Origin of the sequence: Brucella sp. NBRC 113783 (assembly GCF_040372265.1) — a bacterium.
In the GTDB taxonomy this organism is placed as follows: domain Bacteria; phylum Pseudomonadota; class Alphaproteobacteria; order Rhizobiales; family Rhizobiaceae; genus Brucella; species Brucella teleogrylli.
Window position 1 is genome coordinate 56,436 of the sequence record NZ_BAABRX010000010.1, and the last position, 53,415, is coordinate 109,850.

Sequence of the window (53,415 nt, forward strand, 5' to 3'; positions counted from 1 at the left end):
AATTTTCCAATACTCTCACTCTTCGCCATGATCGGATCGATAGTGTCTTGTTTGATGAATCCCAATCTCTCAGCAATCAGTATATGGGTTTCCACTTCTTTCAACGAACCTTGCGCGATACGCAAAAAGTTCTGGTAGGCGCCACGTGTATCCCGCCCGTAACCTTCCGCTATATTCGCCGGAATTGATACTGCTGCGCGACGCACCTGACTTGTCAGCCCATAGACCTCTTCTTTTGGCCACATCTCCGTCGATTTATAGATTGCCGTTACCAGCTCCATTGCCTGCTGCCACGCAAGAATATCGCGATAAGAATTGATTGCCATATCTATGCCCCCGCATATTTTCTACTCCCCTACTCCCCTACTCCCCTACTCCCCTACTCCCCTACTCCCCTACTCCCCTACTCCCCTAACCTACACATTAAGCAACAGGAACTCGCGTTCCCACGGGCTGATGACTTCCATGAAGGTTTCGAACTCGGCGCGCTTGATGGCGGCATAGGTCGTGACGAAGGAACTGCCGATCAGATTGCGCAATTCGTCGTCCTTTTCGAATAGTTCCACGGCGTCGATCAGGCCGCGCGGCAGTTCCACTTCCTTGGTGTTGACGCTGGTGGTGGCGGGCTGTTCCGCCTCGATCTTGTTGACGAGACCGATCAGGCCGCAGGCAAGCGAAGCTGCCAGCGCAAGATAGGGATTGGCGTCGGAGGAGGGGATGCGGTTTTCCACGCGGCGCGCATTGGGGTCTGAGCGCGGCACGCGGAAGGCCGTGGTGCGGTTGTCATAGCCCCATTTAACGTTGACCGGCGCGGAAGCGTCCGGCGTCAGGCGGCGATAGGAATTTACATAGGGCGCGAACATCACCAGAGCATTCGGCACATGGCGCTGCATGCCGCCGATGAAGTGGCGGAAGGCTTCGCTTTCGCTACCGTCTTCGTTGGTGAAAATGTTGCGGCCTGTTTTCTTGTCGACGATCGACTGGTGGATATGCATCGCCGAGCCCGGCTGGCCCTGAATGGGCTTGGCCATGAAGGTGGCATACATGTCGTGCTTGAGCGCCGCCTCGCGGATCGTGCGCTTGAACATGAAAACCTGATCGGCCAGTTCGACAGGATCGCCATGGCGCAGGTTGATTTCCAGCTGACCGGCGCCTTCTTCGTGGATCAGCGTGTCGATCTCCAGACCCTGACCCTCGGAGAAATGGTAGATATCGTCGATCAGTTCGTCGAACTCGTTGACGCCCGCAATCGAATAGCCCTGTCCGCCGCCAATGGCGCGGCCCGAGCGACCGACCGGCGGGGTCAGCGGATAATCCGGGTCGGGGTTTTTGCGCACCAGATAGAATTCGATTTCCGGCGCAACAACCGGCTTCAACCCGCGCTTGTTGTATGCGGCGACGACATTGCGCAGCACGTTGCGCGGGGTGAATTCGACCAAGCGTCCGTCCTGATAGACCAGATCGCAGATTACCTGCGCCGTCGGGTCAGATTCCCACGGAACCGCCGACAGGGTGGAGAGGTCGGGCAACAGTCTGAGATCGCCATCGTCTTCGGGATAGTGGAAGCCGTAGCCGTCTTCCGGGTAATCGCCGGAAATCGTCGTCATGAAAACGGCGGACGGCAGGGCCAGCGATGTGTTGGACGTGAACTTCTTGGACGGCATCATCTTGCCGCGCGCAACCCCCGCCTGATCGGGGGTGATGCATTCGATGTCTTCGATATCCCGCCAGGCCAGCCATTCGGTTGCCTGCTTCCAGTTCTTCACCCCACGCAGGGATTTGACATAGGCAGGCGTACGGCGACGCGGCGCACGCGTAACCTTCTTTTCCGTCGTATCAGCAGACATCCATCACCAGAAAATGATTTCGATGGGTGCATGATAGCTGCGTCGGCTGTGGTTGACAAATGGGGCCAGCAGGCTTTTTTGGGAGCCGGAAAACGGGTCTGGCTGGCAGGGTTGTGGTGGTCTTAAAGGCCGAACCGCGCCTTCAATTTCCGAAAATGCTCTTTGATCTCGTCCGCGAGGAGGTCGTCCAGTTCCCGAATGTGACTGAGGGCATGCAAGCCGACCTGCCTGATCTGCTCCATGGTCAGACCGATTGCTTTCAGCGCGGCGAGCCCCTTCAGCAATGCGCCGATTCTCTCGCCCGCAACACTGCCGGCTGCGTTGGCGACCCAGCTGAGCAATCCGCCTTCGGTGCTTCGTGCCATGACATCATTGGCGTTTGCCAATTCCGCCGCGCCCGGGATTTTGTCGAACAGGCGCGCCGCAAGGTCTGGCCTCTCATGTTGCACGACGGAGAACATGATCCCCGCAACGCGTTCGGCGACCGCAGAGTCGATGCCGGTCTTCAATGCGACGCTATCGATGATGGACTGGACGGACATTTTATCCTGCGTGATCCGGGCGGTGTTGAATGCCCAGAATGATCAGGATCGTTGCGGCTTTCTACGGTCAGAAAAGACAGGAGCATGCAGGAGCACCGGACCGCAACTGTTCTGTCCTTGACGCCCGGGTGATGAGGGGCTGATGCGATTGCCGTTACCATTGAGACCAAGCTGCGTGGAGCCTTGGGAACAGGTAATCCGCCGGACCTTCCGCATCCTGGCAATTACCTGCTGACGCGAGAAGCTTGGGCTGATGCCCAAGCTCCATCTGTGAGTTCTTACTTAAATGGGCACCACTTGCCGAAAGGTGTTACGATGCAAATAATGCTCTTGGCCTGGCCGTCCGCGGAAAGCTGGCTCTGAGAATCCTGAAGAGGGCTTGCATAAGATTGCCCAGCAGTAGCAGCCATGGTTGCAAGTGCAAGTGTCGTGTATACAAAATATTTCTTCATAATATAGATCCTAATGTTAATTTTAAAATTAAATGTTAATTAATGCATCTAGAGTTAAGCACAATGTTTTTCGATTTATACATTCCAATAATGAATTATTTTTTTGCAAGATATTTCATATTCGTTTGAAATTGATCTTATTGGCATGCTTTGTCAAAAAAGCACGGCGTCAATAACGATTGAGTGCGGCCTGAAATTTCTGCGTAAATCTGTGGCGCTGTCTGGAACGCCCGGTGTTCTTCCCTTCGCGAGCGTCAGCATGTCGTCTGACTGATATGGGATAGAATAAAGAAAAATCTGCGGGAGGCGTTGGCGGAGGACGTTCATGCGCTACCCGCAGACAATCGACCTCTTTATAGTCCCGATTTGCGGGGCGAGCATAACTCTCGGCTATCAACGCATATGGGAAGCTTGAGATCTGCGGAATTTGGGTTCGATACTTGCTGCGCTTTTAACGCGTTAGCATTCGCATCTTTAACAAACGAATATTTTTGCCCGAATGCCAGTGCTATAAGCGCCGTCGCCAGAAATATGAGAAGTGAATTCATAGGAATATCCTTATGCTTATTGGGTGCCACTTGCGTTTATGAATACCAGCATTCGAGATGGAGAAATCCCTTCTCGTAGAAGCAAAACAAATCGTTGATAAGGCCGCGCACCGCTTGATCCGGGCGCATATCTGCAGTCATTGCAGCGGCGGCGGAATAGTTTGTTTCGGCAATTAAAGCGCTTGAAACAATTGAAAGAATGAAGATATACTTACGCATATTTTTCTCCTTTTCGCTATATTGCGATTTTATTGAAAACACATAATTTATTTTACTTCGATATCCAATATAGAATTAAATTTATATTCACAATTATTCAAATTTCGATAAATGCTGTATTTATTGAAATAGCGTCTGTCGGCTGCCTGTTTTTCTTTTCCGGTGCAAAAAATCCCCGGCTGGAGGGGGCAGCCGGGGTGGAGTTCAGGCAAGGAAGGCATGGGGCAGAGAGCCGGTCAAAGCCTTTTGAAGGCGTTGGCCGGGGTGGGATTGCTGCCGCCGCCACCGGCATGAAGAATAGTTATGGTGGCGACGGCGATTGTCAGGATCGTCATCATTTTTCGTGAGTGACGATGACGGGGATCAAGAGATCGCCCCAGTTACCGCCGCCATTCCCGTGTTGCCGAAGGCACACAAAATAAAAGAACATGGTGGCGACGGCGATTGTCAGGATCGTCATCATTTTTCGTGGGTGACGATGACGGGGATCAAGAGATCACCCCAGTTACCGTCGCCACCATGATGCCGGGCGGAGCGGACCAGTTCCACCGAGACGCCTGCCTCGACCGCCTTCATGACGGTGTAGTTGAGGCGATGCAGATCGTTGGCGAGCATGCGGATAACGGTCTGCTGATCCGTGGTCATGCTTGACGATTGTTCTTCTGCTCTTTCCTTGACGCGTGCTGGCGAATTCATGGAACTGTTCCTCCTGTTTTATGGCCGGTGTTACTCAGCAGCCGGTCTGAACTGTGCTGTTTCAGTTGATTCCTTCATGGCGGTGGTCGAAGACTGGCCGCCGGTGATTGCAAGCGACACGGCATCGAAATAGCCGGTGCCGACTTCGCGCTGATGCTTGGTCGCGGTGTAGCCGTTGGCTTCGGCTGCGAATTCCGCCTGTTGCAGTTCGGAATAGGCTGCCATCTGCCGGTCCTTGTAGCCGCGTGCCAGTTCGAACATGCCGAAGTTGAGCTGGTGGAAACCGGCCAGCGTGATGAACTGGAACTTGTAGCCCATCGCGCCCAGCTCGCGCTGGAACTTGGCAATCGTGGCGTCGTCGAGGTTCTTCTTCCAGTTGAACGACGGCGAGCAGTTATAGGCGAGCTTCTTGCCCGGATGCACCTTGTGCACGGCTTCCGCGAAGCGGCGAGCCTGTTCGAGATCCGGCTTGGATGTTTCCATCCAGATCAGATCGCAATAAGGCGCATAGGCAATCGCACGGGCGATACATGGCTCGATGCCGTTCTTCACCTGATAGAAGCCTTCCGCCGTGCGGCCCGCATCGTAATCGACAAAAGGCTTGTCGCGCTCGTCGATGTCCGAGGTCAGAAGCTTGGCAGCTTCCGCATCCGTGCGGGCGATGACCAGCGTGGCCGTGCCCATCACATCTGCCGCAAGGCGCGCCGCGTTGAGGTTACGGATATGCGCTGCCGTCGGGATCAAAACCTTGCCGCCAAGATGGCCGCACTTCTTTTCCGAAGCGAGCTGGTCTTCATAATGCACGCCTGCTGCGCCGGCCTCGATGAAAGCTTTCATGATTTCAAAAGCGTTCAGTGGTCCGCCAAAGCCTGCTTCGGCATCGGCGACGATCGGGGCAAACCAGGTGTCGACCGAAAGTCCCTTGCCTTCGGCGGTTTCGATCTGGTCGGCGCGCTGCAAGGTCTTGTTGATGCGCTTGGCCAGTTCCGGGGCCGCATTGGCCGGGTAGAGAGACTGGTCCGGATACATGGCCGAGGCCGTGTTGGCATCCGCCGCAACCTGCCAGCCGGAGAGGTAGATCGCCTTCAGTCCGGCGCGAACCATCTGCATTGCCTGATTGCCGGAAAGCGCGCCCAGCGCGTTGACGAAATCTTCCTCATGGATCAGCTTCCAGAGGCGGTTCGCGCCCATTTCAGCCAGCGAATACTTGATCTCCACCGAACCGCGCAGCCTTTTTACATCTTCGGCCGTATGCGCACGTTCGATACCGTCGAAACGACCCTTGGGCGCCGAAGGAATAAGGCTGTAAAAATCTGTCATTTCGGTGTCTCCTCACACTTATCACTGGTTTTTCAAGAGCGGTTGGTCGCTGCTCTTTCTGTGACTGAATTTACATTCGCAGTCGGTGGGACGCTAGAAAAAGCAGCAAATACGCCTGATAATTGAAGTTAAGCTGTCGGAACTTTGACGGACTGGCTCTGTAAATTTGTAAAGATTGTCAAAAGTAGAATTTACGGCTATTTTGTCATGAATTGTAAAAGTCGCCGTTGCGGGTTTGGGAGGACGGAGTTGAGCGAACGCAAGATTTTTGCCGGACCGCGCATCAGGCGTATTCGCAACGAGCGGTCCCTGACGCAGACGGCTATGGCCGAAGCGCTCGGCATTTCACCGTCCTATCTCAACCTGATCGAGCGCAACCAGCGGCCCTTGACGGTGCAGCTGTTGTTGAAGCTCGCCAGTGTTTACAAGCTCGATCTCGATAGTTTGCAGGCAGAAAGCGGCGCGACGATCACCGGACTGAAGGAAGTGTTTTCCGATCCGCTTTTGACCGGCGAATTGCCGGGCGATCAGGAACTGGTGGAGATTGGCGAGGCGGCCCCCAACGCAGCTGTGGGTATAATGAAGCTTTATCGCGCCTATCGCGAACAGCAGCAGCGCCTGTCCGATCTCTCGCAATTGCTGTCGCATGAGGGGAGCGCTGCGCAGCTTTCCGCCACGCGCCTGCCGCTGGATGAAGTGCGCGATGTGATGGCGCGACGGCCCAATCATTATCCGCGTATCGAGGAAGAGGCGGAAAGTTTTTTCGCGTTGTTGAAGCCGGATGGCGATCTGTCGGCAGCTTTGAAGGATTGGCTGCGGCGTGAGCATGGCATCACGGTGCGCACATTGCCTGTCGCTACCATGCCCAATTGGCGCAGGCGCTATGACCGCCATTCGCAACGCCTGTTCATTTCGGAGCGTCTGTCGCCTTTCGATCAGTTGCAGGAAATCGCCATGGAGGCGGCGCTGATCCGTATGCAGGTGGTGATCGGCGCAGAGACCGAAGGGCTGAAACTGTCTTCCGGTGAAGCAAAGCGCATCGCCCGGTTCGAGCTGGCGCGCTATGCCGCGCAGGCGCTGATGATGCCCTATCGCCAGTTTCGCGATGCTAGCGTGCGGATGCGCTATGATGTCGATGCGCTGCGCTCGCGATTTGGCGTTTCGTTCCAGCAGGCGGCGAGCCGGCTGACGACCTTGCAGCGGCAGGGGGCGAGCGCGCTGCCCTTCTTCGTGATGGAAATCGACCATGCCGGCAATCGGCTGCGCGTTGCAGGCGCCGAGGGGTTTCCGGCGCGGTTTGGCGGCCAGTGCCCCAAACTGCCGGTCTATGCGGCTTTTGCGCAGGCGGGGCAGGTGCTGGTCGAACCGGCGGAACTGCCAGACGGGACGGCATTCCTGACCATTGCCCGTACGCTCGAAGGGCCGCAAGGCGCATTTAATGAGCGCCCGCGCCGCACCGCGATCCTGCTTGGCTGCGCGCTCGATGCGGGGGAGGAAACCGTTTACGGCGGAGCTATCGCCAAGGCTGGCAATACAGGGATCGGCCCCGCCTGCCGTTTGTGCGAGCGGCAAGGCTGCGTGACCCGCGCCGAGCCGCCGCTGACGCGTCCGCTGGGGCTGGACGAGATGGTGGCGGGGCTTTCGGCATTCGACTTTCAGTGACCATAAAAACACGAGTGCATTTTTTATGTTCGTGATGGCCGCAGGCGGTTGACGAAACCGGTGCAATCTAAAAAAGTGCAATCAAGGAATAGTATATCCAAACCTGTACCTGCACCGGAAATGAGCGTGTAGAATGGAGCAAAAAATGGGGATCAAATCCTTCCTTCTGGCCACAACCGTCGTGACGAGCGTTGTCGCCGCCGCCACATTCTCCGCCAGCGCGCAGGAGCGGGTGGTCAATATCTATAACTGGTCGGATTATATCGACGATTCCATCCTGAAGGATTTCACCAAGGAAACCGGAATCAAGGTCGTCTACGACGTCTATGATTCCAACGAAATCCTCGAAACCAAGCTTCTGGCTGGTGGCAGCGGTTACGATCTCGTTGTCCCGTCGGGCGAATTCCTGGGTCGTCAGATTCCAGCTGGCGTGTTCCTGAAGCTCGACAAGGACAAGCTGCCGAACCTCAAGAACATGTGGGATGAAATCTCCACCCGCGCTGCCACCTACGATCCGGGCAACGAATACTCGGTCAATTATATGTGGGGCACGACCGGCATCGGCTACAACAAGGCCAAGATCAAGGAAGCGCTCGGCACGGATACCATCGATTCTTGGGATGTGCTGTTTGACCCCGAAAAGTCGGCCAAGCTGAAGGATTGCGGCATTTATCTGCTGGATTCCGCCAGCGAAATGCTGCGTCCGGCCCTGAATTATCTCGGTCTCGATCCGAATTCGCCGTCGCCGGACGATCTGCAGAAGGCGCAGGACCTTTATCTGAAGATCCGTCCGAATATCCGCAAGTTCCATTCGTCGGAATATATCAATGCGCTGGCCAATGGCGATATCTGCATGGCGATTGGCTATTCGGGCGATATTTTCCAGGCGCGTGACCGCGCCGAGAAGGCCAATCAGGGCGTCGAGATCGGTTACTCGATCCCGAAGGAAGGCGCTTTGATGTGGTTCGACCAGATGGCGATCCCGGCTGACGCCAAGCACGTGCCGGAAGCGCTGGAATTCATGAATTACATCATGCGTCCGGAAGTGGCGGCCAAGGCTTCGAACTATGTGTTTTACGCCAACGGCAACAAGGCGTCGCAGGAATTCATCGACAAGGAAATCCTTGAAGATCCGGCGATTTATCCGACGGACGACGTCATGAAGAAGCTGTTCGTGCCGACGCCTTACGACACCAAGACCCAGCGCGTCGTTACCCGTGCCTGGACCAAGATCGTCACAGGCCAGTAATAATCGAACGCTAGAGCATTTCCAGCAAAAGTGCGTAGCGGTTTTGCGTAGGATAATGCGTAAAAATAAATAGATAGAGCGGTTGCCCGATTCCGTTTTAACCGGAGCCGCTCTAAGTCGGGGTGTGATCCCGGAATGCCCTTGGGCATGACATTGTGAAGAGCGGCTCACTGTTGGACAGAGAGCCGCTCTACGTCTTGTAAAACCTGACGAAACATCGGGCACGGCTAGATCGATAGGGGAACGGAATGGAATCTTTTGGCAGCTTTCGCCGCAAATTTGCACCCTGGAACGATCCGGCGGCCAAGCCCTATATTTCTTTCGAGAATGTGACAAAAATCTTCGGCGATTTCACTGCCGTCGATGATCTGTCGCTGAATGTTTTCAATCGCGAATTCTTTGCGCTGTTGGGTGCTTCCGGCTGCGGCAAGACCACGCTGATGCGCATGCTGGCAGGCTTTGAGGAGCCGACATCGGGTCGCATCACGCTGGACGGTCAGGACATGCGCGGCATTCCGCCTTATAAACGCCCGGTCAACATGATGTTCCAGTCCTATGCGCTGTTTCCGCATATGACGGTGGAGAACAATATCGCCTTCGGCCTCAAGCAGGACGGCATGGCGAAATCTGAAATCGATGCGCGCGTTGCCGAAATGCTCAAGCTGGTGAAGCTGGAGCAATATGGCAAGCGCAAGCCGCATCAACTGTCGGGCGGCCAGCGCCAGCGCGTCGCGCTCGCCCGCTCCGTCGCCAAGCGCCCCAAGGTGCTGCTGCTCGACGAGCCGCTTGGCGCGCTCGACAAGAAGCTGCGCGAGGAAACCCAGTTCGAACTGATGGATTTGCAGGTCAAGCTCGGCATGACCTTCATGGTCGTGACCCACGATCAGGAAGAAGCCATGACCATGTCCGACCGTATCGCGGTCATGGACAAGGGCCGCATCAAGCAGGTGGCGACGCCAGCGGAAGTCTATGAAGCGCCGCGTTCCAAATTCGTGGCCGACTTCATCGGCAATGTGAATATCATCGAAGGTGAAGTCGTGAAGGCCGCCAATGGCGAGGCGGAAATCGCCACCGAAAAATTCGGCTTCCATATCCAGACCGAAACCCGCGAGGAGCTCAATCCCGGCCAGAAGGTCTGGTATGCGGTGCGCCCGGAAAAGACCCGCATCTCGCGCAGCAAGCCGGAAGAGGCTGCGGTCAACGCCGTCGAGGGCGAGCTTTGGGATATCGCCTATTTCGGCGACATGACGGTTTTCCACGTCCGCCTCGACAATGGCCGCACCATCAAGGCCGCGAGCCTCAACGCGGTCCGCAAGACGGAAAATCCGCTGACCTATGACGAGCGCGTCTGGGTCTCTTTCGATACCGATGCCGGTCTGGTGCTGACCGCCTGAGGAGGGCAAGACCATGCAGAAGCTGATCGCTTCCATTGCCAGCCGCCTCGTCATCACGGTGCCCTATTTCTGGCTGCTGGTTTTCTTTCTCGTCCCGTTCTTCATCGTCTTTAAGATTTCCCTGTCGGAAGTCGCGATGGCGATCCCGGCCTATATGCCGACTTTCGATCTGACGCAGGGCTTTGCGGCGAACTGGGAGAAGATCAAGCAACTCTCCTTCGATAACTATTTCTGGCTGCTCGACGATCCGCTTTACTACAAGGCCTATCTGTCGAGCGTCCGCATCGCAGCCATTTCGACCTTCCTCACGCTGCTTTTGGCCTATCCGATGGCCTATGGCATTGCGCGCGCGCCGACGACGATCCGCCCGACGTTGCTGATGCTGGTGATCCTGCCGTTCTGGACCTCGTTCCTGATCCGCGTCTATGCGTGGATCGGGATTCTGAAGCCGGAAGGTTTGCTGAACCAGTTCCTGATGTGGCTCAACGTGATCGATACGCCGCTCAACATTTTGAACACAGATACGGCGGTCTTTATCGGCATCGTCTATTCCTATCTGCCCTTCATGGTGCTGCCGATCTATTCGTCACTCGAAAAGATGGATTATTCGCTGATCGAAGCGGCGCAGGACCTGGGCTGCACGCCGTTTGCCGCCTTCTGGAAAATCACTTTTCCGCTGTCGCTGGCCGGTGTTCTGGCGGGCTGCTTCCTTGTCTTCATCCCGGCTGTCGGCGAGTTCGTGATCCCCGATCTTCTGGGCGGATCGCAGACCTTGATGATCGGCAAGACGATCTGGAGCGAGTTCTTCTCCAATCGCGACTGGCCAGTGTCGTCCGCTGTGGCGGTGGTATTGTTGATCCTGCTGATCGTGCCGATTGTGATCTTCCAGCAGGTGCAGGCGCGCCAGCAGGAAAAGGGGAAATAAGCGATGAACAACAACTGGTCCCGTTTCAATATCGCATCGGTGGTTGTCGGCTTCGCCTTCCTCTATCTGCCCATCGTGCTGCTGGTCATCTATTCCTTCAACGAATCCCGGCTGGTGACCGTCTGGGCAGGCTTCTCGACCAAGTGGTATGGGGAACTGTTCCGCAATCAGGCGCTGATGGATGCGGCATGGGTGACGATCCGCGTCGCCTTCCTGTCGGCAACGATTGCAACCGTGCTGGGCACGCTCGCGGCACTGGCGCTGACGCGCTATACCCGCTTTCGCGGTCGCATCCTGTTTTCCGGCATGGTCTATGCGCCGCTGGTCATGCCAGATGTCATCACTGGTCTGTCGCTTCTGCTGCTTTTCGTGGCGATGAATTTCGACCGCGGTTTCTGGACGGTCACGCTGGCGCATATCACATTTGCCATGTGTTTCGTCGCCGTCGTGGTGCAGTCGCGTCTGGTGAGCTTTGACCGTTCGCTGGAGGAAGCGGCGATGGATCTTGGTGCGCCGCCAGTTACAACCTTCATGAAGGTCACCCTGCCGGTGATCCTGCCTGCCGTGGTGTCCGGCTGGATGCTGGCTTTCACCCTGTCGCTCGACGATCTGGTGATCGCGAGCTTCACGTCAGGGCCGGGCGCAACCACCCTGCCGATGAAGATTTACAGCCAGGTGCGCCTTGGCGTGACCCCGGAAATCAACGCGATCTGCACCATCCTGATTGGGCTGGTGACCACAGGTGTCATCGTCGCATCCATCGTCAACAAGCGCCGCGAAGTGCAGCGCCGCCGCGATGAGCAGGCGGCATTCCGTATGTCTTAAACAGGGGGGAAGGGGCTTTATTGCCCCGATCCGCCCGATCCCGCCGATCCCATTGAGGACGGGGAAATGAAAGGCCGGTCCCAGGAACCGCCGACAAAGAAATGCAGCGGCGGCTTGGCGGGCGTGGCGTTTTCAGCTGGCGCGGGCGCTGGCTGGCCTTCCGTTCCTGCCTGCGGTTGCTGTTGCGGCGTTTCCGGCTGGCTGTTGGGGAAGATGACTTCGCCGCTCAGCGCAAGACTGCGATCCACGAAAGGCACGATGCCCGCCAGATTGAGCGTGCCATCCGATGTGTCGAGGCGCGCGCTTTCCAGCGATGCCACGCCTTCGGAAAGATTGGCCTTGAGGTCGAGCCGGTTGAAGGCCAGCGCAACATTATCTTTCCGTTCCAGCGCGAAGAAGCGCTCGCTCTCAGCCTTGGTCAGAAAATCCTGAACGGCAAATCCCTGCATCTGACCGTTGTTCAACTGCACGGATACATTGCCCTGCGCGCCGGAAAGCAGGCTGGACCAGCGATTGACCGGCCCCTTCATGAACAGCGAAACATTGCCCTTGCCGCTGATGAACGGCTTTTCGAAACCAAGCGCGGTGAGAAACTGTGTGCTTTCAATATCGCTGGCGTTGAACCGCAATTCGCCCGTGGCGCTCTTGAGATCGCGCACGATCTGCACATTCGTCTGCAAGGTGCCATTGAACGCTTTGGCGTCGCCAATGTCGAAAATTGCGCGGCCACCGCGAATCTGGATCGCCGCCGCAACACCCGTCAGCGCCACAGGGCCTGCCGTAGCATTCTGGGCGGAAAGGCGCAGGTCGAATTCGGAGCGGTCGAAGAAGCTGGTATTGATGGTGTCGACATTGCCGCGATCATTCGGCGCGCGCGCGGTTGTATCCGGCAAGGGCACGAAAGCGGCAAAAAGGCTGCGCAGGTCCAGCTTGTCGAAGGCGAGTGTGCCCGTGACGGCGGGCTGTTCCTGTTCGAGGCCGATCTCGATCACGCCTTTGGCGAGGCTGTCACCGGCGGTCATGTTCACATCGGCAAATTTCCAGCGCTTTGGCGTGGCGGTGATGGTGGATTCCAGCGAGAAAGCCCCGACTTCCGAGCTGCCGGCAATCGGCGGCAGGCTCAGCCACCGCACCGCGCCGCTCAAGGACGGCGTCTTGGCGCTGAGGTCCCCTTCGAAGAAGCGGTCTTCCGAAATATTGGCCTTGCCCTGAAAGGTCAGGCTCAGCGGATTGGCCGTGAGGCTCGCCGTTACGTCGGACGTGCCGCCTGCCAGAAGCGGCAAAGCCTGCGCTGCCGTGATGCTGAATTGCGATTCTTCGTTGCGCCATTTGCCGCTGCCGCGCAAGGTCGCTGCGCTCGACGTCTGGGGCCATTCCAGCGTCATGTTCACATTGGTCAGCTGTTCGTCTTTCGCGGTGTCTGCGCCGTTTTCGGCACGCGGAAACGAAACCGTGCCATCGCGCACCACCACACGGCCAAAAGGCTGCGATGCCTGTTCGGTGGCCTGCGTGTCGTTGTTCGTGCCGCGCTGTTGCAAGGCGCGCTGGGCGCGGATGGCCGTGCCAAGCCGACCGTTGGAATTGGCAATGGCATCGAGCAAGGCAGGGAAATTGGAAACCGGCCCATCAAGATTGACATGCGGGCGCACGATCTGCGTTTCCGAAAAGGAGATATGCCCCATGATCGCATCGAGCGGCGACAGTTCCACATCGATGCGGGCAGCGCTCATGAAGGGTTTCTGGCCCTGATCCGTCATCTTGCTCAAGGTGACGCCGTTCAGCGAAGCGCGCAGCATGGGGAACACTTTGAGGCGCGGGGCTTCGCGCAATTCGACACTATAGCCGGTCCAGGCGCTTATTTCCTGCGCCACACGCACGCGGATTGCGTCGGTCGAGACGATGAAAGGCACCACGGCCAGCAAGGTCGCTGCTGCCGCGGCACAAAGAATGACGAGCGCGATGACAAGGCGTGCGAATTTAGGCCAGCGCATCAACCATCCGATCCCTAATTCCCCTTACTATCGTTTAAACGAGCGAAATCACAAAGCAAAGCCGCCTTCGCAGATTCGGTTTAGAACGGTTCTTCCTTCAAGGGAATCGCTCAAATTGTTTTCGCGCAGTTCCTGACGCAAAAGCGTGTCACAATTTTGCTGACAACGCGCTATGGTTAATCAATTGTGTGCGGAAATTTAACCCTGATTTTACAGTGGCTACCAATGCGTAAATTTGGAACGATGAAATTAAGACCGCATTAACTGGCATCGTGTGAAAAAGCATTAACACAACGGGTGATGATCGAGCCGCCGTTTCCGGCATCCTCTTGCAAGTTGCTATTGTGTCTTTGTCTCTGAGTTTCTCGTAGCGCCGGTTTTATCCGGCGCTTTTTTTTGGTCTGGTTATGCTGAGACTGATTAGTCAGCCAGAACCCTTGTTGGCGGGAAAAGGATTTCCACAACAGTGCCGCGTCCAGGCGTCGAGTCGATAGCGAACTGGGCGCGGTTGGCTTCGACCATCGCCTTGGTGAGCGGCAGGCCAAGGCCGGTGCCCTCATTGCGCCAGTCGCGCGACTGCTCGCTTTGGCGGCGCTGCGAAGCGTTCACCTGACGGAACGGCTTCAATGCCTGTTCGACTTCAGACTTGGTCATGCCGATACCGGTGTCGCGCACCCGCATGGCCACGTCGCCATTCATCTCATAGCTGGTCGAAACGATCACCTGACCACCGGGCGCGGTAAACCGCACCGCATTGGACAGGAGATTGAGCGCCACCTGCTTGATCGAACGCGCATCGGCGACGATGTCGGGTAGATTGGACTGGAAACTGGAGCGGATGATGATGCGCTCGCGGTTCGCCTGCGGCTGCATCAGCGCAATCGCCTCGGCAATCGCATCGTTGAGCGACACCGCTTCAAACTGCATTTCCAGCGCACCGGCTTCGATCTTGGAAATATCCAGCAGGTCGTTGACGAGCGCCAGCACATGATTGCCCGAGCGGTTGATATCCCGCAGGTAATCGCGATAGCGGTCATTGCCGATGGGGCCGAATTTCTCGTCGGCCATCAGTTCGGAAAAACCGATAATGGCGTTGAGCGGCGTGCGGATTTCATGGCTGATGCGCGCCAGAAAATCGGTCTTCTGGTTGGAGGCGCGTTCGGCCTCCTTGCGCGCATTGGTCAGTTCTTCCTCGGTGCGCTTCCACTGCGTGATATCGCGCAGCACGGCGCAGAAACCACGCTTCTGCGGCAGCTTGCCAATGGTCATGAAGAGCGGGATGAAGCCGCCTTTGGCTTCACGACCGATCACTTCGCGTCCGTCATTGAGCACGCTCAGCACGCCATTGCCCGAAAGTCCGCTCAGATAATCCATCGCGGCGCGCTGGCTTTCAATGGCGAACAGCATAGAGAAGAACTTGCCTTCCGTCTCGTCGCGGTCATAGCCGAAAAGTGCGGATGCCGAATGGTTCATCGACCGGATGCGCCCTTCCGGGTCGATCAGCACCACGCCGTCGGTTGCCGTGTCGAGGATGGTTTTCAACTCATCCACATGGGCTTCCAGCGCCTGCTTTTCTTCGTCGTCCGTGACGGATTGCGGCACGGTTGCCTCGACAGGTGCTGGCGCGGCTGGGGTTTCTGCAACCGGCATGAGGCTCAGCAACAGGGCGCGACCGTCCTGCCAAGCAATCGCATTGAGATGCGCATCGACCGGCTGCTCGCTGCCATCGGCACGACGCAACACCATGCCCTGGCGGGGCGCATTGTCGTCGCTCTCGCTGTTGAACAGCGCTTCCACGCCGCCCGCATGGCGAATGTCTTCAATGGCGTCATAGCCGGTCAGGTCCAGCAGGGCCTGATTGACGTAATGCACTTCATCGCCGGAATGAATGATGACCGGAACCGGCAGATTGGCCAAAAGGGCTGTCTCGTCGATGGCAGCCGGTTCATGCGCGGCATGATCCGCCTGCGGCTCTTCGACCTGTGCAAGGGGGATATCTGCAACCGGTGGAACCGGCGTCGTTTCCGCCGCCACGTCTTGCGTCTCAACGGCAGGCGCCTCGCTCTGTGTGCTGGAAAGTCCCTGTTTGCGCAGGCGATCGGCGATTTCGCGGAACGCATTGCGCTCGGTCTTGGTCAGCCCGCCTTCGGGACGCTGTTCGCGTTCCCTGACTTTCAGGAGCTTCGCCTGATCGGCGGCCACCTTTTCCTGTGCAGCCGCATTCAGAAGGTTGATCACCTTGTCGGAATCGCGACGACCGGCTGTCGGCGCAATATTGAGCGGCGGCTTCGGCAGAATATCACCGGGATGATCGTCATTGGCGATTTCTTCGGTCAGCGCCAGCACGTCGTCATCGGGAGCATCGGCGTTGATGGCATCCTGAATTTCCGGTTTGCGCTTTTGCGGAATGCCTCCGGCCAGAGCGAGGCCGATTTCTTCCGGGTCTTCCACCGCTTCGTCAGGCCGCACGAGACCAAAACCGCGAAAACCGATGAACACGCGATCACGGGAATAGACCGGTAAAGCGGCCAGTTCCACCGGCACGCGCAGATTGGTGCCTTCGACCGGCCACATCAGCCGCTTGCCCGACCAGGTGTCGCGTTTGTTGAGCAGCGAAGCAATGCTGCCATCATGATCGAAGCCGAACACATTGGCGACATCGCTGAAACGGCGTCCGGTGACATCAGCCGCGTTGGGGCCGACGGTTATGCCGAACTCCGGCGAAATTTCGCTGAACACAGCGTCGGCGCTGGTTTTCCAGATGAAGCGGGCAGGCGGCGCATCCCGGTCGAACTGGAAGCCCTGTGGCTTTGGCGTTTCGACTGCGGGTTCGGCGACCGGCTCTTCCCGAAGGGTTGTTTCCTGTTCAGGGAGCATCTCTTCAAGAATTTCTTCCGCGCCTTCAGGCTGCTGGGCAGCTGGCTTCGCCACGGCCTGCGCCGGGGCTTCAGCAACGATGCACAGAAGATGCAGAGCGGGTGCGTCGATCAGCCGGGCAATGGCGCCCGGAACCGACTGGCGGCCAGCGCGGATGCGGCGCTTGACGATGCGGTCAGCCGCATCGGCGACTTCCACGACCAGATCTTCAAGCGTTCCGGCGGAAATATCGAGCGCGGCGAAGCGCGGGCTTGCGGCAATGACCTTGCAGTCGGCATCGATCAGCGCGACATGGGTGTCGTCATCGCTCAGACCGGCAATGATGTCTTCCGCGTCGCTCGATGTGCCGCTGGTGGTCATCGCAAGACCGGCCACGCCATCGGGCAGGACAATATGGGATATCCAGAGACGCGTCAGTTCCGAACGCAGGCCACCGCCAAGACGCACGGACACGGAGCGGGGTTCAGCGCTGTTATCGTCGCTGGCGGCTGCAATCTGCCGGCGTGTTGAGACGGGCAGATCAATGGCGCTGCCGATCATATCCTCGATACGGTCAAAGCCGAACAGCCGGGCTCCGGCACCGTTCACCCAAAGCACAGCCGACAGGTCGCGCGTCAGCACGATCTGCGCATCGCCCTTGGCAAAGCCCTCGCGGATAGTATCCAGCGCGGCAATATCGATGAATGGGTATGATCCAGACATACCGGTCCTTATCTGTTCTTTCGACCGCCCCGTCGTAGCCATTAACCGCCTGTTAATAAGCTCACTGAGGCCGCGGGTCCATATTTCCATACGGTATGAGCCCGATTTTCTGTTTCATTAGTTAATGCCGGAAAGGCAATTTTACAGGTTGCGGTCAATAATCCGGTTGTTCACAGCCAGCCAGCCGCGATGGTTACCAGTCTGTCTAGATTATCGGTGGCATTGGACATTGAATCCGACAATTGGGAATTTCTGAAAAAAGAGCGCTATAATCGCTTGCAATATGGATCGATTCTCCGTATGTGACCCCCTGTCGGCGGCGCTGAGGCGCTTATCCCGGCAAAGGTACGCGGTCGTAGCTCAGTTGGTTAGAGCGCAGGATTGTGGCTCCTGAGGTCGTTGGTTCAACTCCAACCGACCGTACCATTACTTTCAGCCATTCAACAAAAATTGTGTAACAATATCAACCGCTTAGGCGGATTTTTTATTGTTGGTTCGATCTTAAACGTACCGTTTTGTGATACAAACTGTGCTACAAAATGCGCTACAATGTGTGTCACACCATGTTATCATGCCTATATGGCTGGCTATCGTATCAAAACTGATCCACACCGATATCTGAAAAACCGCGACGGCGTTTATCAGTATGTTCGCCGCGTTCCCACGTCTGTTGCAGACAAGGATAGTCGCGCTCCCATCATCCGCATAAGCCTGAAAACAAACGATCTCGCTCGGGCTATGACGAAGCGCAACGAATACGAATCTGCTGACGACGCGTTATGGGCGATGCTGAAGGCTGGGGCTGATGGCGATAAGGCAAGGGCACTTTATGATGCCGCCATTAAGCGCGCAGAAGCCATCGGAATTTCATATGTGCCAGCCGACAGGCTGCTTTCGTTTACGGATGACGCGCTAGCGGCCCGACTAAACCACGTAACTGGCAATCCGGTTGAAGATGCGGCGATGGTGGGCGCGGCAAGCACCCCGTCGGTGTCCGTGACGCAAGCCCTGAAAATCTATTTTGATGAGATAACTCCCGACGAATTGACGGGTAAGAGCGAAATTCAGAAAAAGCGTTGGCGTGCGCATAAGCAGCGGGCGATCGATCATTTTGTGAAGATTGTTTCAGATAAGGCTATCGCGGACATAACGCGCGAGGACGCCCAGAAATTCTATAAGGTTTGGCTGCAAATGATAACGAAGCCAGCCAAAGGGAAGCAGCCGATATCGGCCAGCATGGGCAACCGCATGATGGGCGGGATGCGCGTTCTCTTTGCTGAGTATTTCAAGCACATGGGCGATAGGGATCGGCCAAACCCTTTCCGCGATTTGAGCTTTGCAGAGAAGGTCGAAAAGTCACGCCCACCGATCCCGACGGATATCATCAAAGGGAAGTTCCTGACCTATGGGCCCCTCGTCAGCTTAAACGAAGAGGCTCGTGGTATAGTCCTGGCCATGATCGAGACGGGCTGTCGACCAAGCGAACTTTGCAACATTACGGCCGAGCACATATTCCTGGCCGACAAGGTTCCGCATATCCTGATTGCGCCCCGAAAAGACGCTGCAGATCCGCGCGAGATTAAAACTGCTTCGTCTGTTCGCAAGCTGCCTTTAGTCGGTATAGCGCATGAGGTTTTTAAGAAGCATAGGAATGGCTTCCCTCGTTACAAAAACAAGGAAGACACACTATCAGCGACGCTGAATAAATATTTCAAGGACAACGAGCTGTTTCCGAAGGGTGCTGGCTATACCGTCTATTCGCTTCGCCACTCATTCGAGGATCGCATGAAAGAGGCTGGCTTAGACGATGAGTTGCGCCGGATGTTGATGGGCCATACAGTTGATCGCCCGCGATATGGCACGGGCGGTTCCTTGGAATGGCGGAAAGAACAGATGGAAAAATTCACGCTGCCGTTCGACGCAGCCGTGATTTGATGCGGTCGCGAATATTATCGTTCGCAGTGAGATTGCGCTGCATGCCTTCCACACGCTCGTAAAGTGGCAATAGATTGTGTTCCGTTTCTGGGAAGCAGGCAATTACACCGGCTATGGCGTCCAACCATCGTTCGGTGTCAGCAAAGGTGTAAGCCGTCATCCTTACTCACCTTCCTGCGATGCGACATGCCCTGCTTTTTCTGCCGCCTCTTGCGCTTCCCGTATGGCTTTCGAAACGTCCTCGTTGGACGCGCTTCCGCCCTCGTAGCTGCCTTGGGCGCGCTCTCCGATGTAAATTTGCGGAATCTGCTGGTAGGCGAGGAATATGGCTACGAGCGCCGCGATGACGATAAATACTCGCTTGTAGTCTCGCGCTGACATCCTCACTCCCTTTCCCGCAGTGCGGCGCGGCCTGCTTCGGTATGCGATAAGCGGTCGGGGAGAGCCATAGCTACTCCTACGAAATGGCTGATTAAATCTTCCCAATTCATGAGCTTTAGCGGAACCATCGAGGGTCCTCCAGCGTTAGAGCGCGGAATGAAATGATGGAGAATTTTGCACATGCTGAAGGGCGGATTGCTTTGGCTCATTGGATTACCCCTCCCTGTAATTCTGGTGCTCTGGTTGATGGGTTACTTGTCCTAATAATCGAATAGCTGGAGAGATAAGATGTCAAATGCACGGTGGCGAGGGTTGGAAATGACAACTCATTTTTATTACATTTCTCAACAACCAGATGGTCTTTGGTCAGTACAAGAAACAGTAACGAACCAACCTGTCTCCCTTCATGGCCAATTGTGCTGTTCTCTCCGGAAGAGAGATGCGGAAGAGCTCGTTGAATACCTAATGAACCTTGATAGAGATATCGCAGCTTAGGTGCTTCGAGCTCTTACTGCCTCCGCGCCCGGCGGCGGTTGTCGTTGGCCGGGCTGCGACGCTGGCGGGGAGCGCCATAGCGGAACCGAACGCCGGTAATGCGCGCCAGTTCGAAAGCGGTGTCGCGCAGCCTCTCAGCCTCGGAATGATAACCGAGCGCTCGGACGGCTTTTGAAATCGATAGGACTTGCGCGGCGTTCGTGCCTTGCTGCTGGAATTCGGCGGCGGTCAGGATGGGTGCCATAGCGGCGTGTGTGATGCATCTGGACATAGGGTCTCCTCGTGTTTTGGTGGGTGCAAAAAACCGTGGCGCAAAAACGCGCAAGGCTGTCATTCTTTGAGGTTCGGGGGCCTAAGCGCCCCGTCGCTATCTTTCGCGCCTCATGCTACAAGCCCCAACCCAACGCCGCACGCGGCAACGCAAAAGGCTACAACAACGGTCATCTCGACCGCTTCGCGTGCCGCATAGCGCAGCCACGGCTGTGGTCGGCCATGCTTGCGGGCCTTGTAGTCAGGGCGGCGCATAGGCTCGGCATTGTAGGCCTTCGGCGCGTCGGTTTCCGTTTCGAACTCGTCGTCGGCGAGCAGCTCAAGCAAAGCGCGATTCATGCTGCAGCCCTCCGGTCTGGTGCCGCCCGATCCGCTGCTGGAACGTTGTCGTTAGCGATAGGCTCAAGGTAGTAAAAGCCCTGATTGCCGCGTCCGCAGCTTTGTTTTGGAATTGTCCATCCGTGGGGTGGCAGCATCTTGCGCAGGCGACTGATTTGCACTCGCACAACGTTTTGCGCGCCATCAGGACCGCCGTTTGGGTCAAAGGCGTAGACGTTGTCGACTAGATCGTCGATGTAGATGCGACGCGGATAAATAGCTGTCAGCGCATCGACGATATTCTTCTGTCCGCGCGGGAGGGGCGCGGCTTCAAGTTCCGTGGCTGGGTTGCGCTCCATTTCACGCAGCCTCCGCCATCTCTACTGGCGAGCAACAGGCTACGGCGCCGCTCGTCTGGAAAACTTCGAACGTCTCGCCGGGGCACAGGGCAGCGAGACGCGTCGCTTCTGCCAAGGCCTGCTCAAACGAGCCGTGTTCGTATGGCATGGTGGTGAAGACGCCAACGCGGCCAGTCTTCTTGCCGCGGCGGAATACAAAGAATCCGCCGCCGATGATTTCATTCAGGCGAGGCTTCGAGCTTCTTCTTCTCGGTGCTGTTGCGGTCATGTGGGTTGCTCCTCGTGTTTTGGTCGGTGGTCAGCAGATCAAGCTGGTGAGGCTGTCTTCGTGCTGTTGTGCAAAATATAATGGGATAAATCACATTAGTCAATGGGAAATTTCCCAAGTGACGATAAATACGAGATGGGGTAAAACCCATTTATGAAGCAGGTCACTATAGACAAAGATCGATTTCGGGCCGCGATGAAAAAAGGCGGCTGGAGTATGAAGGCCCTGTCGCTGGAGGCCGGCATGGGCGAGACTTTCGTACGCGACATCTTGGATCGCGGTGCCGTTCCCAAAATCGACTCTCTGAAGTCGGTCGCTAACATTCTGAATACCACTGTCGGGTATCTTATCGGGGAAGAACCGGGAGTAACTTCAGTGGTAGGACGGGTCGGGGCTGATACGAGCGGTGAAATAATCTATGGAACTGGCGACGGTGGATTCGGGGATGTCATTATCCCGCCCGGCGCAGGGCCAGAGTCGGTAGCCGTCGAAGTGCAGGGTTACTCCATGGGGACTTTTGTAGACGGGGCGTTGATTTTTTATAGTGATCAGAAGCTGGCCCCGTCCGACGAAATGCTTGGCGATATGGTCGTCGTGGGGCTAAGCGATGGTCGAGCGCTGTTGAAGCGGCTGACGCGCGGGTCTCGACCAGGTCTTTATGATCTGGAATCACTGAATGGCCCAACCATGCGCGATCAAGAGGTCATTTGGGCTGCTGACATTGAATCTATCGTGCCGCCTCGACAGGCTCGACGGATACGGATCTGACACTTCTATAGTGATAAATCACAATGCCGCGTTTGCGGCATTTTTTGTACCTATTTGCAAAAATGGGAAAAATCACATTGACAGATGGGATAAATCCCAATATATTCCAACCATCAACCGGCCCAAAGAAGGCCGGGTCACAAAAAAGGAGAATGAGTTGCACAAAGAGAAGCCGGAGCTTCCGCGACCGGACAGATAGTACCAACCCAGGACTGACCGACCAGAAAACACGAGGAGAATGACGATGGACACCAGACCAGCAGACAATGACAACCGCCCACCGTAGGACAATAAGGACGCTGCTAGCCTGAGATGGCTAGTGGCGCGCGACGCATGCTTATTAGCAGGCGTCGGTGGGGACTAGCTGGTTTGTAACGCCAGCCTAGAAATCGAAGGCCAGTTGTCCCGGCCATGACCGCCAATGAGCACACACATGCTCAAGTCGGCCAAATCGCAGACGCACGTAAGCACGAACTGCGATCAACTTAGGTTTCAGCATAAGCCAATACCTCCACGCTCTGACGGTTAAAGCCGCCTCTCAGCGAACGCAGTGATGCGCCGCTTCGCCTACATGAGAACAGCCGAAGCTGCAGAGTGGCTATTTGCTCCCCACCGACGTCTACACATAAGCATGCCGAAAATTGAAACACAACCATGAGGAGAATGACATGCAGATTGTACAAGCTAGAGGCCGGGAAATACCGGTGACAACCCGCAGCAAGAGATACACGCCAGAGCGCGCTCGTGCCGAAGCGCTGTTTAATAAGCCGGCCATCATTGCGAAGCCGCGTATTCTTGAGGACCAGCCGAAGGTGGCGACCGCTGGCCTCGCCACTCGAGCGATAGCAGTCAAGCCAGCATCGCCGAATGAAACCGAACACGAACGAGTATTCCGCCTCGTGCAGGAGCGGCAGTTTGAAAACGCTGCTCGTATTGCCGCGCGCCTGATCAATGCTGATAATGATGACGGTTTTTTTGTATTCGGCAACACGCAAGAATTCGACAAGGCAAAAGCTTGGCATCGCCGAATGATTATAGATGGCGATCCCCACGCCAATGTACATATCATCACGCCTGAGCGGGCTCAGATCCTTCTGCTGAACAATGAAGGTAACCGCCGAGTGCGGTCCGCCAACCTCGCCAAGATCATGCGCGACATCGCTGATGGCCGGTTTGAGGTTAATGGAGAATCGATCATCGTATGCAAGGATGGATCGATGAATGACGGTCAACATCGTTCATTCGGGGTCCTCCTGACCGGGAAGACGATCGAAACTGTCGTTTCTTATGGCGTAACAAAGCGCTCAATGCGCACAGTAGATATCGGCGATAAGCGTCAGGCAAAGGATCGCCTGGCTGTGGCCGGGATCGCCGATTATGTCCGTCTTTCAGCCATAGCGGCATTTGCCTTTGAGACCTATAACGGTCGAGCTCCTACGCCGTCTGAAGTCGATGATTACTTCCATGACAACCGCGAGAAGATCGAGCAGGCAGCCGCCGCGGCAGGCACTCCGGTAAAGGGCGCGGGCCCTTCTGTTTGCGGCGTTGCGGCTCTCCATCTTATGGCCGTCGGCTACGGCGCGGACGACATCAACGAGTTCTTCCGCAAGGTGCGAAATGGCGAAGACATGAAACGCGGCAACCCAGCTCTGCTTCTGCACCGCGCGCTGTTCAACTCCGAGCACAAGATCAAACTGTCGCGCGAAAACTGGCTGCGGGCGTTTGTCCATCACTTTGTGGTCTGGAATGCCGGCGGCAAACTCAAGGCCGTTGTGCTCGATCAAGACATTCAGAAGGCAGCATAATCATGAACCGCAGGCCGTTCGAGATTCAGGACATCTATGTCGATGACAAGCGCCTTCGTGGCGCCAACATGGAAAAGGTCGCAGAAATTGCCAAAAGTATTTCAGAAATCGGCCTGATGAACGCACCTGCGGTACGCATTGTTGATTCAATGATGATTGACGGTGAGGAGTGGGGGGCTGTCCCCGTCCTCATATATGGTCGGCACCGTTTGCTGGCCATGCAGTCACTCGGACGCGAAGTGATTGAATGTGAAGTTTACGAGGTCGACGATCTTCGCGCCGAGCTTATGGAGATCGACGAAAATCTTGCACGCGCAGAACTGTCGCCTGCCGAGGAGGCGGCACATATCGGCCGTAGACAGGAGATATGGAAAAAACTTCAATCGGACGGAAACCGTTCGATTGAAAGTAAAAGGGAAGATGGACGTGGGCACCGTCCAAAAGAGTTCGCGTCAGAATTGTCTGAGTTAACTGGCGACAGCAAGACGCAGATCAATGTCAAAATCGCCCGTGCCCGCGATCTCGGCTCCGACATCAACCGCATTGTTGGCACCAGCCTTGATAAAGGCGTCGAAATGGACGCCCTAGCAAAACTGCCCACCGAGCAACGCGAAAACCTTATCAGCCGAGCAGAGCGGGGCGAAAAGGTCAGCGCACGCCCAGCGCCGGAGCCCAAGCCAATAACCGCCGATAAGGCGCTAGAGATTATTGCCGAGAGCACCACAAAAGCAGTGACATCAAACAAAGACAGAAAGCGTCAGGCGTTCTGGGATGCATGGGCCGCGCTGGACGAAGCTGATCGGCAGGAATTCGCCGCGATTATCTGGTCGCAGTATAAGACGGCCAACTAAAAAGCAGGCTGTTATGGGTCGGCACCACCCGTTACCCCAGCCTGCCCGTACGTCGCGGTTAACACGAGGAGGGCCGAAGCCGCTTCTACTCCGCGATTTCCTTCGCAGGTACCACCCCGCGCGACCAGACAGATGCCGTTAGACGCGGCGCTTGTCAACCATCACCAACAGACACGAGGAGACATGCAGCATTCATCAAGACACAAACTGCAGGCGACTGCCGCCGCGCACCGTAAAAGAGGCGCGTCGTTTGGGAAGATCGCGGAAGTGATGGGCATTACCAGAGGCCACGCATGGTCGCTGCTTTCGGAAAGAACGCCCACGTTACCGGCGCCAGAGCCCACCGCAAGCACCGTTGTGCGGCGCACAACTTTTAACGGCGGTTATTCGGGAGGGTGCATGGACATTTATGTCTCGTTGCCCCGCATAACCATTCTGGACGGTCCATTTACGGGCACAGTCCACTAGCCTTACGAGGCAGGCCGACCGCGAGGATGACGGGGCAGACGACTAACCTCCCGACGAGGAGGACATCTTGAAAACGAAATACACACGAACGGGCGAGCGGGACATGACAAACCGCAAGCCTTACCGGACGGCTGCGCAAAAAGCAGAAGCACGTGCGAAAGCAGAGCTTCGGAATGGGACGCATGTTTCCAGCGCGCCGGTCACTTACCACCGCGCACCGAAAAGAGGTGCCGCATGACGTGCGATTGCGGTGAGTGCTGGGATCTTCCGGGCGAGATAGTCGTCCACAAGCTTTGGAAATGGAAGGGCATCATCATCGAGGAGCGCGACAGCTTTCGCTGGCTGACGGTGCGTTTCATGGTTCCCGGCACGGGCCTTGTGCAGCTTGAGGTCTCGCGCTTCGAAGTTGAGCCCGATTTTGAAGAGGACGGCTGCGGTGTCGAGGCTGACAGGCCAGAAGAGGACAACATCATCCCGGTCGATTTCACCAAGAAAGTGAAGCTTACGAAAAACACCAAGACGAGGGGAGTAGCGTGATGGCGAAGTTTAAAGTTGGTGATCGGGTGCGCTTCAAAAAGAGCTACCCAACGTCAGTTGCTGGCTGCGAGACGGTTGTTGTCGCAGTAACAAACTGGGGAGTACAGGTGGACACACCATCTTATGGCAGAAGCACGGAGTCTCCTGACAGCCTTGAGCCTGCTTTCACTATCAGGGAGGGCAAGTTCTATCGCACCCACGATGGGCGCAAGGTTGGGCCAATCACACGAACGGGCTTCAAAGAGTTGGTTTGGGAAAGTAATGATTGTTATTACGACGAAGACGGTCGCGCCTTGTATCTTGAGTCCACGAACGACCTCATCGCTGAATGGGTCGACGATCCAGCCAGCAATGACAACCAACCGGTCGCGGAGCAACAGGCGGGAACCGTATTTATCGACGCGTCCAAGGCCGGCCCTTCACAACTGCACGTGGCAAAAGGACCGCTAGTCCGCCTTAACAAGGGATATTACGGCTACGAGCTCGCCCGGTTCGGCGATTATGTCTGGGTCGAAATTGGGCAGAAAGCACCAATCGTAATGCGTGCAGACGCAGTAACGGTGGCAGCATGACCTCCACCACGTACAGCCACACGCGCAACTATGCGCCCAAAGACTACGCGGACGGCGACACGTTGTATGAGCCGGAAACCACGCTCGGCTTTGGTGACCGCTTTCTCTGGGGCTTGGCAGTTGTTGCCGTGCTCGCCTTGGCGGTCGGACTCTACGCATGGGTGCTGGCATGATTTCCTTCACCACAAAAGCCGCGACTGACATGCCGCACATCGACCCCGGGCGAAAGCCCGGCGTCGGACGCATCGGGCAGTCCTTGGCGCTTGCAGCTTTCGCGCTGGCAATCGCCACGACAATTGCAGCCTTCCTGTTCTGGAACCTGCTGCTGCCGTTCTACGGGCTGCTTTATCTGTGGGGTTCGGCATGAAGATCTTCGAGAAAATATTCGGTATCGCTGTGATGGCACTCTCAGCGATTCATCTTGGGGTGGATCGCATTGACTTGGCCACGTTCGATATGGCCTTGGCCGCGGCCCATTTCGCAAGAATGGCGGCCTTTAAATGACCGCCCCACGCGCATGGCTGCTCACAAGCCCACCTGCATGGCTTGTCGGCTGGCTCATACTTGCGGCCGTCATCGCCGCAATCGCCATTACCCACCACACCTACTGAACACGAGGAGACCACATGTCTGTTTTTGACAGATTGAAGTCCAGTAAACGCAAGACGCCACCGTCGATTGCCATTTACGGCACGCCCGGTGTCGGAAAAACCAGTCTTGCTGCTGAGTTTCCAAAGCCGATCTATCTTTATGTTGAAGGCGAGGAGCCGCCAGACGGCATCGACCTACCAAGTGCTGAAATCACTTCGTTCAGCGACCTTCTGGATACTTTCGGAGAAATTCTGACCGAAGAACACGAATTTCAGACTGTCATTCTGGATTCGGTCGATAAGATCGAGCCGATGGTTTGGGCTGCGACCTGCGCGCGAAACGGATGGGATTCCATCGATAGCAACGACAAGGGCTCCCCGACAGCTTTTGGCAAGGGTTACCTCGCCGCCGACGTCGAGTGGAAAGAATACCATGAGGCTATCGCTGCACTGAACCGGGCAGGACTGTTTGTAATTCAGATCCTGCACAGCGAAGCTAAGTCGTTCAACGATCCACTCGTGGATTCGTATGATCGATATCGCCCGAAATTGCAGAAGAGGGCTCTCGATCTCGTCATCGAAAACTGTAAGGCGCTGCTATTCCTCAACCGCCGCACATCCGTAAAGCAAGTGAAGGAAGGCTTCGGCGGCGAAAAGAAGAATAAGCCAGAGGGTATGTCTGGCGCAGAACGCGTCATCCATACGGATGAGCGGGCCGGGTTCTTGGCGAAGAACCGGTTGAAAGGTGCACCGGCCACCATTCCTTATCGGCAAGGGCATGGATTTGAGGAGCTTTCAAAATACCTCGATGCTGCGAACGACAATGGACAGAGGGACGCCGCTTAATGGAAGAAGCTCTAGCTGGCCTCGTAGCGATCGCAGCCATTCTCTTTTTCGCACCGCTCATCGGCGTTCTCGGTGGCGCGTTCGTCGGCTGGGTTGTGGGCCTGTTTTTCGCAGAAACAATCCACGCCTTCCTTGCCGCCGTTGGCATCAACGCGGCTGGCCTTGCGATGTGGCAGATCGGCGCTTCGCTCGGTTTCATCGGCGGGTTCTTCCGCCCGGCTATCCATCGGGCGAAGGCGTAGGCCTCGCCGCTACCACACCACCAACAACACGAGGAATTTATAGATGGCCAGACTTGGCTCAACCTTTGATGCGACCAAACACGACACGACACAGTCCGATTACTCGGAGCTGCCGAACGGTGACTATGAGCTGGAAATCGAGGCGTCGGAGGTCAAGGAAGGCGCAAACGGTACCGGCCTCAAGACAACGATGACGGTTCTTCGCCCCGAGGAATACCAGGGCCGCAAGGTCTTCAATTTCTACAATCTGGAGCACAAGAACGCTCAGGCCCAAGAGATCGGCCAGAGGCAGTTCGCCAGCCTTTGCCGAGCGATCGGCGTCTCGGAAGTCGAGGATTCCGAAGAACTGCACTTCAAGGCGTTTACGGCAAAGATCGGCCTCGGCAAGCCTTCGAAGGACGGACAATATCCGGCTCGTGCGGAAATCAAGAAGTACTACTTCCCCGACGAAGGCAACGTCCCCCAGCCTTCGATCGACGCAAACCAGCCTGTAGCACAGGCCCGTCCGGCCAATGACAACCGACCCGCGGCAGCTAACAGCAACAAGCCAGCACCGGCGGCTGCTGCGGCAGGCAAGAAGCGCCCTTGGGGTTAAGCCACACCAACCCGCTACTGGCGCGAAAGCGCCGGTAGCAACCACCGTACCGTACCGAACACGAGGAGACTCTTATGAACAAGCTGAAGATGCTTGCGGGCGCACTCGCCCTTGCCCTACTGGCCGGCTGCAACAGCGACGCCAATGTGGCGAATGAGAACATCAAACGAGCCGCTGATAACTTCGAAATCAGCCGTCGTGTGGTTTTCTATAACGGTATCACCGACAGCTACATGCTGACGATAGAGGGCCGCTGCTCCATGGACCTGAATTCTGGCGGCACGGCATTCAATGTGATCTGCAAAACCGGCCCGAGCGCGTATAAGCGCCATACGCTCGTGCTGTCCGACAACACGAGCGCGTTTGTCGAGCAGTTGGAAAGTGCCGACGTGAGCGCCTACCACTATCGCGTTATCTTCAAGCCGCAGTCGATCTTGCCCGACGTGGATTTTCGCGGCGACGCTGGCGAACTCACCAAGAACCGCCACTAACCATCCTTCACCGAGGAGACTTTGATGAGAGTCAGCATTGACCGCTCACAGCTCGCGCACGCCTTGGCGACCGTCAACCGTGCCATCGAAAGCCGCAATTCCATTCCTATTCTCGCCAACGTGCTCTTGGCTGTCGAGGACGGCCAGTTGCGCCTGACCGGAACCGATCTCGACGTGGAGATAACGACCAGCCTGCCGGTGCTCGACTGCCAGCCCGGTAGTGTGACCGTCCCCGGTAAGATGCTTGCGGACATCGCAAAGCGCGCGACGGGAGACATCACCCTTGCCTTAGATGAAGGCCGCCTTACCGTCGCGTCGGGTCGCAGCCGTTACAAGCTCGACGTTTTGCCTGCTGAAGATTTTCCGTCCTTCAGTGCAGGGAAGTTCGACACGACGCTTGCGCTGGATCTGGCTACGCTTGTCGCGCCGTGTGTGCACTGCATCTCGACCGAAGAGACCCGTTATTATCTGGCTGGCGTATATCTGCATGCTGTCGAAGGCCGCTTGGTTGCTGTCGCAACGGACGGCCACCGGCTTATGCGCAACATCGGTCCTGCCGGTACCCTGCCTTCCTCGTTGGAGGGCGGCGTCATCCTGCCGCGCAAGCTCGTAGGATTACTGCCAAAGGGCGTTGTCACGCTTGAACTGTCACAGAACAAGGTGCGCGTTACGACTGGCTCAACGGTTATCACGAGCAAGCTGATCGACGGCACATTTCCCGACTATGTGCGCGTGATTCCCACCGGCAACGGCAATGTACTTACCGTCGATCGGCAAGCCCTCATGAAATCTGTGGAGCGTGTCGCCGCGGTTGCTGATGACAGGCCGCGTGCCGTGAAATTCGCCGTCGGCGATGTGCTGCGCCTGTCACTGGCAGACAAGGCCAGCGACGAAGTTGAGGCCACGTTCGAAGGCGAGCCTTTGGAAATCGGCTTTAACGCCCGGTACGTCAACGACATGCTTGGCGCTCTGGATGAACCGAGCGTGCGCTTTGCGCTCGGTGATGCAGGCTCGCCTGCTGTCGTGAAGGGCGAGGGCGATTGGACGGGCGTACTTATGCCGATGAGGGTGTAGGGGATGGCACCCCTCCCAAAAGCTGAATCCAGCACGGTCCGAGCCATTTATGCATCTTACGAGGCCCAGGCTAAGTCCTGGGACTCGTGGGGAATCAGCGTGGGCGAGGCGGGCACCGAATGCGACCGCGCTCTTTGGTACGGCTTCCGATGGGTGTCGGCGCACGAGGTTCATTCTGGCCGCCAGCTCCGCTTGTTCGCTACCGGCAATATTGAGGAAGACCGCTTAGTCGCCGACCTAGAACGCATCGGCGTAGACGTCTACGGGCAACAGGACAAAATCAGGTTGGTGTCGGGTTTCGTGCGCGGCAAGTGCGACGGCAAGGCAATGGGCGTGCCCGAAGCGCCGAAGACTGAGCACCTGTTGGAATTCAAGTCGAGCAACGAGAAGGGCATCAAGGAACTGCAAAAGCACGGCTGCCAGAACGCTAAGCCCTTGCATTTTGCCCAGTGCCAACTTGGAATGCATGATTTCGGCCTGACACGCTGTTTGTATCTGGCGTCGTGCAAGAACACCGACACGCTCTATGCCGAGCGCATCGAATATGATGTGGAATTCTGCCTGCGTCTGCTGGCACGCTGCGAACGCATCGTGTTTTCAGACGAACCGCCCAGCCGGATTACCGAAGATCCCGAGTTCTTCGGCTGCATGTTCTGCAAACATCGTGGCGTTTGCCACGAAGGCGTGCAGCCGCGCGTAAACTGCCGCACCTGCCTTCATGTTCAACCAGAGCATGGTGGCGATTGCCATATGTCATGCGCGCGTTGGAACAAGCCTTTGTCGATCGACGAACAACGCGACGGCTGCCCGGCACACCTCTATCTGCCGGGGCTGATAAATGGCGAGCAGATCGATGCGGACGAGGTTGCGGAGACAGTTACATACAGACTGGCGACGGGTGAGATTTGGGTGGATGGGGTGAGGGGAGAGATGGGTAGTTAGGACCAGTATTCCGAAAGTTCGTCGTATGATCTCTCGGCTAATTGCAGAGTGTACATCGCCCGCTTTTGAAGAAGATTGTACGAAGTTCGAAGCGAGTGTTGGTCTTTCTTATTGCCGTAAAATTCATCGATGAATTTGGCAAGGTGCTCTGCGCAGCCGATGGAGTGTACTGAAATCCCTCCGGGTAGTTCTCGTTCGATTAACTCAATTTCGGATTTGTCCAGTAGCCAAAAGAAGACCGATTCCCGTTTGCTGTTTTCCACGATCTCATCAAACGTTTGTTCTGTAAGGGATGACATTGCCTTTCGAACTGCTCGAATTGCATCAAGTTGGCCTTTAAACGACCGCTTAACTTGGGCGATATGCTGTTTACGGGCTAAATCCAGCTGTTGTTTCGCTATCAGCACGGCCACGATGATCGTTAAGCCTGTTTGATATCGGTTCAGCCAGAACTCAGCCCAGCCAAATGGAGCGCTCTCAGAAACTGAACCGCGCCAAGTGGCGCCAAAACTGAACCCAAGAATAGCGCTGAAAATCGCAACAGCCGCGACGAAGACGTACGTCGAGCTTTCGCCTCCAAACCCATACTTTTTCAAGGTAACGCCCCCCAAATGCTAACCTTACGCGACTATCAACGCGCCGCGGTTGACGGCCTATATGACTATTGGCGCGAACAACCCGGCTCGCCTCTTATCGTGCTTCCAACGGGCGGCGGCAAGAGCCTCGTGCTGGGTACGATCTGCAAGGAACTGATTGAAGGCTGGCCCGACATGCGTGTGCTTGTCGTGACGCATGTTCGCGAGCTGATCCTATCGAATTACCAGGAGCTCCTGAACATCTGGCCTTTCGCGCCTGCTGGTATCTTTTCGGCCGGTGTAGGTCGACGGGATGCGAAGGCGCAGATCGTTTTCGGCGGTGTGCAGACCATCGCAAACAAGGCGGAACAGATCGGCCACATCGACGTCGTTCTGGTCGATGAAGCCCACCTGATGCCCAGAAACTCGGAAACGCAATACGGCAAACTGATTGAAGGCCTGCGTGCCATCAACTCTGAGCTGAAGCTGGTCGGTCTCACGGCCACTCCTTATCGCTTGGGCGAAGGGCTTTTGACGGAAGGTGACGGCGCACTTTTCGACGACATCTGCTTTGAAAAGCCAATCGGCGAAATGATCGAGGAAGGCTATCTCCGCCGTCCAATTTCGAAGGGTATGGCGACAGCGTTCGACTTGTCAGGCGTCGGCAAACAGGGAGGCGACTATAAGCAGAACGCGCTACAGGCGGCCATCGACAAGGACGATATCACCGCTTCCGTGGTCGACGAGATAGTCACATACGGCACCGCATCGGGCGCTGAGCGTAAAGCCTGGCTTTGCTTTTGCAGCGGCGTTGAACATGCGCGACATATGCGGGATGAAATTCGCAGTAGAGGCTTTAGCTGTGAGACAGTGACTGGAGACACACCGACCGGTGAACGCGACCGGATTCTAGCTGACTTCAAGGCTGGCAAGATCCGCGCACTGACGAATAATTCCGTGCTCACGACCGGCACGAACCTGCCTATCATCGATCTGGTCGCATTTTGTCGCCCCACTTTATCAGCGGGCCTTTTTGTCCAAATGGCGGGTCGTGGCCTGCGCCTTTATCCCGGCAAAGAGGACTGTCTGTTTCTGGACTTCGCTGGCGTCGTTCGTAAGCACGGTCCTATAGACGCGGTCACGCCTCCGGGTATGAAGAAGGGCGACGGCGAAGCGCCTGTCAAGCAATGTCCGCAAGAGCCTGACGATCGTGGTCTAGTCGGCTGCGGATCATTGATCCACGCATCGCTGCATACTTGCCCGGACTGCGGATATGAATTCCCGGTCGATGAAACGCCGAAGATATCTGCGCAGGCCGAAGACGTGCCGATGTTGTCGAAGGACAACGCCAGCACACGTCAGGTGGAACGGCGCACCTTCGCATACCACGAAGGAAAGGGCGGTAAGCAGGACAGCGTGAAGGTGTCTTACTGGGTTGGCATGTCGCCAATCAACGAATGGCTCGGCCCAGCCCATGCCGGCTTCTTTAAGTCGAAGTCTGACAGGTGGTGGCGAAAGCATGGCGGTCAGGCACCGTTCCCGAAAACCGTGCTGGAATTCATGGAGCGCCAGAACGAGCTGCTGCCGACCGCCGAAATCGTGGTCAAACCGAACGGCAAATACTGGGAAGTGGTCGACGCTATCGCGGGCGCAGCGAACGACAACGTGCCGGAGGCGAGCAACGACAATGCGCCGACATCAAACTACGGTCGAGTATCTGCCGGGCTGGCTGACGTATTGGACGACGAGATTCCATTTTGACAACCCGTTAACGGGATACGCCGCGAGGCGTGTTAACTTACCTACCGCTGCTTATCGCAGCAATACCAACCACCGACACGAGGAGCAATTATGCAAAACAAAGCTGACAATGCGAAAGCCCAGAATTACCTGGCTTATGATGTCACCGTGCTGGAACGGGAATTCGCCGACTTGATCGCGGCATACCCAGAACTGGCCGAAGACGAGGAACTGCGCGCCGACACAATCGAAGGCGAGACGGACGCCTACCGCGTGCTGGGCAAGATCGTAGCAATTGAGCGCGATGCCAACACCATGTTGTTGGCAATTGGAGAGCGCGCCAAGGACTTGGCAGCGCGAAAGGATCGATACACGAGACGCAAGGACGCAATGCGGGCCTTGTTGCTGCGCCTGTTGAAGGCTGCTGACCTCACAAAAGTGAGCCTGCCGGAAGCGACTGTGAGCATCGGCAAGGGCCGCGCCGGCGTTGAGATTGTGGATGAAGCGCTGCTGCCAGATAACGTTGTTAAATTGAAGCGCGAGCCGGACAAGACTGCGATTAAGGCGGTGCTGGATGCTGGCGAACATGTACCGGGTGCGGAGCTGCGAGTTGGCGGTGAGACAATTACCGTGAGGGCGGCGTGATAGGGCGTTGTATAAACGCGTAGTCTCCAATCGCTAGCCTCAATACAATACCTGATTGTGTGGCGTTTCTGTATAAATCTTCTGAGGGTATCGTTTCGACAAGAGAAAACTTAAACGCACCGTCTTCGGAAAGATTTTTCGAAATGTAATTTAATAAATATGACCAAATGAAACAGTGTGCCTTAGCACTGAGAATATCTAGATTAGAGGCACTCTCCGAAGAAATAATAGATTGGCACTTTTTAAAGCGATCATAAGCTCTCTCGCTAAGTGTCGAATCAACGGTACTCAAAATTTCAGCTGAACTTGGTCTGAGAACAATATTGGAAGGGGACGATCTGTTGTATATTCCAAGACTTTGTCGATGTGAATGCGTATCAATATCGGTAATCAAATCGGTGAATGCTTTAGAAACAATTGCGCAAGCAACAACGTTTGAATCTTTGCGCCGTTTGTTCTCCAAATCGACTGAACCGCGCACCTGTTCTCGGGCGCCGACCAGGACAAAAGCTCCGCCCAAAACCGCACAAACCCCGGCTAGAAGAGGCTGCCACTTCGATGCCCATTCGAGCAAAACCAACTTACGAAACCAGATGCCAGTTTCATGAGCACAAATCGTCCAATCTTGTGAGCAGCCAAGATCTGACCACTTAATCAATGTGAATGCGGTCAACCAAATCGCAAACAGAACTCCAGCCGCCCATGCGAGAATTTTCATCTGCCACCACCCTTTGAAGCATTGATTGGCAGATATTCGGGCCACGATCAACACCCAGCCAGCCACCAATTGGCGGGTTACCACCACGAAACACGAGGAGATGAAGATGAATGAACCGCTACCGAGCGGGCCTTTCGTCTGCGTCCTTGCGGACAGATCAGCCTCATTTCTTGAGACTGGCTTAAAGTTCGTGTGGCCATCTGAAGAAACTATGGAACTCCCCAATCTCTTTCCAGTCCAACTGGTAATTCTTGAGTGCGTTCACAATTGGTTGGCCGTCAAATGCTTTCTCGGAGAGCGTAAAATTGGGGTCAGCCTCAATGCAGTCAATTGTCTGATCAATCAATTCTTGCATAACGGACGCCATTACGCCGGCCTTATGTATGTATTGCGGTGTAGCACTATTCTTTGTTGCTTCGAAAATGTAACGCCAAATAATAAGTCCGAGAAGAACCAAGTTGTTGTCGGTGTAGTTAAGTCCAACCGCAGCGCTGTGAACGTTCTGTACTTGTTCTTAGGGTGTAGAACCGGAACGCAGCAAATCGTTATGAGCCATCCCTACAGTGGCACGGTAAAGACGAAGTGCAGCCAACTTTTGCGATTTTCGTTGATCAAGAGTCTGTCTTCTGAGTTCAACAGCACCAATCCACGCAGCCAAAATAGCCAACAAGCCTGCGATCAAACCTTGGTAATCATAAATGATCTGCCAAATCACCCAGTTGCGGCGGCAAACTCGAATGTCTTGAAGCGGGCTAAATACCGTCAAGTCGCTGCAGCCATACGCCAGCGAAAACACAAGCGCACTCGCGCAAAGAATCAAAACAACGCACCACCGCATCAGTTGAAATTGCACCGGACTTGGTCGAGTGTCGAGGGGGACAGTCATGCCGCATAAGCCATCTCCACAGGAAGACATCTGCCATGTCTGCGCCCGCCACGCCGTTGGCCTCGGCGTGCAGGCAGACCGCGAGCCGATCCGCTGGCTGTGCAAGGAGTGCGCCGACATTGCCGAGCATATCCGGCATCGGCGTCGGTTGGATCCTTACGAGCTGCGCGCCCTTGATACCGGCGTCGAGGCGGTTGGTTCATACCTTCAAGAGCTTGGCAAAACCGACCTTAAGGACATGGACGAACTGGAAGCCAGGCAACTGGTAAAAGCCGCGTGGGAAGGGTGCGGGCGAGGGATGCGGGAAGCGTTGAAGGAGGCGCCGTTTTGATTACGGCTTGGGAGACGATTTTCCTTCGAATACCGGGGACCATTCGACAAACAGGAATCGTTCGAGATAATTCATGAGCTCGATCGATGCGTCAGACGGGATCAAGAAATCGACCCGTACCGTGTTGTCTCTAATCCACTGCCCCACAGTTTCCGCATTTAATACCTGTCCTGAAACGTGAGGGGAAGAAACAAGGCTATTGGCGAGCGTGCTGCTCTGCGGATCGACCCGATAGTGTTGGTGAGAATAACGTGCCGGGCTGGCGCCCCCAGCTTGGCCAACTTTCAGCACTTTGGCCTTATCGCGGAGATGGAAGGAGTAGACCGCCTTCTTCATCTTTGGGAGTTGGGGGTAGCCCGAGTGTTCCCGCCATTCAACGACGTCAATTGTAGGCAGTGCAAATCCTGGGTGGTGCTTTTTGCACCACTTTTCGAACCCGCTTAGTGCCTTGAAACCACGACCCAGCTCGTACGATCGCTTCGGCTTTTTCCAGAACATAAACCCACCCCATTTCTGAGGGAGACTTTATGCATATTTTGCAGGAACTCAATACCGACTCCATGATGGACAATCACTGCGGCGTGACGTTTAGACCTGCGGCATGAATTCGGTTCATTAGTGCCGTCGCCGCCTCGGCCTCATCGATATCGAGGTCTCTTAAATAAGAATCTTGCAGCTTGGCCACGTGGTCGGTTTCGGTATCGACGACCGACCATTTGCCGTTGCTCATTCTCTTCATTTCATACCGTCCTTTGGACATCTCCAGGCTCCAATAAGGAAGATTGATGGAAAATAACATCCAAGCGTGTTCGGGTGAAGACCCCATGCTCGACGTTGCGCTATCCTACACAGCGCGCAACTGGCCTGTATTTCCATGCCGTGCCGCCGATGAGGAATTCGTCGACGAGGACGGCCTTATCGAAATCCTCGCGACTAAAACTCCGCTGACCTCAAACGGGTTCCGCGGTGCGACACTGAATGAGCGCATTGTGCGTGAACTCTGGCGCCGCAATCCCGGTGCCATGATCGGCGTGCCGACTGGTGCGCCTATCGGTGCTTGGGTGCTGGATATCGACCCGAAGCATGGCGGGCCGGATACGCTCGCGGCTTTGGAAGGCGAGTATGGCGCATTGCCCGCCACGCTGACGGCCGAAACAACGAGCGGCGGCCGACATTACTTCTTCAAACACAAGGCTGGCGTCCGCAATCGCGGAGCATTGGGCGCGGGCATCGATGTTCGCGGCGACGGTGGCTACGTCATTGCGGCTGGCAGTGTGCCTGCTGTTGGCCAGCCTTACCGATGGTTGGTCGATATGGAACCGGTCGACGCACCGGACTGGCTTCTAGAGCTCGTACTGCCGCGCTCATATGACAGCACGACCATCTACCAAGCACCGTCGGTCTCGGGCACGATCAACGATCGATACGTCGAGCGCGCGGTTCAGTCTGAATTAGACGACCTCGCCATGGAACCGATGGGTAACCGCAACAACCGCCTGAACGACGCAGCGTTCCGACTGGGGACCTTCGTCGGCGCTGGGGCCTTGTCGGAATCCGAAGCACGGGCCTTGTTGCAGGATGTGGCGCGTGGCTGGGGTAGGGATTTCCCGCGTTGCTGCAAGACAATCGACAACGGGCTAAAGGCTGGCAAGATGCATCCGCGTCAGGCACCAGAAGCCGTGAATGACAATACCAAGCTCGTGGACATCACGCGCATGCTCGACAACGCGCGGGCGAAGGTGGAGGGCGGAGAGGCCAACCCCGAAGAACTAGTGACAACAGTTCGCATCGATCCTGAGAAGTTTCCGCCCACCGAAGACGAGCCCGCCGAGCAACCCATCCTCGCAGCTACGCCGTTCCAGTGGAAAGACCCGTCGACGCTGCCGCGGCGCGAGTTTGCTTTCGGTCGGCACTTCATCCGCAAGTACGTCTCTGTGACCGTTGCTCCGGGCGGGCTTGGCAAGACTGCCAACAGTATCGTGGAAGCGCTGGCGATGGCGTCTGGCAAGGCGCTAAACGGTGTTAAGCCCCCGCGCCGCCTTAAGGTCTGGCTGTTTAACGTCGAAGATCCGCGCGACGAGCTCGAACGGCGCATCATGGCCGCGTGTATCCACTTCAACCTCAAGCCGGAAGACATTGATGGGCATCTGTTCCTCGACAGTGGCCGTGAGCAGGAGCTTGTCGTGGCGATTGACGACAAGAAGGGCGTCAAAATCCAGGAGCCGATCGTCGAGGCGGTTGCTGAAACCATCCTTGCCAATGGCATCGATGTGATGATCGTCGATCCGTTCGTGTCGACGCATCAGGTCAACGAAAACGACAACGGCGCTATCGACAAAGTCGCAAAGCTCTGGGCGCAGATCGCGGACTATACGAATTGCTCGATCGACATCGTGCACCACCTGCGCAAGGTCAGCGATCGCGAGGCAACCGTTGAAGACGCGCGCGGTGCCGTGGCCCTGATCGGAGCGGCGCGTTCAGTGCGGGTGCTTAATCGCATGTCGGAAGCGCAGGCCAATGAGGCAGGCATTCCCGGCATGGATCGGTTTGGTTATTTCTCGATCACATATGGCAAGTCGAACCTTACGCCGCTCTCACACAGGTTGGACTGGCGGCACATAGAAAGCGTGGCGTTGGGCAACGGGCGAGGCCTGACACAGCCGCAGGACCATGCGCCGGTGGTAACCGAATGGCATTGGCCATCCAGCGAGGAAGTGGCTGAAGGGCTTACCGTCGAGCAGAAAGACGCAATCCGTGGCGCTGTGAATGGCGGCATGTACAAACAAGCGCCGCAGGCCAAGGACTGGGTTGGGCACGCCGTGGCCTATGCGCTCGGGCTGGATATCGACGACGAAGTGCAGAAGAAGCGGACCAGCCTCATTACCAAGGCACTCTTCAAGGAAGGCTTCCTGGCGAAGGTCGAGGAGCGCGATCCAGTGCAGCGGAAAACGACATCGTTTGTGAGGGCGGTTTGATTCAATAGGGATAGCACAGTTTGAAGACCGAATGTCACTCGCCCCTGTGAGCCGAATCTAATAAAATAGAGTAGTGCCGCCTACGAATCTTCCTCGATCAAATTGGAATACACTATGGACAGTGCGGTGCCCTTCCTGCATGCGCGTGGTCAGTCGGCTGATGAAATTCGGCTGTTGGATTGGAGCCGAAACCCTATCGGAGTGCCAGAAAGTTGGCCGGCGCCATTGGTCACTGCAGTTCAGATGATGTTGGCTTCGCATTTTCCCAAAGCTATCATTTGGGGGCCGGAGTTTACGACGATTTATAACGACGCTTTCAGGCCAATTCTCGGAGAAAAAGAAAACTGCATGGGAGCTTCGTTCCGCGATATCTGGTCGGAAGCGTGGGATGAATTGCTTCCCATGGTTCAGAAAGCTTACGCTGGCGAAGCGACTTTTATCGAAGACTTTCCGCTCGTGATTGATCGACGCGGTTATGATGAACAATGCTATTTCACGTTCTGCTACAGCCCGATTTTTGATGCACAAGGGCGTGTTGGCGGTATGATCGATACGGTCATCGAGACCACAGAAAAGGTAGAATCCGAAAAACATGCCCGGATTCTCAATGCGGAGCTCGCACATCGCATCAAGAACACGTTTAGCGTAGTATCTGCAATTGCGAGCCAGACTTTCAATAACAACGCCGATGAAGAAGTCATCAACACATTTACAAAGCGACTTTTTGCTCTGGGGAATGCTCATGATGTTCTTCGTCTCGGTAAGAGCTCGAAAGGGTCGTTGCGTCAAATCGTATCTGGAGTAACAACCGCGCTAGCAGTAGACGATCGCGTGCACATGGCGGGACCCGATTTATCGGTAGGCCCAAAAGGAGCGTCGACCATTTCGCTGTTGGTTCACGAATTGACAACAAACGCGATTAAGTACGGCGCACTTTCTAATCCTACAGGGCATGTGCAACTGACCGTCGCCATATCCAAAAGGCAGGTTGAGCCGGTTTTCTCGATGAATTGGACCGAAATCGGAGGACCGCCGGTCGCCCAACCTACAAAGACAGGTTTTGGCTCCAAGCTTATAAGGATGGGGCTTCTTGGAGCTGGGGAAGTTAGTTCCGAATTTAGGCCAGAAGGCTTCCAGGCAAAGTTCACCGCGCCTCTCTGGCAGCTGCAGGAGGAAGGACGATTGTCTAATTCCACGTGATAGCAACCAGTATACTCAATCGGGAAAGCGGGGCTTCGGCTCCGCTTTTTTATTACTGTGACCAATCGGGAGTGATGCCATTCGTACCCATGATGCCGTAAGTTCCTCCCGTATTAATAAACCAAACGCTGAAAATTGCGCACAGGACTAGGAATACTGTAGCTGAAATGGTGATACGCGCTTTGCGAGTTCTGGGCCTCAATAGGAAATAGACGCCTGCGCCAACGACAGCAGATGAAACATAGGCAGCAATCATAATCGGCCCTATGGGGAATAATGTGGAAACCCGCGAAAAACTTACCGCGCACTTTCGCTGCGTTAAGTAGACCCGCCATCGAGCGGGGTTTTCATATTTAGGAAATGCCAAGGCCATCAATTAACTCGGGTCGGCCCAGTGCATTAAACGCTTCCGCAACCGCTTGCCGCTCGTCGAGTGATCCCTGCTGAATCTCCTCAGCAATAGCTTCCAGGGCTTTCAAGTCAGCGTCTACATCACTCGCCAAGTCTTCTATGTGGCAAACAGCGATGGCCAAGGCGGTGGCAAGATTTTGCATGGTGAAGCCTCACAGCATGGAATCAATAAGACGAAGATGCCGACGATTGTTTTAGGTCGTGTTATTCGTAAAACGCACCGGCTTGAATCAACATGGCTGCATCCTTCCACGGATTGTTGCTTGGCGGGTTTTGCCTGTCTTCGGCGTAAGCCATTAGCGCCTCTAGAAAACTCTCCAACGTGGGATTTACCCAACCTTCGGCTCCATGTCGGACTTCATCGAGAGCAATAGCTATAAACTGAAGAAACTCCTCTTTAGTGTGAACGCGCTCAGAATCCATGCGTAACGCTCCTTCTGTTTTTTCGGACTTGAAACCGAGTCTCGCGCCGAGGCAAGTTGATTGCGCGCCAAAGGCGCAGTTTCCAGTCCTATTTTACAACCGCCTGTCACAATCAAAATACAACCCTAGGTAACGCGCACTTCTTCGTGCGCACTTCTCGAAAAACCCCAAAAGAAGTTCGCAAATGCACGCTGCTTTTGGTGCGTAAGAGTTCTTATATAGAAACTTACGCACAAAGCGCGCGGCGCGCAGTTCTCGAGTTTTGAGAAGTGCGCACTTTTTCAGATTTTGGCCGATTCCAGAATACAACCTGAATTGAGGTTGGCGACAAGACGCCCCCGGTGAATGGTGTAACTGGAGGACCGCAAAGCGCCTTGCCCGCGGCAGGCTAACGTCTCATTTTCTGCCTGTCCATTAACACGACATTTATTGAGGCATTCCACACTCCTCTTGCCGCTACCAACGGCAAACCGCAATCAACACGAGGAGCTCACATGGCACGCAACCGCACGCGCGCGCCTTCGTCTACAACCGCCACCACCACTCAGATCACACGCATCAACGGCGCCCGCGTCAAGATCACCACCAGCAATGGCCGCGTTACTACAAAACCAGCCTTACCGCTCGAATGGGAATTACAGGCGGCACAAGTCGCCAGCCTGCGTCGCCTGCCACAGTATCAGCGCCGATTCTTACTGGCGGGTGACATGAACGCCAGTAAGCGCGGACCAAGAGCCCGGGCCCAGGCAATAGCAACGGGGATGACCAGCGGCGAACCTGACCTCCGCATCTATGGCGAATACGGGCGTCTGCTGATGATCGAGAACAAGGTCGGGCAGGGAAGACTGTCGCCAGCCCAGAAAGACCGCCACGCGGCCCTTGAGCGGCTTGGCTACACTGTTCTGGTCCTCAGGGCCACGACGACGACAGAAGCCGCTGAGCGGGCCGTTACGGCGGTTCTGGGGTGGCTTGCAGAAGAGAAGAGGAAAGCAGCATAAAGCAGAAATTGAAAGACAAATATTTCGCCGCAAATGACAACTGCCCGATCGACGAAGACCAGCACTCATCGTCCCCGTATGCACGGGATTTAGAACTAAGAGGCTGGCAGACGGCGGCAATTAAGCGCCGGGAAGAATTCGAGTTCTATGCAGTCGACGGCGTGTACCTGTCGGATCTTCTGAATGAGGAGGCAGCTTGATGGGAAATGTGATCTATCTCGACCGTGCCGCACGGGCCAAACAGGAAGCCAAGGCAATGGCTACGCAGTTGCGACGCATCAAACAGCGCCAGTCGGTTGGCGATCCTGCCGTTCCTGCGAATGATAACGAGGATTTCCCACTGCTGGCGGTTTTGCGCCGGGACAAGCTGCACGGCTACATCGAACAGGTTATGCAATATCGTCGGATGGTCGCGATCGCCGAAGCGGAGCCCCTCAAAGGTCAGGACTATGGGTATGATGCTGGCCTGCACGCTGCTCAAGAAAGCAAACGCTTGAAAGGCACTGAAGAGGTTGAGGCTGCCGCGGCGCGGAACTGGGAAGGCGGAGTGAAGGGTGGAGATATCGAATATTCCGGCAAGCTTCGCAGAAGCAAGGGAGCGTATGCCCTTCCTGCCATGCGAAAGGTGAATGTCAAAGTCGATGCCTACTTCGAGAACGACGATGGCACGGTACCAACTCCAAAGACAGGTAAGACGCCGAGCCTCAGTTTGAAGTTCACCGACGATTTGCTGCTCGAGAAAATCGACACAAGACCGATCCTTGCCTATTTGCGGTCGAGGCTAGGGCCGCTCATCGAGCCGTTCGAGGACGCGGTGCTAGGTGGGCAGACGCTGGCTGAAATAGGCGAGAAGGATGGCTTCAAGCACAAGCAAGCAACCGCAGCGGGACGGTCTCTTGTTTTTCGCGGGTTAGCTGCGGTGCAGGGCGCTATGGACGATCTTGATCTTCATCCACTGGCGTATCGAAACGCTTGGAATATCGCGCAACCTGCATAGTGCACCCCAATCCCCGCCAACTCCCCAATGAGGGGAAGACTACATCAAAGCCGCCATGCGCGGCCTTTCTCATTTCAGTGCGGTTACAAGAGCCGCCCCTGTCGGCATTGCCGGTAGGGTAACTATTCCAGCGCCGTTTCTCCTCCGGCTGCTGGTTCGGCGGGTTGAGCCTATTGCGGTAGGCTCCCCGCCGATTGTGTTTCGGATGCTCGTGGTAACTATTGGTTTGATTTCTTCAGCCAGGGATTGTTTTTGAATTCGTAGATGTATGTCCGTTTGGATCGCCTACCGAATAGAACGTAAGGCACCCAAATCAAAGATGGGATCCAACTCATAAAGATTGCAGTGGCAGTTGAACTAGGGTCACTCGCTCTGAACGTCAGTAACTCATAGGTGATTACGAGTGCAGGGAGGATGTATAGCGCTGTGACCGTCCATCTGAACGCTTTGAGATAAAAATAATTCAAATACAGACATATGGCCGCCAGAATGATGATTGCTATATACTTTGCACCGGATAGCAGAAAATTAAAAGATGCCATGCTGACGTCTAGCAATGTGTATCTTAGTAACCAGAAAAAATAATACGACATATACGCCGCATATGCTGCAGATAGTAGTATGCCGATAACTACTACGATAAGCCATCCCCCAACTGGAAGATGTTCGTCGTTCAATTCTTCTGCTGTCACTGTTGCCACCCCTTCAAGCGAATCGTGTGCTCACTTTTACGCGTTAGGATTGGCTGCACAACCATTCAGCGGGCTAGAGCGCTGGTGTGCTCGCCGGTCTCATAAGCCGGATATGATCGGTTCGATCCCGATGCCCGCAACCAACTAGGATTGTCATGGCAAATCACAAGCAGCGCGGTGAAAGCGCCTCTTGGCAGCATCTTTATAAGAAATCACGCTGGCTTAAGATGCGCGAGCGTCACCTTATGCAGTCGCCACTCTGTGTCTATTGCCTCAAGGCTGGCGACGTCGAACCCGCCACGATTTGCGACCATCGCACCCCTCATAAAGGAAACGAAGATCTTTTCTGGGATGCTGACAATCTCATGTCCCTTTGTAAGTCGTGTCATGATCGGATCAAACAGCGTGAAGAGCGCGGAGAGACTGTCGTGCGGTTTTCTGCGGACGGGTGGCCAATAGGATGAGCCCCCGGGGGGATCAAAAAGCGCGCGAGTCCGCAGACGCAGGAGCGGCGGGGTCCCACAGCGCACGCATCTCCAATTCAAAATATGACCCCATAAGGATTTCATTCCATGGCAAAGCCGAGAAATCCCCTCGGTAAGGCCAAAGTCGAGGGGCGAGACAAAACGCATGCCGGTCGGTACAAAAACCGCGCAGACCCAGCCGCAAACGGCCCGCTTGGCACTCCTCCCGCCTGGTTGAAGGATAGCGCCGATATCAAGGCGAAGTCGGCTTGGCAGCTTTTCGCGAAAGAGCTGCCTTGGCTGAATGAATCGCACCGAACGTTGGTCGGCATGGCCTCGACTATTCAGGGCCGCATCATGGCCGGGCAGGAGGTGGGTGTGCAGGCGATGAACCTGCTTCGCCAGATGCTTGGCCAGATGGGCGCGACGCCTGCTGATGCCTCCAAGGTGGCGACACCCGACGATGGCGAAGAAAAGGACGATCTGCTTGACTGATATGCCTGCGCTTGAGCGTGTGAGCGCTTATGCGCAAGCTGTCATTGATGGCAGAGAAGTTGCTGGCCCGCACGTTCGTAATGCATGCCGCCGCCATTTCGACGATCTCGAACGCGGGCACGAGCGCGGCCTGTATTGGGACGACGATGCTGCCGACCGCGTGTTTCGGTTCTTTGAAGGGCGGCTCAAGCTTTCCGAAGGCCAGTTTGAAGGCAATCCATTCAATCTGCATGCCTCGCAGGCTTTCAAGTTGGGTTCGCTCTTCGGCTGGAAACGGGCCGACGGTTCGCGCCGCTTTCGTCGCGCTTACATCGAGGAAGGCAAGGGCAACGGTAAATCGCCATTTGCTGGCGGTGTCGGCCTGTACGGCCTGATCGCTGACAAGGAAGCTGGCGCGCAGATCTATGCGGCGGCTGCCAAGAAAGAACAGGCTGGAATTCTTTTTCAGGATGCCGTGAAGATGGTTCGCGCTGCCCCGGCACTCGTCGAGCGGTTGAAATTCAGCGGCGGCATCGGTCGAGAGTTCAATATCGCGCATCACAAATCGCAATCGTTCTTTCGCCCGATTTCAAAGGATTCCGGCAAGTCTGGCTCAGGTCCGCGACCGCACTTTGCGCTTTGCGACGAGGTGCACGAACATCCCGACCGTTCGACGATGGAAATGCTGGAGCGCGGCTTCAAGTTTCGTCGGCAGCCACTGTTGTTGATGATTACGAACTCAGGCAGTGACCGAAACAGCATTTGCTGGGAAGAGCACGAACACGCCGTCAAGGTGGCTGCGGGCACTCAAACGCTGGACGAGGATTTCGCCTATGTCGGCGAGGTGATCGACGACACGACGTTTTCCTATGTCTGCGCGCTGGACAAGGGCGACGATCCGCTCAAGGACGAAACCTGCTGGAAGAAGGCTAACCCTCTTCTGGGTGTTATCCTGACGCAGGAATATCTGGCTGGCGTTGTTGCTCAGGCAAAGCAAATGCCGGGCAAGCTGAACGGCATTCTGCGGCTGCATTTCTGCTGCTGGACCGACGCCGACAAGGCTTGGATGCCACGCGAGACCGTCGAAAGCGTAATGGATGACTTCGATCCCGAAGTCGAACACGCTGACAAGCCGGTTTTCATGGGAGTCGACCTGTCCGGCAGCAAGGATATGACCGTTCTGGCATGCGTTGTCCCGACCGGCTTCAAGGAAATGGATCGGGAAGATGGATCGACGGTCAATCTGCCGACGTTTGATGCGTGGGTGGAGGCTTGGACGCCGGCTGACACGCTGGAGGCGCGAGAACAGGCTGACAAGGCACCGTATGCGCTTTGGGTAAAACAGGGTTGGTTGAATGCTCCGCCCGGTAAAAGAATTCGATATGACTTCGTAGCCACGCGCGTCCAGCAACTCGATCAAGCCTTCGATATTCAAGCCATCGCCTATGACCGCTACGCCTACGACAAGTTCCGCGAGGAAGTCGAAGCGCTCGGGTTGGATATTGAACATGTCGCACATCCGCAGGGGGGCAAGGTTCGGGCTCGGCCTGAGCCTGCAAAGGTAGAAGCGGCGAAAGCCGCAAACCTGCCACCGCCGCAAGGCTTGTGGATGCCGGGTTCTGTTCTGGCTCTCGAGGACATGATTATCGATGGCCGCATTCGCATGCGGCGCAATCCCGTCCTTATGACTGCCTTGATGGGCGCGACATTCGATCATGACCCGCAAGACAACCGGTGGTTCGTCAAAACGAAGGCATCGGTGCGCATCGACGCTGCCGTCGCTCTGGCGATGGCGGTTGGTGTGGCGATGGACGGGGCGGTTACGCCGAAAGAGTCCGTCTACAAGAAACGCGGCATCCGAATGGCCGGCTAATCGGAACAAGGAATATCTATGGGAATTCTTGACCTGTTCCGGTCCAAACCGGAGGCAGCGCCTTCGGTCGCGCCGAAACGAGCGCCGCGAGCTGACTGGCAATATTTCGACGGCTTGGACGATCCAAGGTTAGCCGCCTTTCTTGGCGGAGGCGCAGAAACAGCGAGCGGCATGGCGGTGACACCCAAGGCTGCTCTGTTCAACACAACGGTTTTTCGCTGTGTCGACCTCATCTCAGGCAGTATCGGGATGCTGCCATTTTACTTGATGCGCAAGGACGGGAAGGGACGACTTCACCCAGCTGATGATCATTCTCTGTTTGATGTTCTTCTTACGCAGCCGAATAACTGGCAGACGGCGTATGAATTCCGCCGACAGCTGCAGTCGCATGCACTGACCTACGGCAATGCATACGCCCGTATTGTTCGAAGCGGTAGGCGCGTGGTTGCGTTGCAGCCTTTGCACCCGACCAATGTCACCGTCGAGCAGAAAGACGATCTGACCGTCATCTACAAGGTCGTATTGAAGGGCGGTCGATATGTCGAGCTGCCCCAGTCGGAGGTATTTCATCTCCGCGATATGACAGACGATGGCGTCGTCGGTCTTTCTCGCGTCCAGCAGGCGAAAGAAGCTATCGGCCTTGCGATGCAGACAGAGAAAGCCGCGGCTCGGCTGTTTAAGAACGGTACGATGGTCGGCGGCGCGCTTACGCACCCCGGCAAGCTTGGTGATGACGAGTTCGAAAACTTGGACACCAGCCTTAAGGATAAGTTCTCCGGTGCGGAGAACGCACATAAGTGGCTAATCCTTGAAGAGGGCATGAAGGCCGAACCGTTCTCGCAGACGGCAAGAGACAGCCAGCAGATTGAGACAAGAAATCATCAGATCGAGGAGGTTGCGCGCGCTTTCGGTGTGCCGCGGCCGCTTTTGATGATGGACGACACATCGTGGGGCAGCGGTATTGAAACCCTTGGCCAGTTTTTCGTTCGTTATGGCTTGGCGCCGTGGTTCATCGCTTGGGAGCAGGCGGTTTCCCGATGCCTTCTGACCCGCGAAGAGCGTCGATCTTATCAGGCTGATTTCGATGAGCGCGAATTGCTGCGCGGTTCGATCAAAGACCAAGCCGAATTCCTCGCCAAAGCGCTGGGTTCTGGCGGTTCCCGTCCGTGGATGTCCCAAAATGAAGCTCGCGATTATGTGGGCTTGAGCCAGAGCGACGATCCGGACGCGGACAGCCTCAAAAATCCAATGACGCAGCCAGAAACTGGCCTCACTCCTTCAGGAACACGCAATGAGCCTTAACAGAACGCCGGTTGCTGCCGTTGCGCGACCGAAGTCTTATCAGTGGGATGTGCCTCTCTCCGCTTTAGAGCGGTGGGAGAGGGCTCCACAGGCGGCAGAAGCAGACGATCCGAACACAATTTCGATCTTTGACGTGATCGGCGAGGATTATTGGAGCGGTGGCGGGTTTACAGCCAAGCGAGCCGCCGCCGCGCTTCGATCCATCGGGAAAAATCCGGTTACCGTGAACGTGAATTCGCCAGGCGGCGACATGTTCGAAGGGCTGGCGATTTACAATCTACTCGCAAGCCATCCCGGCGAAGTCACTGTCAACGTGATGGGATATGCGGCGTCTGCGGCATCAATCATCGCTATGGCCGGTGACAGAGTGGTCATGTCGACCGGCTCGATGATGATGATCCATCGAGCGTGGGGGCTCGCTGTCGGCAATACGCACGATTTCACTGATGCTGCGACGCTGTTTCAGTCCTTCGATAGTTCGATGGCCGATATTTACGCTGCCCGCACAGGACTGGCGCAAGACGAAGTGCTTTCTCTGTTGGATGGCCCGTCAAAGGCGTCGGACGGCACTTGGCTTTCAGCCGATGAGGCCATCGAAAAGGGCTTTGCGGACGAGAAGGCCGCCGGAACTGCCAAGCCCGACGCAAAAGCGGAACTTCCTGCACATATTGCAGCGATGCGCCGAATTGACCGGGCATTGGCTGCAGCAGGCGAGACGCGCCGTTCGCGTACTCAACTTCTCAATGAAATTCGAGGCGAGCGCGATGCCGCCGAGAACGCCACGCGCGACGCTGGCAAGACCAGAGCCAAAGACATGACCGGCATCAAGGCCGCTCTTGTCAGCACAACCAATATACTTTCCAAGGGATAACCAAATGGAACCCGATGAAATCAAGGCGCTCATTGAAGCGCAGGGCCGCGCATTTGAAGCGTTCAAGGCAGAACACAGCGCAGCTCTTAATGACGTAAAGAAGGGAACAGAAGATGTCGTTCGCACTGAAAAGGTCGAGCGCATCAATGCCACTGTAAGCGACCTTCAGGCGGCTCTCGATGAGCAGGCGCAGAAGCTCGCAGCTCTCCAGACGGCAGGTGCGTCCAAGCCTGGCGATGCCGTCAAGAATGCCGAATATACCAAGGCGTTTGACCGCTTCTTCCGTAAGGGCGATGAGGCAAGCATTGACGCATTTATTCAGGCCAATCCACAGGCCGCGATGAGCGTCGCCGTTCCAGAAGACGGCGGATATACGGCTCCGACCGAATGGGACCGCACCATTACCGACAAGCTGAAGATCGTTTCTCCGATGCGCGGTATCGCTTCGGTCATTCAGATTTCTGGTAACGGCTTCTCCAAGCTCTACAATGACCGCGCTACGGCGTCTGGCTGGGTAGGCGAATCCGCTGCCCGTCCTGAAACCCCGGCTGCAAAGTTCGCCGAGGTGAAGTTCAACACCGGCGAAATCTACGCGAATCCTGCGGCAACGCAGCGCCTGCTGGATGATTCCGAAATCAACCTCGAAAACTGGCTTGCCGGTGAAGTCGAGACTGAGTTCGCATATCAGGAAGGCATCGCGTTCGTATCCGGCAATGGCACCGACAAGCCTAAAGGCTTGCTGACCTACACGACTGCGGCCTCGCATCCGTGGGGCGCAATCCCGACGGTGAATAGCGGTGACGCAGCTGGTCTTACGACCGATGGCCTCATTGATCTGGTTTACGACCTGCCAAGTGAGCGCACTCCGAATGCGCGGTTTACTATGAACCGCAAGACGCAGGGCGCCATCCGTAAACTGAAGGACGGTCAGGGCAATTACATCTGGCAGCCGGGTCTGGTTTCTGGCCAGCCTGCGACGATCCTTGGATTCCCGGTCAGCGAGCTTGCTGCAATGCCGGACATTGCCGCTGACGCCATCCCGGTTGTCTTCGGTGATTTCCAGCGCGGTTATCTCGTGGTTGACCGCACGGGTATTCGCATCCTTCGCGATCCGTACACCAACAAGCCTTTCGTGCAGTTTTACACCACGAAGCGCGTTGGCGGCGGCGTTACCGATCCGACGGCCCTGCGTTACCACAAGATCGCAGCTGCTTAACAATACAAGGGCGCCTTCGGGCGCCCTTCCTACAGGAGGCGCTGATGGAAGTGCGTGTTGCGAAGGCATTCAAGGCGGTGCCTGAAGGCGAGGTTTATCCCCGCCAGTTTGAGGTTGGCGATACTGTGACTGGTCGCATGGCCGAGGTTGCGCGAACGCTGGGTTGCGTCGCAGATGAGCCTGCCAAAAAGAAGGGCTTCGACCGTGGCGGTGGATCTTGATCGGTTAAAGCGACATCTTCGAATTGAATTCGATGATGAGGATACGGAGCTTGAAGGTTATTTAGCCGCCGCTCAAGGGTCTGCGTTGCGCTATATGAACCGCGACGCCGTACCCGCAGGCGCCGAAGCCGAGCTGGATGCGGCTATCCTGCTTATTGCGGGAGACCTCCACGAGAACCGCGAGCGACAGTCGACTGTTGAACTATTCGAAAACAGGTCGGCGCGCTGGCTGCTTGATCCATATCGGCTGTTGAGGGTTTGAGATTGTTATCGTTCTAGCAATTGTGGAACATATGGACCTCTGAATGATTGGAGATCGCAATGGCCCGCACAGACAAGAATGATACCGGCTTTCGTCACGAGGTTGCAGAACGGTCGCTCAGGTACTTAGGGCGATCTGCGGATACACTGACAGCAAGAGAACAGTCTGTCCTAGCGCGATTGTCTGAGCGTCAAACGATTGCACGCGATGTAAACAGGTCGTTTGACGAGAAGCTGACCTATGGTCAACGGCTCGCAGATAAGGTCGCCGAATTCGGTGGTTCATGGACATTTATAATGCTTTTTGCTCTCGTGCTCGTCGCGTGGGTGGCTGCAAATTCAATTGTGGCGGCATTCGCTTTCGATCCCTATCCGTTCATCTTTCTCAATCTCGTGCTTTCGATGTTGGCCGCGGTGCAAGCGCCGATAATTATGATGAGTCAGAACCGCCAAGCTGCAAGGGACCGGCTGGATGCTGCACATGATTACGAAGTGAACCTCAAAGCTGAAATTGAAATAATGGCGCTACATGAGAAGTTTGACCAGTTGCGTTCGAACGAACTCAAGGCGCTCATTGAAAAGCAGCAAGAGCAATTGGATATTCTTACATCGCTGCTTGCGAAATCCACGCCAAATCAAAATTGAGGCTTCATGCCCTGGCTCCACTTCACAGCCACCTACGACTTCATCCCTAAGCCTGCAGTGACGATCCGCTATCCGGCAGGCTACGTCGGCTTGGTCACAACGCCTTGCGCTAACCGCGCTATTGCCGCTGGCAAGGCCGAGCGACTTCCAACTCCCAACAGAGACGAGGCTGAAGCATGGCGAAGCGCGCAGGTGCCGGCAGCCTGAATTGCCGTTTGACGTTTCAGGTTCGGCAGGACGTGGATGATGGTTTCGGCGGAACACGCGGTGAGTGGGTTGACCAGTTTACCGTGCCCGGGAGGCTGGAACCGCGATACGGCAGCAATGCTGAGAGCATCATGGCGGCGCGAATGCAGTCCATGCAGCCCTACAATCTGACCATTCGCGGTAGCGCAGCGGCAAGACAGATTACGGCATCATGGCGGGCATACGACGCTCGGGCTGGTAAGACTGGGGACAAGCCGAACCGGGTTTTCGGAATTAAGACCGTCGTCAATCCCGACGAGCGTGGGCAGTACATCGAGATGCTAGCGATTGAAGGCGAGGAAACTTGATGGCGGTAAAGATTAAAGGTCTGGACCGCCTACAGATCAAGCTAACGAAATTTCCGGAAGTTGCTGAAAAGCTTGTCAGAGCGGCGATGGAGCAAGGCGCTCAGGAAATCGTCAACATGATGCAAAACTTGGTTCCCGTCGATGATGGCGAGCTAATGGAAAGCATCGGCTGGACGTGGGGTAAAACTCCAAAATACAGCCAGCGAATTGGCAGCGTTAAGTCTAACGATGGCAAGCTGACCATCACGATTTACGCTGGCAATTCTAATGTGCGCTATGCCCATCTGGTCGAATTTGGCAGCGCGCCACATGTGAACGGCGGCATGTATCCAGGAACAATCAACCCTGGGGCCAAGGCGCAGCCGTTCTTCTTTGTGAGTTTCCGAGCCAAACGGCGAAGCGCGCGGGCGAGGGTGTCTCGTGCCATCACCAAGGCAGCTAAACAGATTGCAGCGGATCGCTAAATGGACCCGGTTTTAGAACTTCAGGGCGCGATTATTCAGCGCTTGCGCAGCTTTCCTGCGCTTGTCTCGCTGATTGGTCAGCGCAGCTACGATAACCCGCCGACTAACGACGAAGGGCAGGTTTCGCCCTCAATCTTTCCATACGTCAGTATCGGCGCATCGAGCGCTCAACAGGTAGATGCCGACTGTATTTTCGCTGACGATATCATTTTCCAGCTGGATGTCTGGTCGATTGAGCCAGCCAAAAAGCAGATGCGCGACGTCGCAAACGCAGTGCGTCTTGCAACACGAGGGTGGGAACCTGTTTTGACAGCAAACGCCCTCGTGACATTCGAGTATTGGCGAACTGACTACATCAAGGACGGCGCAATCAATCATGCGTCGATCCGTTACACGGCGATTATCGAGCAGCCTTAAGGCCACCGCGCCGATCACCCCGAAAACTATTAATGGCCGCCCTTATGGTGGCCTTTTTCGTATGGAGGCCGCATTGGCTCAAGCTACTACGATCAAAGGCGGCAAGGTCCGCGTGAAGCTCGGCAATGACGCAACGCCGATTGTTTATACAGCGCCTTGTGGCTTCACACAGAAGTCAATTACGCTCTCGAAAAACCTCAATGAGGTTTCGATTCCCGATTGTGAAGATCCAGACAAAGTGGACTGGATCGGCCGAGATGCCGCTTCGCTTTCGATGAGTATTAGCGGCGAGGGCGTACTTGCTTCAGAATCTATCGAGGCTTGGCTCGACGCTTGGGAAAGCATCGATTCCGTTCCTGTTCAGGTTGAATTGGTATTCCCTGCCACGACCTACACATACACCGGCAATATGCATGTCGAGAACCTCGATATTGGCGCCAACAACGGCGAGCGGGCGACGAATAACGTTTCGCTGCAGTCCGACGGCGAAATGGTCCGCGTCTCGGCACCGACGACTCCATAATGAGCAGAGACGCTAAGGTTGAGCTCGACTGGGCGGACGGTACTTATACCTTCCGCCTCGGTTGGGGCGAGTTGGAAGCGCTGCAGGAAGCGTGCGACGCCGGCCCTTGGGTCATTCTGGAGCGACTTTTCACCAAACAATGCCGCGTCGGCGATATCGCCCATGTGATCCGGCAGGGACTGATTGGTGGAGGCTTGGAGGCCACGGCGGCCACGAAACTGGTGAGAACCTACATCGAAAAACGCCCGCCTGCTGAGAACATCGTATTCGCCACCATCATTTTGCAGGCAGGTATTCAAGGCGTGCCGGAGGAGCCGGTGGGGGAGCCAGCGGCGGCAAATCAGACGGAGAACAACTCGACAGTCTCCCCAACGGAAAAGTCAGATTTGCCGCGGTCTACGGCAATGGTGCGGCGCTCGGCTTCACGCCGCAAGAAGTAAGACGAATGTCCATGTGGCAGTTCATGGCTGCCGTTGACGGTTA

At 55.9% G+C, this 53,415-nt stretch carries 64 protein-coding genes and 2 tRNA genes (1 of these 66 cut by a window edge); 45 read left to right on the plus strand and 21 right to left on the minus strand.

What is annotated here, in order from left to right; translation table 11 throughout:
• The 4 genes from ABWW11_RS21800 to ABWW11_RS21815 form a co-directional block, all read right to left on the minus strand.
• Positions 1 to 326, minus strand: the 5' portion of a protein-coding gene (locus tag ABWW11_RS21800; protein WP_109367039.1) for a four helix bundle protein. The gene continues 37 nt to the left of window position 1, outside the view; the window shows 326 of its 363 coding nt (coding positions 1–326); its start codon is at positions 324 to 326; its stop codon lies off the left edge, out of view.
• Between the two features lie 90 nt (positions 327 to 416).
• On the minus strand, positions 417 to 1,847 hold the full coding sequence (locus ABWW11_RS21805; protein ID WP_109367040.1) for a glutamine synthetase family protein: 1,431 nt from the start codon (positions 1,845 to 1,847) through the stop codon (positions 417 to 419).
• A 122-nt stretch (positions 1,848 to 1,969) separates the two neighbouring features.
• Positions 1,970 to 2,389, minus strand: a complete 420-nt coding sequence (locus tag ABWW11_RS21810) for a hypothetical protein (protein WP_109367041.1) — start codon at positions 2,387 to 2,389, stop codon at positions 1,970 to 1,972.
• 1,036 nt (positions 2,390 to 3,425) lie between these two features.
• On the minus strand, positions 3,426 to 3,608 hold the full coding sequence (locus ABWW11_RS21815) for a hypothetical protein (RefSeq protein ID WP_109367042.1): 183 nt from the start codon (positions 3,606 to 3,608) through the stop codon (positions 3,426 to 3,428).
• Between the two features lie 32 nt (positions 3,609 to 3,640).
• Here ABWW11_RS21815 and ABWW11_RS21820 point away from each other — a divergent pair, with 32 nt between their 5' ends.
• Positions 3,641 to 3,955: a hypothetical protein gene (locus ABWW11_RS21820; protein ID WP_124916082.1), complete on the plus strand. Its 315-nt coding sequence runs from the start codon at positions 3,641 to 3,643 to the stop codon at positions 3,953 to 3,955.
• A gap of 112 nt (positions 3,956 to 4,067) precedes the next feature.
• Here the strand turns inward: ABWW11_RS21820 and ABWW11_RS21825 are convergent, their stop codons facing one another.
• Both ABWW11_RS21825 and aceA read right to left on the minus strand, forming a co-directional pair.
• Complete coding sequence (locus ABWW11_RS21825) at positions 4,068 to 4,304, minus strand: SMc00767 family acetate metabolism repressor (RefSeq protein WP_006473055.1); 237 nt, start codon at positions 4,302 to 4,304, stop codon at positions 4,068 to 4,070.
• 30 nt (positions 4,305 to 4,334) lie between these two features.
• Positions 4,335 to 5,624, minus strand: a complete 1,290-nt coding sequence (gene aceA, locus ABWW11_RS21830) for an isocitrate lyase (protein WP_109367043.1) — start codon at positions 5,622 to 5,624, stop codon at positions 4,335 to 4,337.
• A gap of 249 nt (positions 5,625 to 5,873) precedes the next feature.
• Between aceA and ABWW11_RS21835 the strand changes: the two genes are divergently transcribed.
• From ABWW11_RS21835 to ABWW11_RS21855, 5 genes are all read left to right on the plus strand, one after another.
• Positions 5,874 to 7,286 (plus strand): helix-turn-helix domain-containing protein, encoded by a 1,413-nt coding sequence (locus ABWW11_RS21835; protein WP_109367044.1) that lies wholly within the window; start codon positions 5,874 to 5,876, stop codon positions 7,284 to 7,286.
• Between the two features lie 145 nt (positions 7,287 to 7,431).
• Positions 7,432 to 8,535, plus strand: coding sequence for a polyamine ABC transporter substrate-binding protein (locus ABWW11_RS21840; protein WP_109367045.1), 1,104 nt, complete (start codon positions 7,432 to 7,434; stop codon positions 8,533 to 8,535).
• A 248-nt stretch (positions 8,536 to 8,783) separates the two neighbouring features.
• Entirely contained in the window at positions 8,784 to 9,929 is a 1,146-nt protein-coding gene (locus ABWW11_RS21845; protein WP_121539089.1) for an ABC transporter ATP-binding protein, read from the plus strand.
• A 13-nt stretch (positions 9,930 to 9,942) separates the two neighbouring features.
• Positions 9,943 to 10,854: an ABC transporter permease subunit gene (locus tag ABWW11_RS21850; protein WP_109367047.1), complete on the plus strand. Its 912-nt coding sequence runs from the start codon at positions 9,943 to 9,945 to the stop codon at positions 10,852 to 10,854.
• A gap of 3 nt (positions 10,855 to 10,857) precedes the next feature.
• A complete protein-coding gene (locus ABWW11_RS21855; protein ID WP_109367048.1) occupies positions 10,858 to 11,679 on the plus strand; it encodes an ABC transporter permease in 822 nt (273 codons plus the stop codon).
• A 17-nt stretch (positions 11,680 to 11,696) separates the two neighbouring features.
• Here ABWW11_RS21855 and ABWW11_RS21860 read toward each other — a convergent pair whose 3' ends face one another.
• Together ABWW11_RS21860 and pdhS are read right to left on the minus strand one after the other, a co-directional pair.
• On the minus strand, positions 11,697 to 13,670 hold the full coding sequence (locus tag ABWW11_RS21860) for an AsmA family protein (protein ID WP_109367049.1): 1,974 nt from the start codon (positions 13,668 to 13,670) through the stop codon (positions 11,697 to 11,699).
• Between the two features lie 420 nt (positions 13,671 to 14,090).
• Positions 14,091 to 17,249, minus strand: coding sequence for a cell-division control histidine kinase PdhS (gene pdhS, locus ABWW11_RS21865; RefSeq protein WP_109367050.1), 3,159 nt, complete (start codon positions 17,247 to 17,249; stop codon positions 14,091 to 14,093).
• Positions 17,250 to 17,598: 349 nt separating this feature from the next.
• Here pdhS and ABWW11_RS21870 point away from each other — a divergent pair.
• Positions 17,599 to 17,675: transfer RNA gene (locus ABWW11_RS21870), tRNA-His, on the plus strand.
• A 153-nt stretch (positions 17,676 to 17,828) separates the two neighbouring features.
• Positions 17,829 to 19,184, plus strand: a complete 1,356-nt coding sequence (locus ABWW11_RS21875) for a site-specific integrase (protein WP_319080784.1) — start codon at positions 17,829 to 17,831, stop codon at positions 19,182 to 19,184.
• A gap of 162 nt (positions 19,185 to 19,346) precedes the next feature.
• Here the strand turns inward: ABWW11_RS21875 and ABWW11_RS21880 are convergent, their stop codons facing one another.
• From ABWW11_RS21880 to ABWW11_RS21900, 5 genes are all read right to left on the minus strand, one after another.
• Complete coding sequence (locus tag ABWW11_RS21880) at positions 19,347 to 19,565, minus strand: hypothetical protein (protein WP_124916080.1); 219 nt, start codon at positions 19,563 to 19,565, stop codon at positions 19,347 to 19,349.
• A gap of 508 nt (positions 19,566 to 20,073) precedes the next feature.
• A complete protein-coding gene (locus ABWW11_RS21885) occupies positions 20,074 to 20,331 on the minus strand; it encodes a hypothetical protein (protein ID WP_109367052.1) in 258 nt (85 codons plus the stop codon).
• Between the two features lie 110 nt (positions 20,332 to 20,441).
• Positions 20,442 to 20,669: a hypothetical protein gene (locus ABWW11_RS21890; RefSeq protein WP_266035548.1), complete on the minus strand. Its 228-nt coding sequence runs from the start codon at positions 20,667 to 20,669 to the stop codon at positions 20,442 to 20,444.
• Positions 20,666 to 21,007 carry a helix-turn-helix domain-containing protein gene (locus ABWW11_RS21895; protein WP_283736207.1) on the minus strand — a complete coding sequence of 114 codons (342 nt, stop codon included), beginning with the start codon at positions 21,005 to 21,007 and terminating at the stop codon, positions 20,666 to 20,668. The genes ABWW11_RS21890 and ABWW11_RS21895 overlap by 4 nt, the downstream gene beginning before the upstream one ends.
• Before the next feature lies 1 nt (position 21,008).
• Complete coding sequence (locus ABWW11_RS21900) at positions 21,009 to 21,275, minus strand: hypothetical protein (protein WP_124916077.1); 267 nt, start codon at positions 21,273 to 21,275, stop codon at positions 21,009 to 21,011.
• A gap of 153 nt (positions 21,276 to 21,428) precedes the next feature.
• On the opposite strand from ABWW11_RS21900, the gene ABWW11_RS21905 reads away from it, so the two are divergent.
• The 14 genes from ABWW11_RS21905 (at position 21,429) to ABWW11_RS21970 (ending at position 31,056) form a co-directional block, all read left to right on the plus strand.
• On the plus strand, positions 21,429 to 22,043 hold the full coding sequence (locus ABWW11_RS21905; protein ID WP_319080783.1) for a hypothetical protein: 615 nt from the start codon (positions 21,429 to 21,431) through the stop codon (positions 22,041 to 22,043).
• Between the two features lie 668 nt (positions 22,044 to 22,711).
• Positions 22,712 to 23,848, plus strand: a complete 1,137-nt coding sequence (locus ABWW11_RS21910; protein ID WP_319080782.1) for a hypothetical protein — start codon at positions 22,712 to 22,714, stop codon at positions 23,846 to 23,848.
• 2 nt (positions 23,849 to 23,850) lie between these two features.
• On the plus strand, positions 23,851 to 24,699 hold the full coding sequence (locus ABWW11_RS21915) for a ParB/RepB/Spo0J family partition protein (protein WP_319080781.1): 849 nt from the start codon (positions 23,851 to 23,853) through the stop codon (positions 24,697 to 24,699).
• A gap of 702 nt (positions 24,700 to 25,401) precedes the next feature.
• Complete coding sequence (locus ABWW11_RS21920; RefSeq protein ID WP_319080780.1) at positions 25,402 to 25,704, plus strand: hypothetical protein; 303 nt, start codon at positions 25,402 to 25,404, stop codon at positions 25,702 to 25,704.
• Entirely contained in the window at positions 25,704 to 26,276 is a 573-nt protein-coding gene (locus ABWW11_RS21925; RefSeq protein WP_319080779.1) for a hypothetical protein, read from the plus strand. The genes ABWW11_RS21920 and ABWW11_RS21925 overlap by 1 nt, the downstream gene beginning before the upstream one ends.
• Positions 26,273 to 26,449 (plus strand): hypothetical protein, encoded by a 177-nt coding sequence (locus ABWW11_RS21930; protein WP_319080778.1) that lies wholly within the window; start codon positions 26,273 to 26,275, stop codon positions 26,447 to 26,449. The genes ABWW11_RS21925 and ABWW11_RS21930 overlap by 4 nt, the downstream gene beginning before the upstream one ends.
• Complete coding sequence (locus ABWW11_RS21935; protein WP_319080777.1) at positions 26,434 to 26,643, plus strand: hypothetical protein; 210 nt, start codon at positions 26,434 to 26,436, stop codon at positions 26,641 to 26,643. Before ABWW11_RS21930 ends, ABWW11_RS21935 begins: the two co-directional genes overlap by 16 nt.
• Complete coding sequence (locus ABWW11_RS21940) at positions 26,640 to 26,780, plus strand: hypothetical protein (RefSeq protein WP_319080776.1); 141 nt, start codon at positions 26,640 to 26,642, stop codon at positions 26,778 to 26,780. The genes ABWW11_RS21935 and ABWW11_RS21940 overlap by 4 nt, the downstream gene beginning before the upstream one ends.
• Before the next feature lie 122 nt (positions 26,781 to 26,902).
• Positions 26,903 to 27,712 carry an ATP-binding protein gene (locus ABWW11_RS21945; protein ID WP_319080775.1) on the plus strand — a complete coding sequence of 270 codons (810 nt, stop codon included), beginning with the start codon at positions 26,903 to 26,905 and terminating at the stop codon, positions 27,710 to 27,712.
• The gene (locus tag ABWW11_RS21950) at positions 27,712 to 27,954 is read left to right on the plus strand and encodes a hypothetical protein (RefSeq protein ID WP_319080774.1); all 243 of its coding nucleotides are present in this window, start codon (positions 27,712 to 27,714) and stop codon (positions 27,952 to 27,954) included. The genes ABWW11_RS21945 and ABWW11_RS21950 overlap by 1 nt, the downstream gene beginning before the upstream one ends.
• Positions 27,955 to 27,997: 43 nt before the next feature.
• The gene (locus ABWW11_RS21955; RefSeq protein ID WP_319080773.1) at positions 27,998 to 28,549 is read left to right on the plus strand and encodes a DUF669 domain-containing protein; all 552 of its coding nucleotides are present in this window, start codon (positions 27,998 to 28,000) and stop codon (positions 28,547 to 28,549) included.
• 74 nt (positions 28,550 to 28,623) lie between these two features.
• The gene (locus ABWW11_RS21960; RefSeq protein ID WP_043062961.1) at positions 28,624 to 29,040 is read left to right on the plus strand and encodes a beta-sandwich lipoprotein; all 417 of its coding nucleotides are present in this window, start codon (positions 28,624 to 28,626) and stop codon (positions 29,038 to 29,040) included.
• Between the two features lie 24 nt (positions 29,041 to 29,064).
• Complete coding sequence (gene dnaN / locus ABWW11_RS21965; RefSeq protein ID WP_319080772.1) at positions 29,065 to 30,114, plus strand: DNA polymerase III subunit beta; 1,050 nt, start codon at positions 29,065 to 29,067, stop codon at positions 30,112 to 30,114.
• Positions 30,115 to 30,213: 99 nt separating this feature from the next.
• Positions 30,214 to 31,056 carry an oxidoreductase gene (locus ABWW11_RS21970; RefSeq protein ID WP_319080771.1) on the plus strand — a complete coding sequence of 281 codons (843 nt, stop codon included), beginning with the start codon at positions 30,214 to 30,216 and terminating at the stop codon, positions 31,054 to 31,056.
• Here ABWW11_RS21970 and ABWW11_RS21975 read toward each other — a convergent pair.
• Positions 31,053 to 31,652 carry a hypothetical protein gene (locus tag ABWW11_RS21975; protein WP_319080770.1) on the minus strand — a complete coding sequence of 200 codons (600 nt, stop codon included), beginning with the start codon at positions 31,650 to 31,652 and terminating at the stop codon, positions 31,053 to 31,055. The genes ABWW11_RS21970 and ABWW11_RS21975 overlap by 4 nt on opposite strands.
• A gap of 15 nt (positions 31,653 to 31,667) precedes the next feature.
• On the opposite strand from ABWW11_RS21975, the gene ABWW11_RS21980 reads away from it, so the two are divergent.
• Together ABWW11_RS21980 and ABWW11_RS21985 are read left to right on the plus strand one after the other, a co-directional pair.
• The gene (locus ABWW11_RS21980) at positions 31,668 to 33,392 is read left to right on the plus strand and encodes a DEAD/DEAH box helicase (RefSeq protein ID WP_319080769.1); all 1,725 of its coding nucleotides are present in this window, start codon (positions 31,668 to 31,670) and stop codon (positions 33,390 to 33,392) included.
• Positions 33,393 to 33,482: 90 nt separating this feature from the next.
• Positions 33,483 to 34,016 (plus strand): siphovirus Gp157 family protein, encoded by a 534-nt coding sequence (locus tag ABWW11_RS21985; protein WP_319080768.1) that lies wholly within the window; start codon positions 33,483 to 33,485, stop codon positions 34,014 to 34,016.
• Here ABWW11_RS21985 and ABWW11_RS21990 read toward each other — a convergent pair.
• Both ABWW11_RS21990 and ABWW11_RS21995 read right to left on the minus strand, forming a co-directional pair.
• Complete coding sequence (locus tag ABWW11_RS21990; protein WP_319080767.1) at positions 33,997 to 34,734, minus strand: hypothetical protein; 738 nt, start codon at positions 34,732 to 34,734, stop codon at positions 33,997 to 33,999. The genes ABWW11_RS21985 and ABWW11_RS21990 overlap by 20 nt on opposite strands.
• 514 nt (positions 34,735 to 35,248) lie before the next feature.
• A complete protein-coding gene (locus ABWW11_RS21995; protein WP_319080766.1) occupies positions 35,249 to 35,620 on the minus strand; it encodes a hypothetical protein in 372 nt (123 codons plus the stop codon).
• On the opposite strand from ABWW11_RS21995, the gene ABWW11_RS22000 reads away from it, so the two are divergent.
• A complete protein-coding gene (locus ABWW11_RS22000; protein ID WP_319080765.1) occupies positions 35,619 to 35,951 on the plus strand; it encodes a DUF6511 domain-containing protein in 333 nt (110 codons plus the stop codon). The two genes, ABWW11_RS21995 and ABWW11_RS22000, sit on opposite strands and share 2 nt — an antisense overlap.
• Here the strand turns inward: ABWW11_RS22000 and ABWW11_RS22005 are convergent, their stop codons facing one another.
• Both ABWW11_RS22005 and ABWW11_RS22010 read right to left on the minus strand, forming a co-directional pair.
• The gene (locus tag ABWW11_RS22005; RefSeq protein WP_319080764.1) at positions 35,952 to 36,449 is read right to left on the minus strand and encodes a hypothetical protein; all 498 of its coding nucleotides are present in this window, start codon (positions 36,447 to 36,449) and stop codon (positions 35,952 to 35,954) included. It abuts the gene before it with no gap.
• Between the two features lie 73 nt (positions 36,450 to 36,522).
• Positions 36,523 to 36,711 (minus strand): hypothetical protein, encoded by a 189-nt coding sequence (locus ABWW11_RS22010; RefSeq protein ID WP_319080763.1) that lies wholly within the window; start codon positions 36,709 to 36,711, stop codon positions 36,523 to 36,525.
• Between the two features lie 25 nt (positions 36,712 to 36,736).
• Between ABWW11_RS22010 and ABWW11_RS22015 the strand changes: the two genes are divergently transcribed.
• Both ABWW11_RS22015 and ABWW11_RS22020 read left to right on the plus strand, forming a co-directional pair.
• The gene (locus ABWW11_RS22015; RefSeq protein ID WP_319080762.1) at positions 36,737 to 38,926 is read left to right on the plus strand and encodes a bifunctional DNA primase/polymerase; all 2,190 of its coding nucleotides are present in this window, start codon (positions 36,737 to 36,739) and stop codon (positions 38,924 to 38,926) included.
• Positions 38,927 to 39,040: 114 nt separating this feature from the next.
• Entirely contained in the window at positions 39,041 to 40,126 is a 1,086-nt protein-coding gene (locus ABWW11_RS22020) for a sensor histidine kinase (RefSeq protein WP_319080761.1), read from the plus strand.
• Between the two features lie 353 nt (positions 40,127 to 40,479).
• Here the strand turns inward: ABWW11_RS22020 and ABWW11_RS22025 are convergent, their stop codons facing one another.
• On the minus strand, positions 40,480 to 40,680 hold the full coding sequence (locus tag ABWW11_RS22025; RefSeq protein WP_319080760.1) for a hypothetical protein: 201 nt from the start codon (positions 40,678 to 40,680) through the stop codon (positions 40,480 to 40,482).
• A 61-nt stretch (positions 40,681 to 40,741) separates the two neighbouring features.
• Positions 40,742 to 40,960, minus strand: coding sequence for a DUF7660 family protein (locus tag ABWW11_RS22030; protein ID WP_319080759.1), 219 nt, complete (start codon positions 40,958 to 40,960; stop codon positions 40,742 to 40,744).
• 494 nt (positions 40,961 to 41,454) lie between these two features.
• Here ABWW11_RS22030 and ABWW11_RS22035 point away from each other — a divergent pair, with 494 nt between their 5' ends.
• Positions 41,455 to 41,958, plus strand: a complete 504-nt coding sequence (locus tag ABWW11_RS22035; protein ID WP_319080758.1) for a VRR-NUC domain-containing protein — start codon at positions 41,455 to 41,457, stop codon at positions 41,956 to 41,958.
• Positions 41,959 to 42,157: 199 nt separating this feature from the next.
• A complete protein-coding gene (locus tag ABWW11_RS22040) occupies positions 42,158 to 42,955 on the plus strand; it encodes a hypothetical protein (protein WP_319080757.1) in 798 nt (265 codons plus the stop codon).
• Positions 42,956 to 43,173: 218 nt separating this feature from the next.
• Here the strand turns inward: ABWW11_RS22040 and ABWW11_RS22045 are convergent, their stop codons facing one another.
• A complete protein-coding gene (locus ABWW11_RS22045; protein ID WP_353411586.1) occupies positions 43,174 to 43,656 on the minus strand; it encodes a DUF2569 family protein in 483 nt (160 codons plus the stop codon).
• Positions 43,657 to 43,714: 58 nt separating this feature from the next.
• Here ABWW11_RS22045 and ABWW11_RS22050 point away from each other — a divergent pair.
• The 16 genes from ABWW11_RS22050 (at position 43,715) to ABWW11_RS22125 (ending at position 53,372) form a co-directional block, all read left to right on the plus strand.
• Positions 43,715 to 43,790, plus strand: a tRNA-Met gene (locus ABWW11_RS22050).
• A gap of 102 nt (positions 43,791 to 43,892) precedes the next feature.
• Positions 43,893 to 44,111, plus strand: a complete 219-nt coding sequence (locus ABWW11_RS22055; protein ID WP_235942825.1) for an HNH endonuclease — start codon at positions 43,893 to 43,895, stop codon at positions 44,109 to 44,111.
• 108 nt (positions 44,112 to 44,219) lie between these two features.
• The gene (locus tag ABWW11_RS22060; protein WP_319080755.1) at positions 44,220 to 44,606 is read left to right on the plus strand and encodes a hypothetical protein; all 387 of its coding nucleotides are present in this window, start codon (positions 44,220 to 44,222) and stop codon (positions 44,604 to 44,606) included.
• Between the two features lies 1 nt (position 44,607).
• Positions 44,608 to 46,458, plus strand: a complete 1,851-nt coding sequence (locus tag ABWW11_RS22065) for a terminase large subunit (protein WP_319080785.1) — start codon at positions 44,608 to 44,610, stop codon at positions 46,456 to 46,458.
• Positions 46,459 to 46,476: 18 nt separating this feature from the next.
• Positions 46,477 to 47,760: a phage portal protein gene (locus ABWW11_RS22070; protein WP_319080754.1), complete on the plus strand. Its 1,284-nt coding sequence runs from the start codon at positions 46,477 to 46,479 to the stop codon at positions 47,758 to 47,760.
• The gene (locus tag ABWW11_RS22075; RefSeq protein ID WP_319080753.1) at positions 47,750 to 48,631 is read left to right on the plus strand and encodes a head maturation protease, ClpP-related; all 882 of its coding nucleotides are present in this window, start codon (positions 47,750 to 47,752) and stop codon (positions 48,629 to 48,631) included. The genes ABWW11_RS22070 and ABWW11_RS22075 overlap by 11 nt, the downstream gene beginning before the upstream one ends.
• A 4-nt stretch (positions 48,632 to 48,635) precedes the next feature.
• Positions 48,636 to 49,847: a phage major capsid protein gene (locus ABWW11_RS22080; protein ID WP_121538104.1), complete on the plus strand. Its 1,212-nt coding sequence runs from the start codon at positions 48,636 to 48,638 to the stop codon at positions 49,845 to 49,847.
• A 44-nt stretch (positions 49,848 to 49,891) separates the two neighbouring features.
• The gene (locus tag ABWW11_RS22085) at positions 49,892 to 50,068 is read left to right on the plus strand and encodes a hypothetical protein (protein WP_021587338.1); all 177 of its coding nucleotides are present in this window, start codon (positions 49,892 to 49,894) and stop codon (positions 50,066 to 50,068) included.
• Positions 50,052 to 50,330, plus strand: a complete 279-nt coding sequence (locus ABWW11_RS22090) for a head-tail connector protein (protein ID WP_319080752.1) — start codon at positions 50,052 to 50,054, stop codon at positions 50,328 to 50,330. The genes ABWW11_RS22085 and ABWW11_RS22090 overlap by 17 nt, the downstream gene beginning before the upstream one ends.
• 59 nt (positions 50,331 to 50,389) lie before the next feature.
• Complete coding sequence (locus ABWW11_RS22095) at positions 50,390 to 50,974, plus strand: DUF1003 domain-containing protein (RefSeq protein WP_109367081.1); 585 nt, start codon at positions 50,390 to 50,392, stop codon at positions 50,972 to 50,974.
• Positions 50,975 to 50,980: 6 nt separating this feature from the next.
• Positions 50,981 to 51,181, plus strand: coding sequence for a hypothetical protein (locus tag ABWW11_RS22100; protein ID WP_319080751.1), 201 nt, complete (start codon positions 50,981 to 50,983; stop codon positions 51,179 to 51,181).
• A complete protein-coding gene (locus tag ABWW11_RS22105; RefSeq protein ID WP_319080750.1) occupies positions 51,151 to 51,528 on the plus strand; it encodes a head-tail adaptor protein in 378 nt (125 codons plus the stop codon). Before ABWW11_RS22100 ends, ABWW11_RS22105 begins: the two co-directional genes overlap by 31 nt.
• A complete protein-coding gene (locus ABWW11_RS22110; RefSeq protein WP_319080749.1) occupies positions 51,528 to 51,992 on the plus strand; it encodes an HK97-gp10 family putative phage morphogenesis protein in 465 nt (154 codons plus the stop codon). The genes ABWW11_RS22105 and ABWW11_RS22110 overlap by 1 nt, the downstream gene beginning before the upstream one ends.
• A complete protein-coding gene (locus ABWW11_RS22115) occupies positions 51,993 to 52,409 on the plus strand; it encodes a DUF3168 domain-containing protein (protein WP_319080748.1) in 417 nt (138 codons plus the stop codon). It begins immediately after the preceding gene.
• Between the two features lie 73 nt (positions 52,410 to 52,482).
• Positions 52,483 to 52,932: a phage tail tube protein gene (locus ABWW11_RS22120; RefSeq protein ID WP_319080747.1), complete on the plus strand. Its 450-nt coding sequence runs from the start codon at positions 52,483 to 52,485 to the stop codon at positions 52,930 to 52,932.
• On the plus strand, positions 52,932 to 53,372 hold the full coding sequence (locus ABWW11_RS22125) for a gene transfer agent family protein (protein ID WP_319080746.1): 441 nt from the start codon (positions 52,932 to 52,934) through the stop codon (positions 53,370 to 53,372). The genes ABWW11_RS22120 and ABWW11_RS22125 overlap by 1 nt, the downstream gene beginning before the upstream one ends.
• Positions 53,373 to 53,415 lie beyond the last annotated feature (43 nt).

What these genes read in the sequence shown, in the direction of transcription:
- pdhS (WP_109367050.1), bottom strand. Translation starts at nt 17,249, where the DNA reads ATGTCTGGATCATACCCATTCATCGATATTGCCGCGCTGGATACTATC.
- ABWW11_RS21910 (WP_319080782.1), top strand. Translation starts at nt 22,712, where the DNA reads ATGCAGATTGTACAAGCTAGAGGCCGGGAAATACCGGTGACAACCCGC.
- ABWW11_RS21905 (WP_319080783.1), top strand. Translation starts at nt 21,429, where the DNA reads ATGAAGCAGGTCACTATAGACAAAGATCGATTTCGGGCCGCGATGAAA.
- ABWW11_RS21995 (WP_319080766.1), bottom strand. Translation starts at nt 35,620, where the DNA reads ATGACTGTCCCCCTCGACACTCGACCAAGTCCGGTGCAATTTCAACTG.
- ABWW11_RS22060 (WP_319080755.1), top strand. Translation starts at nt 44,220, where the DNA reads ATGGCAAAGCCGAGAAATCCCCTCGGTAAGGCCAAAGTCGAGGGGCGA.
- ABWW11_RS21815 (WP_109367042.1), bottom strand. Translation starts at nt 3,608, where the DNA reads ATGCGTAAGTATATCTTCATTCTTTCAATTGTTTCAAGCGCTTTAATT.
- ABWW11_RS21880 (WP_124916080.1), bottom strand. Translation starts at nt 19,565, where the DNA reads ATGTCAGCGCGAGACTACAAGCGAGTATTTATCGTCATCGCGGCGCTC.
- aceA (WP_109367043.1), bottom strand. Translation starts at nt 5,624, where the DNA reads ATGACAGATTTTTACAGCCTTATTCCTTCGGCGCCCAAGGGTCGTTTC.
- ABWW11_RS21805 (WP_109367040.1), bottom strand. Translation starts at nt 1,847, where the DNA reads ATGTCTGCTGATACGACGGAAAAGAAGGTTACGCGTGCGCCGCGTCGC.
- ABWW11_RS22115 (WP_319080748.1), top strand. Translation starts at nt 51,993, where the DNA reads ATGGACCCGGTTTTAGAACTTCAGGGCGCGATTATTCAGCGCTTGCGC.
- ABWW11_RS21895 (WP_283736207.1), bottom strand. Translation starts at nt 21,007, where the DNA reads ATGGAGCGCAACCCAGCCACGGAACTTGAAGCCGCGCCCCTCCCGCGC.
- ABWW11_RS21840 (WP_109367045.1), top strand. Translation starts at nt 7,432, where the DNA reads ATGGGGATCAAATCCTTCCTTCTGGCCACAACCGTCGTGACGAGCGTT.
- ABWW11_RS22035 (WP_319080758.1), top strand. Translation starts at nt 41,455, where the DNA reads ATGGCACGCAACCGCACGCGCGCGCCTTCGTCTACAACCGCCACCACC.
- ABWW11_RS22055 (WP_235942825.1), top strand. Translation starts at nt 43,893, where the DNA reads ATGCAGTCGCCACTCTGTGTCTATTGCCTCAAGGCTGGCGACGTCGAA.
- ABWW11_RS21955 (WP_319080773.1), top strand. Translation starts at nt 27,998, where the DNA reads ATGGCCAGACTTGGCTCAACCTTTGATGCGACCAAACACGACACGACA.
- ABWW11_RS22015 (WP_319080762.1), top strand. Translation starts at nt 36,737, where the DNA reads ATGGAAAATAACATCCAAGCGTGTTCGGGTGAAGACCCCATGCTCGAC.
- ABWW11_RS22040 (WP_319080757.1), top strand. Translation starts at nt 42,158, where the DNA reads ATGGGAAATGTGATCTATCTCGACCGTGCCGCACGGGCCAAACAGGAA.
- ABWW11_RS22100 (WP_319080751.1), top strand. Translation starts at nt 50,981, where the DNA reads ATGCCCTGGCTCCACTTCACAGCCACCTACGACTTCATCCCTAAGCCT.
- ABWW11_RS21950 (WP_319080774.1), top strand. Translation starts at nt 27,712, where the DNA reads ATGGAAGAAGCTCTAGCTGGCCTCGTAGCGATCGCAGCCATTCTCTTT.
- dnaN (WP_319080772.1), top strand. Translation starts at nt 29,065, where the DNA reads ATGAGAGTCAGCATTGACCGCTCACAGCTCGCGCACGCCTTGGCGACC.
- ABWW11_RS22110 (WP_319080749.1), top strand. Translation starts at nt 51,528, where the DNA reads ATGGCGGTAAAGATTAAAGGTCTGGACCGCCTACAGATCAAGCTAACG.
- ABWW11_RS21985 (WP_319080768.1), top strand. Translation starts at nt 33,483, where the DNA reads ATGCAAAACAAAGCTGACAATGCGAAAGCCCAGAATTACCTGGCTTAT.
- ABWW11_RS21900 (WP_124916077.1), bottom strand. Translation starts at nt 21,275, where the DNA reads ATGACCGCAACAGCACCGAGAAGAAGAAGCTCGAAGCCTCGCCTGAAT.
- ABWW11_RS21875 (WP_319080784.1), top strand. Translation starts at nt 17,829, where the DNA reads ATGGCTGGCTATCGTATCAAAACTGATCCACACCGATATCTGAAAAAC.
- ABWW11_RS21990 (WP_319080767.1), bottom strand. Translation starts at nt 34,734, where the DNA reads ATGAAAATTCTCGCATGGGCGGCTGGAGTTCTGTTTGCGATTTGGTTG.
- ABWW11_RS22020 (WP_319080761.1), top strand. Translation starts at nt 39,041, where the DNA reads ATGGACAGTGCGGTGCCCTTCCTGCATGCGCGTGGTCAGTCGGCTGAT.
- ABWW11_RS21920 (WP_319080780.1), top strand. Translation starts at nt 25,402, where the DNA reads ATGACGTGCGATTGCGGTGAGTGCTGGGATCTTCCGGGCGAGATAGTC.
- ABWW11_RS21940 (WP_319080776.1), top strand. Translation starts at nt 26,640, where the DNA reads ATGAAGATCTTCGAGAAAATATTCGGTATCGCTGTGATGGCACTCTCA.
- ABWW11_RS22030 (WP_319080759.1), bottom strand. Translation starts at nt 40,960, where the DNA reads ATGGATTCTGAGCGCGTTCACACTAAAGAGGAGTTTCTTCAGTTTATA.
- ABWW11_RS22085 (WP_021587338.1), top strand. Translation starts at nt 49,892, where the DNA reads ATGGAAGTGCGTGTTGCGAAGGCATTCAAGGCGGTGCCTGAAGGCGAG.
- ABWW11_RS21935 (WP_319080777.1), top strand. Translation starts at nt 26,434, where the DNA reads ATGGGTGCTGGCATGATTTCCTTCACCACAAAAGCCGCGACTGACATG.
- ABWW11_RS22000 (WP_319080765.1), top strand. Translation starts at nt 35,619, where the DNA reads ATGCCGCATAAGCCATCTCCACAGGAAGACATCTGCCATGTCTGCGCC.
- ABWW11_RS21915 (WP_319080781.1), top strand. Translation starts at nt 23,851, where the DNA reads ATGAACCGCAGGCCGTTCGAGATTCAGGACATCTATGTCGATGACAAG.
- ABWW11_RS21810 (WP_109367041.1), bottom strand. Translation starts at nt 2,389, where the DNA reads ATGTCCGTCCAGTCCATCATCGATAGCGTCGCATTGAAGACCGGCATC.
- ABWW11_RS21855 (WP_109367048.1), top strand. Translation starts at nt 10,858, where the DNA reads ATGAACAACAACTGGTCCCGTTTCAATATCGCATCGGTGGTTGTCGGC.
- ABWW11_RS22005 (WP_319080764.1), bottom strand. Translation starts at nt 36,449, where the DNA reads ATGTTCTGGAAAAAGCCGAAGCGATCGTACGAGCTGGGTCGTGGTTTC.
- ABWW11_RS21945 (WP_319080775.1), top strand. Translation starts at nt 26,903, where the DNA reads ATGTCTGTTTTTGACAGATTGAAGTCCAGTAAACGCAAGACGCCACCG.
- ABWW11_RS21845 (WP_121539089.1), top strand. Translation starts at nt 8,784, where the DNA reads ATGGAATCTTTTGGCAGCTTTCGCCGCAAATTTGCACCCTGGAACGAT.
- ABWW11_RS21860 (WP_109367049.1), bottom strand. Translation starts at nt 13,670, where the DNA reads ATGCGCTGGCCTAAATTCGCACGCCTTGTCATCGCGCTCGTCATTCTT.
- ABWW11_RS21825 (WP_006473055.1), bottom strand. Translation starts at nt 4,304, where the DNA reads ATGAATTCGCCAGCACGCGTCAAGGAAAGAGCAGAAGAACAATCGTCA.
- ABWW11_RS22070 (WP_319080754.1), top strand. Translation starts at nt 46,477, where the DNA reads ATGGGAATTCTTGACCTGTTCCGGTCCAAACCGGAGGCAGCGCCTTCG.
- ABWW11_RS22095 (WP_109367081.1), top strand. Translation starts at nt 50,390, where the DNA reads ATGGCCCGCACAGACAAGAATGATACCGGCTTTCGTCACGAGGTTGCA.
- ABWW11_RS21960 (WP_043062961.1), top strand. Translation starts at nt 28,624, where the DNA reads ATGAACAAGCTGAAGATGCTTGCGGGCGCACTCGCCCTTGCCCTACTG.
- ABWW11_RS21885 (WP_109367052.1), bottom strand. Translation starts at nt 20,331, where the DNA reads ATGTCCAGATGCATCACACACGCCGCTATGGCACCCATCCTGACCGCC.
- ABWW11_RS22025 (WP_319080760.1), bottom strand. Translation starts at nt 40,680, where the DNA reads ATGCAAAATCTTGCCACCGCCTTGGCCATCGCTGTTTGCCACATAGAA.
- ABWW11_RS21850 (WP_109367047.1), top strand. Translation starts at nt 9,943, where the DNA reads ATGCAGAAGCTGATCGCTTCCATTGCCAGCCGCCTCGTCATCACGGTG.
- ABWW11_RS22010 (WP_319080763.1), bottom strand. Translation starts at nt 36,711, where the DNA reads ATGTCCAAAGGACGGTATGAAATGAAGAGAATGAGCAACGGCAAATGG.
- ABWW11_RS21930 (WP_319080778.1), top strand. Translation starts at nt 26,273, where the DNA reads ATGACCTCCACCACGTACAGCCACACGCGCAACTATGCGCCCAAAGAC.
- ABWW11_RS21890 (WP_266035548.1), bottom strand. Translation starts at nt 20,669, where the DNA reads ATGAATCGCGCTTTGCTTGAGCTGCTCGCCGACGACGAGTTCGAAACG.
- ABWW11_RS21980 (WP_319080769.1), top strand. Translation starts at nt 31,668, where the DNA reads ATGCTAACCTTACGCGACTATCAACGCGCCGCGGTTGACGGCCTATAT.
- ABWW11_RS22065 (WP_319080785.1), top strand. Translation starts at nt 44,608, where the DNA reads ATGCCTGCGCTTGAGCGTGTGAGCGCTTATGCGCAAGCTGTCATTGAT.
- ABWW11_RS22125 (WP_319080746.1), top strand. Translation starts at nt 52,932, where the DNA reads ATGAGCAGAGACGCTAAGGTTGAGCTCGACTGGGCGGACGGTACTTAT.
- ABWW11_RS21925 (WP_319080779.1), top strand. Translation starts at nt 25,704, where the DNA reads ATGGCGAAGTTTAAAGTTGGTGATCGGGTGCGCTTCAAAAAGAGCTAC.
- ABWW11_RS22080 (WP_121538104.1), top strand. Translation starts at nt 48,636, where the DNA reads ATGGAACCCGATGAAATCAAGGCGCTCATTGAAGCGCAGGGCCGCGCA.
- ABWW11_RS22075 (WP_319080753.1), top strand. Translation starts at nt 47,750, where the DNA reads ATGAGCCTTAACAGAACGCCGGTTGCTGCCGTTGCGCGACCGAAGTCT.
- ABWW11_RS22105 (WP_319080750.1), top strand. Translation starts at nt 51,151, where the DNA reads ATGGCGAAGCGCGCAGGTGCCGGCAGCCTGAATTGCCGTTTGACGTTT.